Origin of the sequence: Sulfurimonas sp. RIFOXYD2_FULL_34_21 (genome assembly GCF_001830805.1) — a bacterium.
Taxonomy (GTDB): Bacteria; Campylobacterota; Campylobacteria; order Campylobacterales; family Sulfurimonadaceae; genus Sulfurimonas.
Genome location: NZ_MICH01000006.1, coordinates 57,672 through 115,342, shown reverse-complemented (window position 1 = coordinate 115,342; position 57,671 = coordinate 57,672). Strand labels below are relative to the sequence as shown.

Annotated in this window: 59 protein-coding genes (2 of these 59 cut by a window edge); 31 read left to right on the top strand and 28 right to left on the bottom strand. The window is 33.8% G+C overall.

Annotation, left to right across the window (positions count from 1 at the left end; translation table 11 throughout):
* Nucleotides 1-527, bottom strand: partial view of a glutamate-5-semialdehyde dehydrogenase gene (locus A2530_RS04145; protein ID WP_294885939.1) — the 5' end (the start) only. The gene continues 706 nt to the left of window position 1, outside the view; only the first 527 of its 1,233 coding nucleotides appear in the window; its start codon is at nucleotides 525-527; its stop codon lies beyond the left edge, outside the window.
* A 68-nt stretch (nucleotides 528-595) separates the two neighbouring features.
* Here A2530_RS04145 and A2530_RS04140 point away from each other — a divergent pair, with 68 nt between their 5' ends.
* On the top strand, nucleotides 596-1,354 hold the full coding sequence (locus tag A2530_RS04140) for a pyrroline-5-carboxylate reductase (RefSeq protein WP_294885938.1): 759 nt from the start codon (nucleotides 596-598) through the stop codon (nucleotides 1,352-1,354).
* Nucleotides 1,355-1,362: 8 nt separating this feature from the next.
* Here the strand turns inward: A2530_RS04140 and A2530_RS04135 are convergent, their stop codons facing one another.
* From A2530_RS04135 to A2530_RS04090, 10 genes are read right to left on the bottom strand one after another with little or no spacing between them, the layout of a single operon-like run.
* On the bottom strand, nucleotides 1,363-1,818 hold the full coding sequence (locus A2530_RS04135) for a hypothetical protein (RefSeq protein WP_294885936.1): 456 nt from the start codon (nucleotides 1,816-1,818) through the stop codon (nucleotides 1,363-1,365).
* A 9-nt stretch (nucleotides 1,819-1,827) separates the two neighbouring features.
* A complete protein-coding gene (locus A2530_RS04130; RefSeq protein WP_294885934.1) occupies nucleotides 1,828-2,466 on the bottom strand; it encodes a GNAT family N-acetyltransferase in 639 nt (212 codons plus the stop codon).
* A 48-nt stretch (nucleotides 2,467-2,514) separates the two neighbouring features.
* Nucleotides 2,515-3,726, bottom strand: coding sequence for an EAL domain-containing protein (locus A2530_RS04125; RefSeq protein ID WP_294885933.1), 1,212 nt, complete (start codon nucleotides 3,724-3,726; stop codon nucleotides 2,515-2,517).
* A 46-nt stretch (nucleotides 3,727-3,772) separates the two neighbouring features.
* Nucleotides 3,773-5,245 carry a threonine synthase gene (gene thrC, locus A2530_RS04120; RefSeq protein WP_294885931.1) on the bottom strand — a complete coding sequence of 491 codons (1,473 nt, stop codon included), beginning with the start codon at nucleotides 5,243-5,245 and terminating at the stop codon, nucleotides 3,773-3,775.
* A 60-nt stretch (nucleotides 5,246-5,305) separates the two neighbouring features.
* Nucleotides 5,306-6,529 carry a peptidoglycan DD-metalloendopeptidase family protein gene (locus A2530_RS04115; protein WP_294885929.1) on the bottom strand — a complete coding sequence of 408 codons (1,224 nt, stop codon included), beginning with the start codon at nucleotides 6,527-6,529 and terminating at the stop codon, nucleotides 5,306-5,308.
* Nucleotides 6,526-7,338, bottom strand: coding sequence for an FtsX-like permease family protein (locus A2530_RS04110; protein ID WP_294885928.1), 813 nt, complete (start codon nucleotides 7,336-7,338; stop codon nucleotides 6,526-6,528). The genes A2530_RS04115 and A2530_RS04110 overlap by 4 nt, the downstream gene beginning before the upstream one ends.
* Entirely contained in the window at nucleotides 7,325-7,996 is a 672-nt protein-coding gene (locus tag A2530_RS04105) for a cell division ATP-binding protein FtsE (RefSeq protein ID WP_294885926.1), read from the bottom strand. Before A2530_RS04105 ends, A2530_RS04110 begins: the two co-directional genes overlap by 14 nt.
* On the bottom strand, nucleotides 7,989-9,161 hold the full coding sequence (gene trmB / locus A2530_RS04100; RefSeq protein ID WP_294885924.1) for a tRNA (guanosine(46)-N7)-methyltransferase TrmB: 1,173 nt from the start codon (nucleotides 9,159-9,161) through the stop codon (nucleotides 7,989-7,991). The genes A2530_RS04105 and trmB overlap by 8 nt, the downstream gene beginning before the upstream one ends.
* A 12-nt stretch (nucleotides 9,162-9,173) precedes the next feature.
* Nucleotides 9,174-10,556, bottom strand: a complete 1,383-nt coding sequence (locus A2530_RS04095; protein WP_294885923.1) for a hypothetical protein — start codon at nucleotides 10,554-10,556, stop codon at nucleotides 9,174-9,176.
* Nucleotides 10,504-11,475, bottom strand: a complete 972-nt coding sequence (locus A2530_RS04090; protein ID WP_294885921.1) for an RluA family pseudouridine synthase — start codon at nucleotides 11,473-11,475, stop codon at nucleotides 10,504-10,506. Before A2530_RS04090 ends, A2530_RS04095 begins: the two co-directional genes overlap by 53 nt.
* 49 nt (nucleotides 11,476-11,524) lie before the next feature.
* Between A2530_RS04090 and A2530_RS04085 the strand changes: the two genes are divergently transcribed.
* Nucleotides 11,525-12,637, top strand: a complete 1,113-nt coding sequence (locus A2530_RS04085; protein ID WP_294885919.1) for an FtsW/RodA/SpoVE family cell cycle protein — start codon at nucleotides 11,525-11,527, stop codon at nucleotides 12,635-12,637.
* A 2-nt stretch (nucleotides 12,638-12,639) separates the two neighbouring features.
* Here the strand turns inward: A2530_RS04085 and A2530_RS04080 are convergent, their stop codons facing one another.
* The gene (locus tag A2530_RS04080) at nucleotides 12,640-13,392 is read right to left on the bottom strand and encodes a response regulator transcription factor (RefSeq protein ID WP_294885918.1); all 753 of its coding nucleotides are present in this window, start codon (nucleotides 13,390-13,392) and stop codon (nucleotides 12,640-12,642) included.
* Between the two features lie 86 nt (nucleotides 13,393-13,478).
* On the opposite strand from A2530_RS04080, the gene thiS reads away from it, so the two are divergent.
* Nucleotides 13,479-13,679: a sulfur carrier protein ThiS gene (thiS, locus tag A2530_RS04075; protein WP_294885916.1), complete on the top strand. Its 201-nt coding sequence runs from the start codon at nucleotides 13,479-13,481 to the stop codon at nucleotides 13,677-13,679.
* Here thiS and acpS read toward each other — a convergent pair.
* The 4 genes from acpS to radA form a co-directional block, all read right to left on the bottom strand.
* A complete protein-coding gene (gene acpS, locus A2530_RS04070) occupies nucleotides 13,653-14,021 on the bottom strand; it encodes a holo-ACP synthase (protein WP_294885915.1) in 369 nt (122 codons plus the stop codon). The two genes, thiS and acpS, sit on opposite strands and share 27 nt — an antisense overlap.
* Entirely contained in the window at nucleotides 14,022-14,579 is a 558-nt protein-coding gene (gene fliL, locus A2530_RS04065; protein WP_294885914.1) for a flagellar basal body-associated protein FliL, read from the bottom strand.
* Between the two features lie 77 nt (nucleotides 14,580-14,656).
* Nucleotides 14,657-14,914 carry a hypothetical protein gene (locus A2530_RS04060; RefSeq protein ID WP_294885913.1) on the bottom strand — a complete coding sequence of 86 codons (258 nt, stop codon included), beginning with the start codon at nucleotides 14,912-14,914 and terminating at the stop codon, nucleotides 14,657-14,659.
* Nucleotides 14,915-14,992: 78 nt separating this feature from the next.
* Nucleotides 14,993-16,339, bottom strand: coding sequence for a DNA repair protein RadA (gene radA / locus A2530_RS04055; RefSeq protein WP_294885911.1), 1,347 nt, complete (start codon nucleotides 16,337-16,339; stop codon nucleotides 14,993-14,995).
* Nucleotides 16,340-16,484: 145 nt separating this feature from the next.
* On the opposite strand from radA, the gene A2530_RS04050 reads away from it, so the two are divergent.
* Entirely contained in the window at nucleotides 16,485-18,530 is a 2,046-nt protein-coding gene (locus tag A2530_RS04050) for a methyl-accepting chemotaxis protein (RefSeq protein WP_294885910.1), read from the top strand.
* A 14-nt stretch (nucleotides 18,531-18,544) separates the two neighbouring features.
* Here the strand turns inward: A2530_RS04050 and ftsY are convergent, their stop codons facing one another.
* Entirely contained in the window at nucleotides 18,545-19,423 is an 879-nt protein-coding gene (gene ftsY / locus A2530_RS04045; protein ID WP_294885908.1) for a signal recognition particle-docking protein FtsY, read from the bottom strand.
* Between the two features lie 2 nt (nucleotides 19,424-19,425).
* Entirely contained in the window at nucleotides 19,426-19,995 is a 570-nt protein-coding gene (locus A2530_RS04040; RefSeq protein WP_294885906.1) for a TlpA disulfide reductase family protein, read from the bottom strand.
* Nucleotides 19,996-20,058: 63 nt separating this feature from the next.
* On the opposite strand from A2530_RS04040, the gene A2530_RS04035 reads away from it, so the two are divergent.
* Nucleotides 20,059-20,631 carry a 5-formyltetrahydrofolate cyclo-ligase gene (locus tag A2530_RS04035; RefSeq protein WP_294885904.1) on the top strand — a complete coding sequence of 191 codons (573 nt, stop codon included), beginning with the start codon at nucleotides 20,059-20,061 and terminating at the stop codon, nucleotides 20,629-20,631.
* 1 nt (nucleotide 20,632) lies between these two features.
* Nucleotides 20,633-22,201 (top strand): ribonuclease Y, encoded by a 1,569-nt coding sequence (rny, locus tag A2530_RS04030; RefSeq protein ID WP_294885903.1) that lies wholly within the window; start codon nucleotides 20,633-20,635, stop codon nucleotides 22,199-22,201.
* Between the two features lie 14 nt (nucleotides 22,202-22,215).
* On the opposite strand, the gene A2530_RS04025 is transcribed toward rny, so the two are convergent.
* Nucleotides 22,216-23,109 (bottom strand): cation diffusion facilitator family transporter, encoded by an 894-nt coding sequence (locus A2530_RS04025; RefSeq protein WP_294885901.1) that lies wholly within the window; start codon nucleotides 23,107-23,109, stop codon nucleotides 22,216-22,218.
* Nucleotides 23,110-23,206: 97 nt separating this feature from the next.
* On the opposite strand from A2530_RS04025, the gene cmoB reads away from it, so the two are divergent.
* Nucleotides 23,207-24,097, top strand: a complete 891-nt coding sequence (gene cmoB, locus A2530_RS04020; protein ID WP_294885899.1) for a tRNA 5-methoxyuridine(34)/uridine 5-oxyacetic acid(34) synthase CmoB — start codon at nucleotides 23,207-23,209, stop codon at nucleotides 24,095-24,097.
* On the top strand, nucleotides 24,094-24,585 hold the full coding sequence (locus tag A2530_RS04015; RefSeq protein WP_294885898.1) for a PaaI family thioesterase: 492 nt from the start codon (nucleotides 24,094-24,096) through the stop codon (nucleotides 24,583-24,585). Before cmoB ends, A2530_RS04015 begins: the two co-directional genes overlap by 4 nt.
* A gap of 7 nt (nucleotides 24,586-24,592) precedes the next feature.
* Here the strand turns inward: A2530_RS04015 and A2530_RS04010 are convergent, their stop codons facing one another.
* A complete protein-coding gene (locus tag A2530_RS04010; protein ID WP_294885896.1) occupies nucleotides 24,593-25,186 on the bottom strand; it encodes an MBL fold metallo-hydrolase in 594 nt (197 codons plus the stop codon).
* Between the two features lie 108 nt (nucleotides 25,187-25,294).
* On the opposite strand from A2530_RS04010, the gene A2530_RS04005 reads away from it, so the two are divergent.
* From A2530_RS04005 to argB, 4 genes are read left to right on the top strand one after another with little or no spacing between them, the layout of a single operon-like run.
* Nucleotides 25,295-26,101: an NAD+ synthase gene (locus A2530_RS04005; RefSeq protein ID WP_294885895.1), complete on the top strand. Its 807-nt coding sequence runs from the start codon at nucleotides 25,295-25,297 to the stop codon at nucleotides 26,099-26,101.
* Between the two features lie 10 nt (nucleotides 26,102-26,111).
* Nucleotides 26,112-27,230 carry a DegT/DnrJ/EryC1/StrS aminotransferase family protein gene (locus tag A2530_RS04000; protein ID WP_294885893.1) on the top strand — a complete coding sequence of 373 codons (1,119 nt, stop codon included), beginning with the start codon at nucleotides 26,112-26,114 and terminating at the stop codon, nucleotides 27,228-27,230.
* Between the two features lie 10 nt (nucleotides 27,231-27,240).
* Nucleotides 27,241-28,161, top strand: coding sequence for a tetraacyldisaccharide 4'-kinase (locus A2530_RS03995; protein ID WP_294885891.1), 921 nt, complete (start codon nucleotides 27,241-27,243; stop codon nucleotides 28,159-28,161).
* Nucleotides 28,124-28,996: an acetylglutamate kinase gene (argB, locus tag A2530_RS03990; RefSeq protein ID WP_294885889.1), complete on the top strand. Its 873-nt coding sequence runs from the start codon at nucleotides 28,124-28,126 to the stop codon at nucleotides 28,994-28,996. The genes A2530_RS03995 and argB overlap by 38 nt, the downstream gene beginning before the upstream one ends.
* A gap of 32 nt (nucleotides 28,997-29,028) precedes the next feature.
* Here the strand turns inward: argB and A2530_RS03985 are convergent, their stop codons facing one another.
* Nucleotides 29,029-29,928, bottom strand: coding sequence for a protoglobin domain-containing protein (locus A2530_RS03985; RefSeq protein ID WP_294885887.1), 900 nt, complete (start codon nucleotides 29,926-29,928; stop codon nucleotides 29,029-29,031).
* An 89-nt stretch (nucleotides 29,929-30,017) separates the two neighbouring features.
* A complete protein-coding gene (locus tag A2530_RS03980) occupies nucleotides 30,018-31,160 on the bottom strand; it encodes an FAD-binding oxidoreductase (RefSeq protein ID WP_294885885.1) in 1,143 nt (380 codons plus the stop codon).
* 100 nt (nucleotides 31,161-31,260) lie between these two features.
* On the opposite strand from A2530_RS03980, the gene A2530_RS03975 reads away from it, so the two are divergent.
* The 12 genes from A2530_RS03975 (at nucleotide 31,261) to A2530_RS03920 (ending at nucleotide 41,791) form a co-directional block, all read left to right on the top strand.
* Entirely contained in the window at nucleotides 31,261-31,542 is a 282-nt protein-coding gene (locus A2530_RS03975; protein WP_294885883.1) for a DUF2018 family protein, read from the top strand.
* Nucleotides 31,543-31,959, top strand: a complete 417-nt coding sequence (locus A2530_RS03970) for a hypothetical protein (protein WP_294885881.1) — start codon at nucleotides 31,543-31,545, stop codon at nucleotides 31,957-31,959.
* 9 nt (nucleotides 31,960-31,968) lie between these two features.
* Nucleotides 31,969-32,856: a polyprenyl synthetase family protein gene (locus A2530_RS03965; protein ID WP_294885880.1), complete on the top strand. Its 888-nt coding sequence runs from the start codon at nucleotides 31,969-31,971 to the stop codon at nucleotides 32,854-32,856.
* Nucleotides 32,856-34,154 (top strand): glutamyl-tRNA reductase, encoded by a 1,299-nt coding sequence (hemA, locus tag A2530_RS03960; protein ID WP_294885877.1) that lies wholly within the window; start codon nucleotides 32,856-32,858, stop codon nucleotides 34,152-34,154. Before A2530_RS03965 ends, hemA begins: the two co-directional genes overlap by 1 nt.
* Entirely contained in the window at nucleotides 34,155-35,459 is a 1,305-nt protein-coding gene (proS, locus tag A2530_RS03955) for a proline--tRNA ligase (RefSeq protein ID WP_294885875.1), read from the top strand. It begins immediately after the preceding gene.
* Nucleotide 35,460: 1 nt separating this feature from the next.
* Nucleotides 35,461-35,889: an FxsA family protein gene (locus A2530_RS03950; RefSeq protein ID WP_294885873.1), complete on the top strand. Its 429-nt coding sequence runs from the start codon at nucleotides 35,461-35,463 to the stop codon at nucleotides 35,887-35,889.
* Nucleotides 35,852-36,673 (top strand): thioredoxin domain-containing protein, encoded by an 822-nt coding sequence (locus tag A2530_RS03945; protein WP_294885871.1) that lies wholly within the window; start codon nucleotides 35,852-35,854, stop codon nucleotides 36,671-36,673. Before A2530_RS03950 ends, A2530_RS03945 begins: the two co-directional genes overlap by 38 nt.
* Nucleotides 36,674-37,615 carry a hydroxymethylbilane synthase gene (hemC, locus tag A2530_RS03940; protein ID WP_294885869.1) on the top strand — a complete coding sequence of 314 codons (942 nt, stop codon included), beginning with the start codon at nucleotides 36,674-36,676 and terminating at the stop codon, nucleotides 37,613-37,615. It abuts the gene before it with no gap.
* A gap of 1 nt (nucleotide 37,616) precedes the next feature.
* Entirely contained in the window at nucleotides 37,617-39,431 is a 1,815-nt protein-coding gene (locus A2530_RS03935; protein ID WP_294885867.1) for a menaquinone biosynthesis decarboxylase, read from the top strand.
* 71 nt (nucleotides 39,432-39,502) lie between these two features.
* The gene (locus A2530_RS03930; protein WP_294885865.1) at nucleotides 39,503-39,835 is read left to right on the top strand and encodes a cytochrome C; all 333 of its coding nucleotides are present in this window, start codon (nucleotides 39,503-39,505) and stop codon (nucleotides 39,833-39,835) included.
* A 108-nt stretch (nucleotides 39,836-39,943) separates the two neighbouring features.
* Nucleotides 39,944-41,326, top strand: coding sequence for an argininosuccinate lyase (gene argH, locus A2530_RS03925; RefSeq protein WP_294885863.1), 1,383 nt, complete (start codon nucleotides 39,944-39,946; stop codon nucleotides 41,324-41,326).
* The gene (locus A2530_RS03920; protein WP_294885862.1) at nucleotides 41,327-41,791 is read left to right on the top strand and encodes an OsmC family protein; all 465 of its coding nucleotides are present in this window, start codon (nucleotides 41,327-41,329) and stop codon (nucleotides 41,789-41,791) included. It abuts the gene before it with no gap.
* 133 nt (nucleotides 41,792-41,924) lie between these two features.
* Here the strand turns inward: A2530_RS03920 and A2530_RS03915 are convergent, their stop codons facing one another.
* On the bottom strand, nucleotides 41,925-42,281 hold the full coding sequence (locus tag A2530_RS03915; protein WP_294885860.1) for a histidine triad nucleotide-binding protein: 357 nt from the start codon (nucleotides 42,279-42,281) through the stop codon (nucleotides 41,925-41,927).
* 124 nt (nucleotides 42,282-42,405) lie between these two features.
* On the opposite strand from A2530_RS03915, the gene pheS reads away from it, so the two are divergent.
* From pheS to serA, 7 genes are all read left to right on the top strand, one after another.
* Nucleotides 42,406-43,398: a phenylalanine--tRNA ligase subunit alpha gene (gene pheS, locus A2530_RS03910; RefSeq protein ID WP_294885859.1), complete on the top strand. Its 993-nt coding sequence runs from the start codon at nucleotides 42,406-42,408 to the stop codon at nucleotides 43,396-43,398.
* Nucleotides 43,395-45,734 (top strand): phenylalanine--tRNA ligase subunit beta, encoded by a 2,340-nt coding sequence (gene pheT, locus A2530_RS03905; protein ID WP_294885858.1) that lies wholly within the window; start codon nucleotides 43,395-43,397, stop codon nucleotides 45,732-45,734. Before pheS ends, pheT begins: the two co-directional genes overlap by 4 nt.
* Complete coding sequence (gene aroA, locus A2530_RS03900) at nucleotides 45,731-47,017, top strand: 3-phosphoshikimate 1-carboxyvinyltransferase (RefSeq protein ID WP_294885857.1); 1,287 nt, start codon at nucleotides 45,731-45,733, stop codon at nucleotides 47,015-47,017. Before pheT ends, aroA begins: the two co-directional genes overlap by 4 nt.
* Nucleotides 47,018-47,034: 17 nt before the next feature.
* Nucleotides 47,035-47,862, top strand: coding sequence for a 4-hydroxy-3-methylbut-2-enyl diphosphate reductase (locus A2530_RS03895; RefSeq protein WP_294885856.1), 828 nt, complete (start codon nucleotides 47,035-47,037; stop codon nucleotides 47,860-47,862).
* A 148-nt stretch (nucleotides 47,863-48,010) separates the two neighbouring features.
* Nucleotides 48,011-49,666 carry a 30S ribosomal protein S1 gene (locus A2530_RS03890; protein WP_294885854.1) on the top strand — a complete coding sequence of 552 codons (1,656 nt, stop codon included), beginning with the start codon at nucleotides 48,011-48,013 and terminating at the stop codon, nucleotides 49,664-49,666.
* Between the two features lie 5 nt (nucleotides 49,667-49,671).
* Entirely contained in the window at nucleotides 49,672-50,151 is a 480-nt protein-coding gene (locus A2530_RS03885; protein WP_294885852.1) for a hypothetical protein, read from the top strand.
* Nucleotides 50,151-51,740 carry a phosphoglycerate dehydrogenase gene (serA, locus tag A2530_RS03880; RefSeq protein ID WP_294885851.1) on the top strand — a complete coding sequence of 530 codons (1,590 nt, stop codon included), beginning with the start codon at nucleotides 50,151-50,153 and terminating at the stop codon, nucleotides 51,738-51,740. Before A2530_RS03885 ends, serA begins: the two co-directional genes overlap by 1 nt.
* A 68-nt stretch (nucleotides 51,741-51,808) precedes the next feature.
* Here the strand turns inward: serA and A2530_RS03875 are convergent, their stop codons facing one another.
* The 5 genes from A2530_RS03875 to A2530_RS03855 all read right to left on the bottom strand — a co-directional run.
* Nucleotides 51,809-53,491, bottom strand: coding sequence for an efflux RND transporter permease subunit (locus tag A2530_RS03875; protein WP_294885849.1), 1,683 nt, complete (start codon nucleotides 53,489-53,491; stop codon nucleotides 51,809-51,811).
* On the bottom strand, nucleotides 53,484-55,073 hold the full coding sequence (locus tag A2530_RS03870) for an efflux RND transporter permease subunit (RefSeq protein ID WP_294885848.1): 1,590 nt from the start codon (nucleotides 55,071-55,073) through the stop codon (nucleotides 53,484-53,486). Before A2530_RS03870 ends, A2530_RS03875 begins: the two co-directional genes overlap by 8 nt.
* Before the next feature lie 10 nt (nucleotides 55,074-55,083).
* The gene (locus tag A2530_RS03865) at nucleotides 55,084-55,878 is read right to left on the bottom strand and encodes an efflux RND transporter periplasmic adaptor subunit (RefSeq protein ID WP_294885847.1); all 795 of its coding nucleotides are present in this window, start codon (nucleotides 55,876-55,878) and stop codon (nucleotides 55,084-55,086) included.
* Nucleotides 55,875-57,245 carry a TolC family protein gene (locus A2530_RS03860; RefSeq protein WP_294885845.1) on the bottom strand — a complete coding sequence of 457 codons (1,371 nt, stop codon included), beginning with the start codon at nucleotides 57,243-57,245 and terminating at the stop codon, nucleotides 55,875-55,877. The genes A2530_RS03865 and A2530_RS03860 overlap by 4 nt, the downstream gene beginning before the upstream one ends.
* A gap of 158 nt (nucleotides 57,246-57,403) precedes the next feature.
* On the bottom strand, nucleotides 57,404-57,671 hold the 3' portion of the coding sequence (locus A2530_RS03855; protein ID WP_294885843.1) for an HD domain-containing phosphohydrolase. Its footprint extends 689 nt past the window's final position; 268 of the gene's 957 nt are visible here — the last part of the coding sequence; the start codon falls outside the window, past its right edge — the gene reads right to left on this strand; it ends in the stop codon at nucleotides 57,404-57,406.

Below are 57,671 nucleotides of genomic sequence, written 5' to 3'. Positions count from 1 at the left end.
GGAATTAAAGATATCAAAGATTTAGGCAGATTGTTTTTTTCTAAAACGCTTTGAAGAATCTTTGCTATTGCCATGTTTGAGTTTTCGGCTTCTTTGCCGCCTTTTAATATACATACGTTTGAGCTTTTAAAACATAGTGCCGCAGTATCGCTTGTTACATTCGGTCGCGATTCATAAATAATGCCTATGACACCGATAGGTATAGAGACTTTCTCTATCTTTAATCCGACTTCCGTTACCCAACCATCAAGAACACGTCCTACAGGCTCTTTTAATGCGGCTATTTCCTCGATTGCCACAGCCATAGTATCAATTCTCTTCTCATCTAAAAGCAGTCTGTCCATCAAAGCAGCCGATAGAAAGTTCTCCTTTGCATCAGCCATATCAAGTGCATTTGCCTCAAGCAGACTCATAGTATTCGCTCTTAGTGAATTAGCCATCTCTTTTAATATTTTGTTTTTTTGAGCACCGCTAATATCGTTAAATACTCTACGTGCTTGTTTTGCCTCTGCTAAAAATAGTTCCATGTTATGCCTTGTAAATTGATATTTATTCTTATAATGCTATACTAACATAAAAAAAATTAAGGCATTTTATGAAAACTATAACTTTTATCGGAAATGGAAATATGGCTCTAAGCATTGCTAAGGGTCTAAAAAATAGTTATAAAATAGAGGTTGTAGGCAGAAGTATTGAAAATATAACAAAATTTGAGAATGAACTTGGAGTTAAGATAGGTAAGAGTTTGCTTGATAATTTTAATATGGATGATAAAACTATCATGCTTTGCGTAAAACCTGCAAATGTAGAAGAGATTTCTACGCTTCTAAAGGGTTCTGCTAGAGTTGTCTATTCTGTTTTGGCAGGAACGTCTATCAAAAAAATAAAAGAGTATATAAGCACAAATGCGGTAGTTAGAAGTATGCCGAATTTAGCTGCTAGTGTCGGTAGGTCAATGACTACTTTAACTGGAAATGAGGAGTTTAAAGCTGAAGCTAGGGAGCTCCTTGGGACTATCGGTACAACTCTTTGGTTAGGAAGTGAAAAAGAGCTGGATATCGCAACGGCACTTGCAGGAAGCGGTCCTGCTTATTTAGCCCTTATAGCAGAAGCTCTTTCTGATGGGGCAGTAAAACAAGGTATGAAAAGAAGCGATGCTATGATAACCATGCGAGGTCTTTTTGCCGGTTTTGGAGAACTTATTCAAGATATCCATCCGGCACTCTTAAAAGACGGTGTTATGAGTCCGGGTGGAACGACTGCCGCAGGATATGCGGTTCTTGAAGACGGTAACGTAAGAGCAGCATGTATAAAAGCGGTAGAAAAAGCATATGAGAGAGCAAAAGAACTTTAATTAAGCATTTACACTATTTTAAAATTTCCATTATCGATAAAGTTTAAAAACTCATTTTTAAACTTTGTTCTATTTTGATGGTTTTGTATCCATCCGAGATGTATGGCACGCTCTGTTTCTATAATTGGGAACCATGTTGTTTTCAAGCTCTCATCAAGTATGCAGCGGTCATATATTGACTCTAAAAAGTTCCATACAATAAAGGCATAAATTCCGTATTCAACCTCTTCTTCTTCACTCCGTATTATATTTTGCCTTACTACATGTGGTTTAGTAAGTGCTTCTTTAAGTATTTCAAAATACATTTTATCAATTTCGCCATAATGAACAACCTGCATAGTTTTGTTGTATGTACGCATTGAATAAAGCAGTGCAAAGACAGCCATGGTAGTAGCTATTACACCCATAATAGAGCTTATTGCAGCCCAAAAAGTTGCATACTCGTCATTAAAGAAAAGTTCCATTTCAACTCCCTAAATAAGGTTTAAAATTTGTGGTACATGAGATAACATTTCATCGATTCGTTCATCATCTTTGGCACATCCGTAAACCAGCGTATAAATATCTTCCAACCACTCTTTAAGTTGCGGTTTTAAAATATTTTGCATACCGCTATGATATACCAAAAGTTCCATAGGCGGTGCAATTTTATGATTTTGTATTGCTAAAATATAATCAAATGTATCAATTTTTCTACATCCTAGTTTTTTATAAAAGCGTTCTCGTTTCTCTCTTTGTTCTTGTTCTTCACTTTTTACTTCTGGTGAATCTATCTCAATAAGTATAGGTTTAATACCATAGTTGCTAAAGGTTTGCATAATTGCATTTAAAAAAAGCTTTGAGCCTAGCCCTAAATTTCTTTGAGTTGCATCAATCGCCATATATTCTAAAAGATAAAATGAAGTTTGTTTAGAGTGAAAAATAATACAAAAACCTACTGTTTTAGTTTCTATTTTAGACGTAAAAATCGTATAATTTGGAGAGTGAAGCATCGTTAAAAGATCTTCTTCTGATTTTTGTTCGCTTTCAGGGAATGATACAGAATAAATGGCATAAAAATCATTAAAACCGTCTTTGTTTTTTTGACAAAGAATTTCAATGACTGTTCGCAATAGTTATCCTTATAATGATTATTTTTAAAAGAACTTTAAAAAGCTATTTTATAATTTACTTTTATCTATTTCTACGCCGCTAAACCCTAGTGCGTAGATAATGTCAACGGTGTTTATTTTATCAAAATTATCAATAATTAATTTTTTTAGATAATCTCTTTCTGATTTTTCTGCTTTTAAAAAGCTTGAGGCAAATTTTCCTTTTTTCTCGATAACCAATGAAGTTATATCTTTATCCAAATTGATATATTTCATTAAATCTTTTATATCAGTTTCAAATATTGCATCTAGTAGTGAAAACATGCCTGCTAAATAGGCTTTGTCTTTATCTGCAGGCAATGCATCTGCTTCCATTCGTTCAGCTCTTTTTGTTGCCATTTTTAATATAAGCTCTGATGCAGGATTATTTGAAATTTCAGAATAAATATAGACCATAAGCCATCTCAATAGTTTATCACGACCTAACAGAGTAATTATTTGCGTGATTGATTCAATTTTAACACTAACTATAGTTTGATTATTTAAAAACTTTAAAAGCTTGTATGATAGGTCAGGCTGTTGCTTGATATATGCTTCAATGGCGCTCGTTTGCCCGTCTTGTCTGATAATCTTTATAAGTTGTAAAATTACAATTTGAGTAGATTCTTTATATCTGTTTATCTCTAAAACTTCTGGTTTATGGAGATAGTAGCCTTGAAAAAAGTCAAATCCCATTTTGATATATTTGTTGTACTCTTCTTTTGTCTCAATCTTTTCCGCAAGAAGTTTTATGCCTGTTTTTTTAAGTTTTTCAACAACGTTTACTAGATTTTGTGGCTCGCTATCTAATACGTCTATTTTTATCATGTAGATATATTTAAATAGGGGAAGAAACTTTTTAATCATTTTACCGCTACAGTCAAAATCATCTATAGCTATTTTAAAGCCTCTTGCATGATATTGTTTTATCTTTTTAATGACTTTATCGTTTAACTCTATAGTCTCCAATAGTTCCAAAACAAATTTTTCTTTATCAAGTACATCTAAAATATCTGAAGTTAGAATAGTTTCATCAATATTTACAAATCCAATCCCGTCTTTGCCTAATAATTCTACGGCACTTATATTTGTTAATGAATTTATTATTACATGTGAGGTTGCTTTTATATTTGAGGGAAACTCTTTTATGCCATGGGCATGATCTCTAAATAAGAGTTCATGGGCATGAACAGTGCCCATTTTGCTGAATATTTTTTGTCGTGCCATAAAAACATTATTCATAAGTTAGCCCCTATAAGTTTTAAATTATACGGTGAATTTTTAACGATTATAAAAATTTTAGTATCTCTTTTTCGATATCTTCTTTTTCTATAACAGTTTTTTGAACTATTTCTTTTGTAAATAATTCTTTTATTATATCAGGAATTTTTAGATTTGCTTCTTTAGAGATAGATACTAACGCTTTTAAATCCTCCGTGTCAATCTCACCTGTTAGCGCATTGGCAATTACTGGAGAAAATTTCGTCCACTCTGCAGTTGAGTATGCAATTGTTTTAATATTTGGATTTGAGCAAGTTTCGTAAGATTTCATACATGTAGCAGTATGAGGATCCATCAGATATCCGTTATCATAGAATGTATCTTTAATATATTTTTTACCTTCATCTCCGTTACAAAAGTCGGCATCGAAACTATTTTGAAGCGTTGTTAATTCATCTGCATTTAGTTCATAAAAGTTTTTAGACTCTAAATTTTCCATAAGTTCTTTAGTTCTCTCATATCCAAACAAATCAAAAAGAATTCTCTCAACATTTGATGATTTTAGTATATCCATAGCAGGAGAAGTAGTACTAACTACATGTGAATCTCTTAAATCATATTTTCCTGTTTTTATAAGTTTAGTTAAAACATTGTTTTCATTTGAAGATATAATGATTTTCTCAACAGGCAGACCCATTTTCCATGCATAATAAGCGCCAAGAGCATTTCCAAAATTTCCGCTAGGAACATTTAGGTAAACTTTTTCTCCCATTGTTATGGCTTTTTGACGAACAAGTTCTAAATAGCTGTGAATATGATAAATGATTTGAAAAATAATACGCCCGAAGTTTACTGAATTTGCGGCTGAGAGTAAAATATTTTTCTCTTTTAATGCAGTTTTAAAATCAGTAGAAGCTAAAAGTTTTTTCAGTGCATTTTGGGCATCGTCAAAAACACCTTTAATACCTATGACTTTTAAATTTTTTGCATTTTCAGTTACCATTTGAAGTCTTTGAACATCGCTTGTTCCGCCATCCGGATATAAACAAGCCACTTGAACATTTGCTCTGTTTTTAAAAGTCTCCAGTGCAGCAGGACCGGTATCTCCGCTTGTTGCAGCAAGTATCAAATAGTGCTCGCCTCTTTTTTGTGCGATAGAAGATAAAACAACACCAAAAGGCTGAAGAGCCATATCTTTGAATGCACGGGTAGGTCCATGATAGAGTTCACTTATGTAAAGATTCTCTTTTACTTTTACGACAGGTACAGGATTTGAGGAGTCGTCAAATTTGTCATACAGGTTTAATGCTTTTTCTATAACATTCTTTTCAATATCAATCTCAAAACGATTTAACATGTCAAATGCAAGCTCTTTATATGAGGAGTTTATATGTTTGTTTAAAAATTCTTTGCCTAAATTCGGTAAATTCTCCGGTACGTAAAGACCGCCAAAAGAGGCAATCGGACTTAAAATAGCTTGTGAGAATGTAACACTTTGAGGAGAGTTTTTATCGCATCCGCGAGTTTGAATAAAGTTCATATTTTTAAATACCTAGAATTTTTTTTGAAATTATATCTAAATTAAATTTTATTTTAAATATTATTGAAACAATCTAATTGGATTTATATGAAAAGATTTCTGTGTTACTTCAAAGATTAATTCATCGTTTACACGCCCGATTGTATAGCCTTTTTTAATCTTTTTGCCTTTACTTATTTCAGGAGATATTTGAGATAGATTTGCATATATCGTATGAAGTCCGTCATCATGTTCTATAATTACTATATTGTTAAGTACGGGTGTTTTGTCTGCATATATAACTTTACCGTTAAAAACTGTTTTGACTTTTACATTTTTTTCATTCGGTTTAAGTGATATTGATTCATTAAAAACTTTTATACCGTAAATCGGATCTGTATAGTTACCGTAGGATTTAGTAATTTTATATGGACTAAATGGTGCAATAGTTTTTTCTCCGTGATACTCTTTTGTCTGTATTGCTTGATAACTGCTTCCGACCTTTTTAACTTTAGGCAGATTGTCATCAGCAATAATATCTTTTGAGTCAAAGGCTTGAGCTCTCTCTGCTTCTTCTTTAGCTTTTCTTAACTCATCGATTTTAATAATATTAAGTTGTGCCAAAGTCTCTTTTAGCTGATCTTGCTTATTTAAAATATCTTTTAATTCTGTTTTGTATGAAGCTTTTGCAGTTTTTAGGTTTTTTAACGACTCTTCATTCTCTCTTTGTGTTTTAGTTAAATCTTTTCTTTTTGTGTCAATGGTTGCTATTGCGACTTCTAAAGAGCTTACATGTTGATTTAAAATATCAATATTTTTTGAGTTGTTATAAAAACTTTCATTTAGCTTTTTAATCTTTGCTTTGGCATTTTTAAGCATAAGTTCAAGAACTTCATACTCTATAAGCGACTCTTCACTAGCGCTATACTCCTCTTCTAAGATTATTGAAAGGGAGATACTTTGTGCTATAGTAAAAACAAGCTCTTCTTCAAGTATATTGCCGTCTTTTTTAAGTTCGTTTTGCGATTTTTTCAACTCTTTTAGCTGCGTAATATTTTCTTGATGACTGTTTTCTTTGTCAAGAAGCTCCTCTTTTAGCCTTTTTAAGCGTTCTTGCTGCGTTTGAATCTCTTTTTCTTGTAATAAAATTGCTTCTGCAGTTTCATCCATTTTTTTATTTATATCTTCATGCGTTTTTGCATAAGAATCTATTGTGGAATTTGTTTTTTCTATTTTTGTGTCAACGCTTGTTTTTGCTTGCAGGTACAAATTTGCTGCAATAAATATTATTAATAAGCGAATCATGCCTCTTCTTTATGCCCTAGGACTATTAAAGATGCTAAAATTATAGAGATTGACATAGCAACTCCAAGAATCATTAAGAAGTCGTCTATTGGGTTAAATATAACTATATTAATACCAATGTACTCAAATTGCTCTTTTATCCATATGGAAGATGATAAGTACGTAAATATTCCAAATGCTAAGAAACTTGCAATAAGTGCATCAACAATTGCAAGTCTAAAAAGTACAGCAGAGCGTAGCCATAGGGCTGCACCAAAAAGTCCCATAATACTCATCCGTTCGTTGTGTTTATATTGCCAGATTCTAAGCTCTTTAAATATAAGCAGTATTGTAACGACTAAAACTACGGCGGCAAATATCGTAACTATATTTTTAAACAGAAGCAAAAGTTTGTAAGTAGTGTCATGAGTATGTGAAAAATCTTCTACTTTTGTTATTGCAGTGCTATTTAATAAATCGTTTCTTAGCTGTTTAATCTCTTGCGGAGTCGGATAATAAGCAAGTGTAATTTTATAAAATTTTGGCAGAGTTAGCTTTAAAAGCTCAACATTAGAGCTTTTCATATCACTGCTTAATCTTTTGATAACAGAATCCGGTGATAACTCCTGTGCTTTTAATATTATTTTGTTTATACTTAATATTTCATTGCTTTTTAGCTGTTTTTGGCTCACTGCAATTATTGAGTAGTTGTTTGCAAGATTAACCTTGTACGCTTCAATGGAGCGTTCAGCCATAATAAATACCTGCATTGAAAACAGTATGCTTAGTAGTGCTATTACAAGCGAGAGATGATTTTTAACAGATTTCATGTATATTCCCATACTCTATGTGAAAATGTTTGTAGTCTATATTTAATGTCTTTGGAATATAGTGTGTAACTACAATTACTGTAGTTTTAAGCTGTTCATTAGCACCTTCAAGCAGATTCCAAATAAGCTGCGAAGAGTATTCGTCTAGGTTTCCTGTCGGCTCATCTGCCAAAATCAAAATAGGATTGTGTGCAAGAGCTCTTGCCATGGCAACTCTTTGCTGCTCGCCTCCGCTTAATTCAAGTGGAAATTTGCCTGATTGATGGTTTAATCTTACATGTCTTAATAATTTGTCAACTTGATTGCTTCCAACACTTTTGACATAACCGTTTATCAATAGAGGGAGCATTATGTTTTTGTCAATAGTCCACTCTTTTACAAGTTTGTAATCTTGAAAAACTATTCCTATATGACGTCTTAGAAAATTTAGTTTGGAACGTGAAACACGAGCAAGTTCTACGCCTCCGACTATAAGGCTTCCTTGCTTTGGTTTTAATGCTCCGTAGAGTGATTTGAGAAGTGTTGATTTTCCGCTTCCGCTTGCTCCTGTAATAAATACAAAATTGCCGGAACTTACGGAGAAATTTGCTTTATTTATAATTGTTTCATTATTTGAATACGATAAAGAGAGATCTTTGGCAACAATAACCTTATCCATGAAATATCCTATCTAAAAATTGATGTGCCAAAAGATTGCTTTTTGATTTTAGCGGTAGAGCAGGGTAGTAAAAAGCTCTTTCTCCTTTAACGATTACGTATAAATGCTCTGGTTTATCAAAACTGCCCATTGATAGGCGAATCATAACCCCGTCTTTTAACATGTATGTTCTCTCAAAATGGATAAAACCACTCTCGAATTTTTGCGTCTCTTTATGAAATTTTAAAATATCATCGCTTGAGATATTAACCTTTGAAAACTCAAAGCCGCCTTCTAAATTCAACTCTTTAGACTCTTCATCATTTATCATCGTTAAATCATAAATGTTTTTTTCCATCTTCTTCCATCTATCTTCATATTTGCTAGTTACTGCGATATCTCTATTTTTATTTATATGAAGAGTAGTTTTATTAAAAGCTATAAACGTTTCGTAAGAGTAAGCATAATAGTTTTCGCTATCTGTTCTAAGTTCAAGTGTTCCACCAAGATTTAAAACACGTCTTGCCTCTTCGATAAATGAGGTAGATATAACTCTTCTATGAGGTTTTTTATCCCAAGGAACCGGAAAGTGAACATAGATTTTTTCTACAATATTTGATGGAACAAGTTCCATAAAAAGTCTTGCATCATAGTTTAAGATAAGTAAATTCTCTATATTTTTAATTGTTATCTGCTTTAAAACCTGTTCAATGGATGGATGGTGAATTTCTATGCCTATAAACATAGTATCTGGATTATTTATAGCTTGATGAAGAAGATGACGACCTGAACCAAAACCAACCTCAATGCGAATGTTTTTATTTTTAGGAAAATTTGTTGCAAAGTAATTTATATCTTTTAATGCCGTGACTTTTTCCAAGTGAACATTTTTTTGATTTTGCGGTACATTTGATGAGAGTGCAGTCATATTTGACAATTTGGCATAAGACAAAAGTGCTTTGTGTACGTTAAATATTGAAGCAGGTCTGGTTAATTTATCGCTTTTTAGCAAACTTTTTCCGTCTTCGTTTTTAACCAATAAGAAGAATTCGTCTTTATCCACTTTGACAGAAATTAACTTCTCCTCTTTATGGTTTATATTTTGCGCTATAAAATTAAAATAGACGCCCTCAAGTTGTGAGGGAAACTCTATCTCATTAAACTCTGCTATATGTAAGTGTGGCATTAAATCTCATTTTTAGTTAAAGTCTTGCATCGGAATAATAACGTCTTTATTTGGTTCGCCTATGCTTTTTTGGTTATTTGGTTTAAAATTTCTCTCTATAGTGTTTAGAGTCTTTTCAACTGATTTTTGATCTATGGATTTAGCATCAATTTTTAATTCTGCTTCAATACTAGGCTCTGACTTTATACCGTTGGCATCAACGGCAAATACTTTATAGTAGTAAACTTTATCTGCATCAATTTCAGAATCAGTAAACTCAAGACCTTTTATATTTTCAAAATCCTCTATAGAGTTTTCTAAAAGGTTCTTTTTGTATCTTTTTTGTACGCTAAAGCTTTTCACTCTCGTGTCTGAACTTATCCATGACATCTTAACTTTCCCGTTTAGAAGTTTTACTTCAACCAATGACGGGGTGTTTGGTTTAACTAGTGTTTTACCTAAGACGGAATAGTTTTTATTTACACTCTCCAATTTATCGTTATCGACTACGCCGACTCTGTAAAAATACTCTTTACCGTCTTCTTCAATCATGTCAATATAAGAATTTTCTTTAGTCTCAATAACTACTTTGTAATTACCGTTTATACTAGACGATTTGTACAGCCTATATGCAAAAAAATCTTTTACATCGCTTTTTTCCCATTTAATTTCAACTCTTTTTGGTAAGTTTTTTGAAGCCGTAATCTGTGTTAACTCTTTGGGAAGCTCCTTTGTAACTACACTGACCTCTTGAGATGGATTAGATGTTATGTTGTCGTAAGTAATTGCTTGAATTCGATATTTATATGTAAAATTATCTTTTAGATTCTTATCGATATACTCTGCATTTAGTCTTCCGTTTATTGTTGCTAAGTTTTTCCAACTATCTTCTTGTAAAGTTCTTCTTTGAATAATATAAGCTTTTACTTTTTCATTGGTATGCGGTCGCCAAATTATCTTTGCGCTTCTTGGCATATTTCCTACGCTGTGTATCCAAGTTACTGACTCCATTGCCGGCAAAGAAGCTATTACTGTTACTTTACTTCTTCTAGACTCTGCATCATCACTGTAAGTTTTAAAAGAGTAGCCGTATTTTGAACTCGGCTCTATTTTTGTATCTAGGTAGTGAGTAGAAAAACGGCTCTCGACCGTATCGTAATACTCATCACTACTGCTAGTAGCAATAGCGTCAACATTGACTCTGTAAACGTAAATACCTTTGACTCTTTGGTCATCTATCGGCGCCCACTCAAGAGCTATGGCATTAACATCTACGATAGTGCCGTTTTTAGTAAGTGTGACAACAGGAAGAGTGTCGTCAATAACAGCTTCTTTCTTTGGCAGTGCTTTTACGCCGCAACCGCTAAGAATCAGAAGCGAAGCCGTGTAGAATGTAATTAGGGTTAATAACTTCATTTATTTGCTCCATATTAAATTTTTTGTTTATGTATTCAACCATTTGCCCATCCGGTAATGCAACAAATGTGAGTCTCTCTTTGCTCGTAGGGTGAATAAAGTATATCATATACGCATGTAGCAAAATTCGTTCCGATTTCTCTTGTTTTGGGCTTGTAGCATAAATATGATCACCAATTATATGGCGATTTATACTCTCCAAATGAACACGAATTTGATGAGTTCTTCCGGTAAAAAGTTTACATGCAACAAGCTGATTTTTTTCATCACTAGAGAGTGCTAATGTTCTAAAAATTGTTTTTGCATATTTGCCATGTTCTAAACATGCCATTTTAAGTCTGTTGTGAGTGCTTCTGGCAATTGGACACTCAATTTCAGTTATGTCATTTTTTAGCGGTGGATTAATAACGGCTAAATAATATCTACCCATACTTTTATCTTGCAACTGAGAAGACAAATAATCATGAGCTTCATTGTTTTTGGCAATAATCATAGTTCCGCTTGTGCCTTTGTCTAGCCTATGGACTATTCCGTGACGCTCTTCTCCGCTTATTGTAGAGAGTCTGATTCCTTTATGTTTCAGCCAATCAACAAGAGTCGCCTCTTTTACACTTGGTGCTGGATGAACAGTAAGACCGCTTGGTTTGTTTATAACCAAAACATCTTTATCTTCATATAGTATCTCAACATTAAAATCGATATCAAGTGCCGGTTTTGCTTCTGCTGGAGGAAAATCTATTTTTACAACTTGATTCTCTTTTAATTTAACTCCTGAACGAGAAACTATTTTCCCATCTACATGTACACACTCTTTTTTAATTAATTGTGTAATTTGTGAACGGCTTTGCCCTATTTTTGACGCTAAAAATGTATCAAGACGCTCAGCGCTATCGCTAATATAACTTTGTGTTTCATTCATATTTCTAACCTTTATGATACAATTTCTAAAATCTTATGGAGTTTTAAATTTGTGGAGAATTGATAAGCGTATTTTAGCACAATTTGATTTTTTTTCTATTATCCTTATAATTCCGTTAATTATTACTTCAAATTGGCTTATAGGTGAAGTTGTTCCTGCTCTTGCCCAAAAACAGATGGCTTATGTAGGGGTGGCTGTTTTGGTTTTTTTCGGTGTTTTTTTACTTCCTATACGAAGAATGAGTTGGCTTATACCGTTGATTTATTGGATAAATATAATATTGCTTTTAGCAGTAGAATTTTTAGGTCACGCCAGACTCGGAGCGCAAAGATGGATAGAGATACCTTTTATTAATGCAACTATACAGCCATCGGAATTTGTAAAACCAGCTCTTATTTTGATGCTTGCATATCTTATTCATAAAAATCCTCCCCCAATGAATGGCTATAAGATAAAGGAATTTTTAAAAATCAGTTTTTACATACTTTTACCGTTTATTTTAATTGCAAAAGAGCCTGATTTAGGTACTGCTTTAGTTCTTCTCTTAATTGGATACGGTGTACTTTTTTTCATCGGAGTACAATGGAAAATATGGGCAGTAATAGTAGGTTCTATTTTACTCATTTCTCCTTTAGCATACAAATTTTTGCTTCATGATTATCAAAAAACAAGAATTCAAGATTTCCTCAGTGAAAAGCCATCATATCATGTTCAGCAATCAATCATTGCAATTGGTTCCGGTGGAATAAGCGGTAAATCAAAAGATGATGCAACGCAGACACAAATGAGGTTTTTACCTATTTCTACAAGTGACTTTATATTTGCTTTTTTGGTTGAGAGAAGCGGTTTTTTAGGTGCTCTTGGAATTATACTTATTTATGTAACATTAATTTTACATCTGATGAGCTTAAGTATTTTTAACAACGATTACTATATAAAAGTAGTTACTATTTCAATATCATTTATGATTTTTATATACACAGGCGTTAATATCTCTATGACAATAGGATATGCACCTGTTGTAGGTGTTCCGCTACCAATGTTTAGTTACGGTGGAAGCAGTTTTATAAATTTTATTATTCTTTTTGCTATTATGCAAAATCTTATTGCCTTTAGATATAGAGATATGTACGACGGACGAGGAACAAAGAGTTTTTTATAAAACTAATTCTCAAAAGTAGGTACTATTCTATATCCAATTGCATAAATACTTTTAATGCACTCTTGCGGTAGTTTCTTTCTTAATTTTGATACAAGCTTTCTTATATTTACGATATCTAAATTCTCGTTAAGCGAGTTATAGTGAGTAGTGATATCATCGTTAGAATATATCTTGCCAATATTTTCACTTAATAACTGTAAAAAAATTATCTCATATTTTGTTAAAGGCACTATTTCGGAATTAACCTGCAATATGTTTGTCTCTTTATTAAATGTAGATGAGTCGTTTAGTTTGACTACAGATGCTTTATTATGATTTGTATTTACTATGTTTGATAGCTGTACATTTTTAGAAGCATTTAAAAGAACTTTTAATAAATCTTGATAATCTATCGGTTTTTTTATAAACTGCTCAATTCCTAGGTTAACTAAAGGAAGTAGATATTTTGTATCATCATATGCAGATATAATTATTACAATTTGCTTTGGGTTTATATTATAAATATTCTCAACTAGTTCAACGCCGTTAAGTTTTGGCATCTGAATATCCGAGAGAATAATGTCATAATATTTAGACTCTTTTGAATGAAACTCTTTGTATTTTCTTATTGCATCCTCACCGTTTATGGCACTATCTGCTTGATTAAAAAACTTTTTCAATATATCCCTAGTGTTTTCGCGTAATTCTTCATGATCTTCAACAAAAAGAACAGACAAATTTTTTGTATGTGACAATAACTCTTTAGAATTTAGCATAGTAATCACTTTATATATTTTTTAACAAAATATTATAGCTATTTATTCAATAAAATAAGATATTATTGCGATAAAAAAGAAAAAAAATGAAACTTATAATAAACGGTGAAGATAAAGAATTTAATGAAATAATAACGCTGGCACAACTGCTTGAAAAATTAAAACTTACAGATAAGGTTATGGCAGCCGCAGTAAATATGGAGATTGTTAAGCAAAACAGTTGGGAAAATTATCTGCTTAATGATATGGATAAGATAGAGTTATTGGATTTTGTCGGCGGAGGTTGATTCTATCGCTACTACTGCAATCGCATACTCTCCATCATGAGTAATAGAGAGACTTATATCTGAGATATTAAATTTTTTTAGAAGCTTTTCTGGAAGTTTTAATTTTGGTGCGCCATTTTGTGTTTTGTATATAGTTATATCATGAAAACTACACTCAAAACCGATACCTACGCCGAGTGCTTTTGAACATGCCTCTTTTGCTGCCCAAAATCCTGAAGCCGTTTTATGATTTTTAACTAAGGCAACCTCTTCTTTAGACAAAAATCTAAGAAGGGCTTTTTCGCCGAATCGTTCAATAAAACGATTCATACGAGATATTTTTACAAGGTCTATACCTATCATTTATTGGATAACAAATTCCGTAAAATATATGCCTTTTATACTTCCGTCTGAAATCATAGAATTTAATGTATCAATAATCTGTTCCGATACTTTTTGCTTACCTTTTTTAGAGGATATCTCTTCTAATGTTTTAGAAGATAAAATTCTAATTACTCTATCGCGTATAACAGGAATTTTATTGTCAAGCTCAATACTTAACTCTTTACCGTTTAGCTCCAGAGAGATAGTTGTTTTAAGATATCTTCTGCCTGCATCGCTCTTAAGATTTACGGTAAATGTATCAAGCGGATATAAAATACCTATTTCACTAAATTTTCTTGATTCCGTATCTTCAGAGAGTTCTCTAGTCCTGCTTGAAGGTGCTGCTTTTTGCTGGGCTTGAGGCGCACTTTGCTGCACTGCAGCTTGTTCTTTAGGATCTTCACTCATTAATAAAAATGCGACGACAGCACCACCGATAATAATAAGTACTAAAACAACTATAATTATTATCATAAGCATCTTATTAGATTTTTTATTTTCTGTGGTTGCTTCTTCTTTAGTCTCTTTATCAGGCATAAACTTTCCTTGTTTTTGATTTTGTCAGTATATCAAAATTTATATTATTTTATAAATAAGCGTTAACTTATACTAGTTTAATCACAAATAGGTATATTTAAAGTTTTGATTATCTCTTCAAATATGTCTCCTGCTACTCTATCTATATCGTCATGGTATTCTATAACTACAACATCTTTTTTATTAGATATATTACATGTATATGTTTCAGGCTTTATATCGTATTTAGAAACTATTTTATCTATAGCGGAACATACAAACTCACCTTCTACTTTCCCCTCATAAGCTATTGATAATTTAGAGTATTTTTCTTCACTTTTAACTTGGGCATCCATATAGTATTTCCTTTTAATATATTTAAAGTTATGGATTATACTATCAATACGGTAAAACAGATTTTAATATCTAAAAAATCAGTACCATTCCAAAAGTTTTGTAACTTCATCGACAATAAATGTTTTGATATTTGATTTTTCCAAAGGTTTTTTTGACACAAGCGCTTTTGAAATATTTTGCATACTTGCTTCTTTTAGTCTGACATCCATTGCATAAACTTCTCTTACGTCACCTACAAGGGTAACTTCCCCAATAAAAATAGTTTGTTTTGATATGGCGCGGTTGCGAAAACTACTTATAATTGCTGCTAAAACTGCCAAATCTGCGGATGTTTCGGTTATCTTTATGCCGCCTGTTATATTGATAAATACGTCGTATCCTGATAAAGGTATTTCAAGTTTTCTCTCAAGCAGTGCTAGTAACATGTTTAATCTGTTTGTGTCAAAACCGGTAGCTTGTCTTTTTGAATTTGCTGTGTGGGACTCTGATACGAGAGCCTGAACTTCGAGTATTATCGGACGTGAGCCTTCCATAATAACCGTAAGTGCAGAACCTGCTTGTTCTGAATTACGGTTAAAAAACCTAGATGCAACATCTGTTGCAGAAATTAAACCCTCGCTTCTCATCTCAAAAACACCTATTTCGCTAGTTGGTCCGAAGCGGTTTTTAAACCCCCTTAGTATTCTTAGCTCTTGTGATGAATCGCCCTCAAAATATAGCACAGTATCTACCATGTGTTCTAAAACTCTGGGACCTGCTATGGAGCCCTCTTTTGTGATATGTCCGATAATAAATATTGCAATATTTTTCTCTTTGGCAATTCTCATAAGTTCAAATGTTATCTGTCTTACTTGAGTTACGGAACCAGGAGCTGAAGAGATGTTTTCTGAATACATGGTTTGAATAGAATCAATTATTAAAAAATTGTAATTACGATGCTCAAGTTCAATGAGTACTTGTTCTAATCTTATTTCACAAAGTAAAAAAAGAGAGTCATGATTTGATTTTAATCTATTTGCACGGAGTTTTATCTGAGAGCCTGACTCCTCTCCAGTTACATAAAGAACATTTTGCCCGCTAGAGGCTATATCTCCACCAACTTTTAAAAGAAGAGTTGATTTTCCAACACCGGGGCTTCCACCAATCAGTGTGAGTGAACCAGGGACTACTCCTCCACCAAGAACCATGTCTAGCTCTACGTCACCTGAACTAAATCTAAATACCTCTTCTTCTTTGATGTCCGTTATGCTTAGAGCTTTTGCAGCTGAAGATTTAGTGGATTTTGTCTGTTTTGCTACTTCTTGTTGATGTTCGTTAAGCTCAGTAAATGAATCCCATGCACCGCAGTTAGTACACTTGCCCATCCATCTTGGAGTGGTAAATCCGCAATGTTGACACTCAAAAAGAGTTTTTTTCTTAGACATATTTTTTAGCCTTTTAAAGGGTTTGAGAAATTATACAATTAATAGCTCTTAAGTTTAAAATATATGACAAATTGCAATATTTAACGTAACTGTTTTGTAATAATCGACATGTAGAATTCAAAAAATTTAAAGTTAAAGAGGTTTTATGCCAAAAATATCTATAAAAACACAAATTTTGTCGCTTATTTTATTATCATTGATGTTATTAACTTTAATAACATCTTATATATCAAGTTCAAAAAGCAAAGATGCATTAATGCTTGAGAATTACTCGAGATTAACGGCTCTGAGAGATATAAAAAAGAATCAGATAGAAGATTTTTTTCGTAACTGCAAAAGAGATATCGATGTCTTGTCAAAAAGCGATAATCTTCAAAATATTACATGGGATTTATTAAGTGCTTATAATGATTTAGAAGTAAAAGAAGATGTACCGTTTCCAGTAAATGATCCGTCCGCAAAAGAGGAGAGACTTCCTCATGAAACTTATTTTCAAAAATATTTAAAAGAGTATGATTATAGCGATATATACATAGTGGCGGCAGAACATGGACATGTACTTTACAGCGGAAAAAAAGAGGCTGATTACGGTGCAAATCTTAGTTATGGGGATTTAAAAGACTCTCCTCTTGCTAAAGCTTGGAGAGAGACTATAAAAAATAACCGCATCACATTTTTTGATATGAAAGAGTATGCCACAGATAATAATATGCCTACTATGTTTATTGGAACTCCTATCGTCATTCGTGCCGAAGTAAAAGCCGTATTGATTTTTAAAATAAACAACATGTCGATTAATAAAATAATGCAATATAAAGATGGATACGGTAAAACACAAGAGGATTATTTAGTAGGAGAAGATGGATTAATGAGAAGCGACAGTTTTCTTGATGTGGACAATCACTCGGTTAAAGCGTCGTTTTATAATAAATCTTTAGGAACTGTAAATACGGAATCATTCAAAGATGCGATACTAGGCAGTGTCGCAACTAAAATGAGTGTAAATTATAATAACGAAGAAGTGCTCTCTTCATACTCTACGATTAACGTAAGAGAAGATTTTAAATGGATAATAATATCTGAAATAAGTGAGAATGAAATTTTAATGACGCCAAACAGCATAAGAAATTCTATTATAATTTCGTCTATAATTATTCTTATTATAATAGTAGTTATTGCTATATATTTAGTAAAAGCGACTCTTATAAAACCTATTGAAGAGTTTAAAAATGCTCTTCTTCAAATAAGTATTAATCATGACTTAACAATAAAAGCCGATGAGAATACTCCACTTGAACTCTCACAAATGGCACATAGTTTTAACAAACTAATTGCAACACTAAAAGATCTTATCGACAGCTCAAAACAATCATCAAGCGAAAATGCTTCTATCTCACATGAACTTTCGACTACCGCAATTGGTGTCGGAGAAAATGTAGAGAGATCGGTCGTAGTAATAGATGAAGCAACCAAAAAAGCAAATGATATTAAAAATGAGATTCAAAGAGCAATAGATGATGCACAAGAGAGTAAAAAAGATATTATCAAAGCAAATGAGAATTTAACTATTGCAAGGGATGAGATAGTTCATCTAACACATAAAGTTCAAAGCAGTGCAGAACTTGAAACAGACCTTGCTAGAAGAATGCAGACACTCTCGCATGAAGCAAATGAGGTTAAAAATGTTCTTGAAATTATCTCAGATATTGCAGACCAGACAAATCTGCTTGCACTTAATGCCGCTATTGAAGCAGCTCGTGCAGGTGAACACGGACGTGGATTTGCAGTTGTAGCCGATGAAGTACGTAAACTTGCAGAGAGAACTCAAAAATCGCTTACTGAAATAAATGCTACTATAAATGTAATTGTCCAATCAATTATGGATGTAAGTACTCAAATGAGCTCTAATTCAGATGAGATTCAAGAGCTATCAAACAGTGCAATAGATGTTGAAGAGAAAATAAATGAGAGTGTATCTATTGTAAATCAAGCAGTTAAAGCAAGTGATAAAACAGTAAGTGATTTTGAAAAAACAGGAAAAGATGTAGAATCTATTGTTCTACAAGTATCTGAGATAAATAAGATATCTTCTCAAAATGCAAGAAACGTTGAAGAGATTGCGGCTGCTGCAGAACATCTTAACTCTATGTCTTATGAACTTCAAGTAAAACTTGAAGTTTTTCATACTTAAGAGCATTTTTGCTCTTAATCCTCTTTTTCAAAAATAGCATCAAGCAAACCATCAACAAACTCATATTTGTCAAACGGAGTTAAATTTTCAGGTTGCTCACCTGTTCCAACAAATAAAATAGGCAGTTTAAGAGCATAAGCAATACTAAATATACTGCCGCCTTTTGCGGTTCCGTCAAGCTTAGTAATAATTATTCCGTCAACACCAATCATTTCATTAAAAGCTTTTGCCTGAGCAATAGCCGAGTTTCCTTGTGTACCGTCAATAATAAGAATAGTTCTATGAGGTGCTCCGCTATGTGCCTTGTCGCATATACGATGAATCTTTTTAAGTTCGTTTGCAAGATTTGTTTGTGTATGAAGTCTTCCAGCCGTGTCAATAATGACATTGTCAAAGCCTTTTGATTTTGCCGAATCAATTGTATCGTATGCAACAGCAGAACTGTCATGTCCTTGCTTAGAAGCTACAATTGGTATATCTAATTTTTTTGCCCAAAGAGTAAGCTGTTCTATTGCTGCGGCACGAAACGTATCTCCCGCTCCTAGCATAACTTTTTTTCCTTCATTTTTGTAACGGGCTGCCAGTTTTGAAATTGTTGTTGTTTTTCCAGCCCCATTTACGCCTACTATTAACTCAACAAAAGGAGCCGTAAATTCAGGCTCTTTGTATGTGGTATAAGCAAGTGTTGCCAGCAACTTTGAGTGAAGAATGTCGCGAGTTACTTTGCTTTGGTATATTTCATTTAAAATTATCTCTACTAAAGCATACTCAACGTCGGCTTCTAGTAAAATATCTTCAATTTCCTCTTTGGAGAAGGATACTTTTTTTTTTGGAACTACAGACTTGATAGCTTCTGCAGTTTTTGAAAGTGATTTTTTAATAAACCCAAACATCTCTACTTGCCTAAAGCATTTCTGATGTCGCTGTCTATAAACTCCTCTTGAGTAGCGCCTACATAGTGATTTACTAGTTTTGCATTTTTATACATTGCCATTGTAGGAATAGGGTATCTTTCGCCGAGTTTTAGTTCTTTAACAATGGCATCACTTAGACGGCGGTTTTGGTCTGAGTTTACTAAAACATATCTTGCATCATATTTTTGTGCAAAATCCTGTAGTTTTGAATCCTCAATCTTATCTTCAATCGTAATACCTATAACAATAACGTCATCTTTATATTTTTCTTGAATAGAACTAAGATGAGTAGCAGTTGCACGGCAAGGGGGACACCAAGTTGCAAATATATCAAAAATTACTATTTTATCTTTTGCACCTTCTAAAACAAAACCATCTCCCTCTTTTTTTACGATATACTGTTTTTTATCAATACCGCTAAGTACGTATTGTGTAGCTGATACCATCTCATTAGCACTGTTATGAATGCTCTTTTTGTCTTTGTTTTCAGAACAGCCTTGAAATAAAATTGCCGATAGTATTGATAGAGTTAAAATATACTTTCCAATCATTTGATTACCTTGTTTTCTTTTTTTTGAGTAAAATGAGCAAAATTATATCCATAAAGATTTTATATGCCTCTTACAAAAGCAATTTTTAGACAAAATTGTCTAGATAAAATAAAAAATTCACAAACTCATAATCGTTTATATAAAAATATTAAAATAGGTATAAAATTAGATAAAGAGCTTAAAAAAATAAAAAGTAAGAAAATACTTTTTTATACTTCACTGCCTTTTGAGGCAAATACCGCAAAATCTATTAAAATTATGAGAAGAAAATACGATATTTACGTACCGTTTATGGAAGGCGAAAGTTTTAAAATGGTACCATTTAGGTTACCGCTTAAGAAAAAAAGATTTGGTATTTATGAAGCGGGAAACAGTTTAAGAGATATTAAAAAAATTGATATAGCCATAGTTCCTGTGGTTGGTGTGGATGGAAATTTACAAAGAGTCGGATTTGGGAAAGGGATGTATGACCGTTTCTTTGCCAAGCTAAAAAAAAGACCATATACAATATTTATACAATCGGAATTTTGTTATACAAAAGAGTCTATTTGTGATTATTTTGATATTACATGTGATTTGATTATAACGCCGTTTGTTACAGTACGAAATAAAAATATGTTTATAAATAGGAAATAAGATGCTAAAAGAGGTACTAATTAGTGGTGGGATTGCCACTATTAGTGGGCTTGTCGGATTTATCATCTCTAAAAAAATAACTAATGCTAATTTTGATATTTATGTCGAAAAAGCTAAAGCTCAAGCCGGTGCTATCGAAAATGAGGCACAGCTGCTTTTATATAAAGCTAATATAAAATCTCAAGAGATGGAGATAGAAGCTAGAAAATTATACGAGAGTATAAAAGAAAAAGCTAAGACGGACCTTCTTCAAAGAGAAGATGACGTTATAAAAAAAGAGCAGAGTTTTAAGCGATATAAGCAGAATGAAGATAGAAGACTTCAGGATGAGGTATCTACTTTAAAAGCTAAGCAGGTTGATTTAAAAAGAAATGAAAAATCCCTTAACTCACTAAAAAAGAGATATGAAGAAAAAATTGATGAAGCACTAAATGCTATCGAGCATTGTGCAGGTATGACAAAAGATGAAGCAAAGAGAGTTTTGCTTGAAAAAGTCGAAGAGAAGTCTCGCGGTGAAATAGCACATATTGTCAGACGTTACGAGAATGAGGCAAAGAGTGAAGCTAAAAAAAGAGCAAACTATATCTTGGCTCAAGCTACAAGCAGATACGCCGGAGAGTTTGCCGCAGAGCGTCTTACAAACTTAATTCATCTTTCTGATGATGAATTAAAGGGTCGTATAATTGGGAAAGAGGGTAGAAATATCAAAACTCTTGAGACCCTTTTGGGAGTAGATATCATAATAGATGATACCCCAAATGTAATTTTAGTAAGCAGTTTTAATCTTTACAGACGTGCTATCGCAACAAAAACAATAGAGTTTCTTATTGGAGACGGTCGTATTCAACCTGCTCGTATTGAAGAAATTTACAATAAAGTTTGTGAAGAGTTTGAATCAGCAGTTTTAAATGAAGGCGAAGAGATAGTAGCAGATTTGGATATAGGAGTAATGCACCCTGAGCTTGTAAAACTTATCGGTAAGCTTCGTTATCGTGCAAGTTACGGACAAAATGCACTTGCGCATACTCTTGAAGTTGCTCATTTGGCAGGTATTATGGCAGCAGAGATGGGCGGAGATGCAAGGCTTGCAAAAAGAGCCGGACTTTTACATGATATAGGCAAAGCTTTAACTAATGATTCTCAGGGCAATCATGTCAATTTAGGTGCAGATATCTGCAATCGTTACAATGAACATAATGTTGTTATTAATGCGATATATGCCCACCATGGATATGAAGACATTAACTCTATAGAATGTGGCGCAGTTTGTGCTGCAGATGCACTCTCGGCTGCAAGACCAGGTGCTAGACGAGAAGTTCTTGAGAGCTTTTTAAAAAGAGTTACCGAGATAGAAGAGATAGCATCTGAACATACGGGTGTAAAACAAGCGTACGCGATAAACGCAGGAAGAGAAGTAAGAGTTCTTGTCAATGCATCTCTTGTGAATGATGATGAGTCTGTTTTAATAGCAAAAGAGATAGCAAAAGAGATAGAAGAGAAAGTTCAATATCCAGGTGAGATAAAAGTCAATGTTATTCGTGAGAGCAGAGCTATAGAATTTGCCAGATAAATGGCAATAAATAATTAATATATATCTTCAATATCATTTATATCAGAATCATCATAAGGGTCCATGTGTATAAGTACATGTACCTTTTTATCATCAAAAAGTTTTTTAAGTTCAATCTCAAGTTTATCTGAAATAAGATGTGCATCATATAGAGATATACTTACATTAAAAACTACATGTACCGATATAAATATATGTGAACCTGATTCCCTCGTTTGTAGATGGTGATAGTTTGTAGTCTCTTGCTGACTCTCAATGACATCAGTAATTTTTTTTATGTCACTCTCAGACAGCGCGGCATCAAGAAGCATTAAAATGCCCTCTTTTATAATAGGCAGTGCTGAGTATATCATGTACACAGCTATAGTAATACCCAAAACAGCATCTATTAAAGACTCTCCTGTTAATGATACTAGTCCAAGTGCCAAAAGAACTGCACCATTTGAGAAGATATCTGTTTTATAGTGAAGTGCATCTGCTTTGATAACCATATTATTTGTTTTTTTAGCAACATGATTTAAAAAGATAACAAGAAAAGAGGTAATAATTATAGAACACACCATTATAATTATAGAGACGCCGATAAACTCCATATCTCGTGGGTGTGCAATCTTTGTAAGTGCTTCATAAAGTATAAATAGTGCAGAAAGAGATATTACAGTCCCTTCTATAACTGCTGCTAATGGTTCAATCTTGCTTCGTCCGTAGTTAAAACTGTCATCAGGATCTTTTTCGGCGTTATGAAGAGCAAAGTAATTAAACAAAGAGACGGTTAAATCAAGTAAAGAGTCAATAGCAGATGCCAAAACAGCAATAGAGCCGCTTAATATACCAACAGACATTTTTATAACAACAAGCAATGCGGCAACAGACGTAGAAACAACAGTTGCTTTTTTTTCTAATCTCATTTTTAATCCCATAACTATTTAGGGTACAATTGTAATAAAATTAATATTTTATAGTCATTAAAGTATTTTAAGTATTAGAAATAGGGCAGTAGATTATATGAATTTAGATGTATTAAGACAAGAGCGTCAAAAATGGATGAATTGGAAAAATATAGCTCCTCTTAGAGAGGCGTTAAACTCTTTGGAAGATGGCTTTTGGGAAGTTGAACTAGGCGATGTAGTAAAAATAAGCGGTAAAGCACCGAAAAACTTATATGAAGTCGCAAAGCTTATGATGCCGTGGCGAAAAGGTCCGTTTGAGTTATTTGAGACTTTTATAGACTCAGAGTGGAGAAGCAATATAAAATATAATCTTCTGCGAAAACATTTTAATTTAAAAGATAAAAGAGTTGCCGATATAGGGTGCAACAATGGATACTATCTATTTAGAATGCAAGAGGATAAACCAAAAGCGTTGGTTGGTTTTGATCCGTCTGCGCTGTACAAAACACAGTTCGACTTTATAAATCACTTTGTTAAAAGCGACATTGTATATGAACTTTTGGGCGTTGAGCATTTAGAGTTTTATGAAGATAAATTTGATACAATTTTTTGTTTGGGTGTTTTGTACCACAGAAGCGATCCTGTTGCCATGTTAAAATCACTTTATAAAGGAGTTGATTTTGGCGGTGAAGTGATACTAGATACTTTTTATATAGATGGTGATGATGAGATGTGTTTATGTCCGGAATCATCGTATTCAAAAATACCGAATATCTACTTTGTTCCAACAATAAAAGCTTTAAGAAACTGGTGTAAACGCGCAGGATTTGATAGCTTTGAAGTCTTAGAGACTTCTGTTACCGATAGTAATGAGCAGAGAAAAACTCCTTGGATTGAGGGGCAGTCATTGGAAGATTTTTTAGATAAAAATGACAAAAGCAAAACTGTTGAAGGGTATCCGGCACCTGCTAGAGTATATGTAAAATTAACTAAGGGTATAAAATGAGAAAAGATATAGACGATATGCTAGAAGATGATCAAGAGTTAGATATTGAAGAGTATAGAAAAACAGATGAAGTTTTATTAAAAACACATGATAAAATAAATCATGATTTATGCGGAGAGATACAAAAATTAGATGTCGGTTTTGTAAAATTAAAGCTGGTGACTACCTATGATATGATTGCGGATAGCCAAAGTCTGATACATGGAGGATTTATTTTTGGTGCTGCCGATTATGCCGCTATGGTTGCTGTTAATGAAAAAAATGTCGTATTGGTAGCAAGTGATTGTCAATTTCTCTCTCCAGTGAAATTTGGGGATATAGTTGATTTTGTGGCGAAAGTGCGTCATAAAGAGGGTAGAAAAAGAAATGTACATGTAACAGGGCATGTTTTAGATATAAAAGTATTTGAAGGCGAATTTAAAACAGTAGTAACAGAGCGACATGTTTTAAAATTAAAGTTGATGGAAGAGGGTGCCATCGATAAATAGCTAATCTTTAAAGATTAGCTATCCAATAGTCAGTATATTGCTGCTCTTGTTTTATTGTTGTGGTGTTCCCATGTCCCGGATATATAGTTTTATCATAGGCTATTTTTTTAAACTTTATAAGGGACTCTTTCATCTCTTGCGGTGATGAATATGGAAAATCAGTACGCCCGATAGAACGTTCAAATATAAAATCACCGCTAAACATTGCATCTTCTATCTCTATTGTTGAACATCCGGGTGTATGTCCAGGGAAATGACGAAACTTAACTTTGACTCCATTAAAGTCAAGCTCTTGATTAGGTTCTACTTTTATATCCGGTTTTGAGGGCGGCAAATCAGGACTCCAACTGCTGCCTTGAAGAAGCATTGCATCATCTTTTGGAGTATAAAGCGGGACTTTTAGCTTTTCTTGTAACTCGGCATTACTCCAAACATGATCAAAGTGTCCATGTGTGTTTAATATAGCGATTGGATTTGTAACATTGGCAATTACCCAATCGGTTGCGCCAATTCCCGGATCTATAATAAAATCCATACCGTTTACGGTAACTATATAGCAATTTGTTTGGTATTCACCCATAGGTTTTACTTTTATTTTCACTCTAATACTCTTTTTTTATAAAATTGTAACATTGATTACCAAAATTTGATATAATAATTTTCTTAATACTGGGTTAGAGAATATCTCAAAGTTTATCAAAGGTTGTTTATGAAAAAGTACGAGCAGATAACGGAGTATCTGCACCATTTTTTAAATGATGAAGTTCGCAAGACAGGCATAGAGAGCGTTGTTTTAGGCCTTAGCGGCGGAATAGACTCTGCAGTTGTTGCGGTACTTGCAAAGATGGTCTTTAAAGATAATTTACTATGTGTAAAGATGCCTTCTCAATACTCCTCTTCTAGTTCGCTTGATGATGCCGATGAGTTTTGTAGAGATTTTAAAATTAATGCCATTACAGTCTCAATTGAACCTATATTAAGGGCTTATGAAGAGGCAAATCCTGATATGGACAATCTACGAAGAGGTAATCTCTCTGCACGACTGAGAATGGCTACTATTTTTGATATTTCTGCTAAGCAAAAAGCCTTAGTTTTAGGAACTAGCAATAAGAGTGAGTTAATGCTCGGATATGGAACTATCTACGGAGATTTAGCAAGTGCTTTAAATCCAATAGGAGATTTGTATAAGAGTGAAGTCTATGAGCTAGCAGAGTATTTGGGTGTTACTAAAAGTATAATTAAAAAAGCTCCATCAGCAGATTTATGGGATGGTCAGAGTGATGAGAGCGATTTAGGGTATAGTTATGCAAAACTTGATGAGGCTTTAAAGCTTTATGTAGAGGATAGATTAACCAAAGAAGAGATAATAGAGCGTGGATGTGACAAAGAGATGGTAGATATGATTATAAAGCGGATTTTTCGCAATCAATTTAAGAGAAAAATGCCGATAATTGCAAAGTTGACATCTAGGACTATAAACCATGATTTTAACTATCCAAGAGATATAACACTATAAGGATTAATTGATGAAAGTTGCATTTTGTAGATATGAAAGTAGTAGAGAAGCACACTCAAACGTTAGCGATGTTTTAGATGCAGAAGAGATAAATCAAGTAGAGAAGCTAGAAAACGAATTTTCTTCTTACATAGGTTCAGAGTATGCGCTAGCAACTTCACACGGCACATCGGCACTTCATTTGGCGATGCTTGCACTTGATTTAAAGCGCGGGGACAAAATAGTATGCTCTGTAAATGCTCATCCAAAAGTTCCAGAAGTCGTGCGTCACTTTGATGCAGAGCCTATTTTTATAGATATTGACTCTCAAACTTACAATATAAATCTGGATAAATTAGAAGTATATCTCGAAGACAATAAAGCAAAAAAACTTAAAGCCGTTATAGTTACGCATGTTGCAGGGCAGTGTGTTGATCTGGAGAGACTTTACACAATGGCAGAAATTTATGACGTAAAAATTGTAGAAGATGCGAGTGAAGCTTTAGGTGCAACATATAAGGGCAAAAAAATAGGCTCAACCGGAGCCGATATTACATGCTTTAACTTCTCTTCTCATTTGAAAAAAGATGTTTGTAACGGTGGTATGCTTGTCTCAAATTCACTTGAAATCATAGAACGAGCAAAACTGTTAAGTTCACACGGAATGACAAGAGATGAAAACTCTTTAGAATATATATATGATGTTGTAGATATTGGATTTGACTACTCTATGAGTCAGTTGGATGCTGCATATATAAGAGCCCAAATTAAAGAACAGGATAAAAATCTTAAAAGAGTTCAAGAGATAGCCCAGATGTATAATAAAGCTCTTAGCGAAGTAAATCATATAACAATACCAAAATCAAGTGATGAGCATCCATACTCTTTGTATATTATAAAAGTAGATAAAAATAGAGACTCTTTTGCATTAGAGTTGAAAAAACATGGAGTTGAAGTAGGGCTGCACTATATACCTCTTCACTTTTTATCATACTATAAAAATAAATACTCTTTAAAAGTAAACAATTTTCCGGTTGCACTTACTAGCTATCAACAAATAATGTCGCTTCCTATATATCCTAGTATGCAGGATAAAGAGGTGCAGTATGTTATTGATAAAATCAAGTCAGTAGCATCGACTAGAGTTTAAAAGCCGCAATTTGAAAAAAGTAGTTTTTTGGGTTGAAGAGTATTTCTACAACCCAACTTTAACTCAAAAACTACTCTCTTTTTTCCTTCTTCCTTTGAGCCTTATTTATTGTTTTTACATGTATATAAGATTTAAGAGCAAAAAGGTAGAAGATTTTGGCATAGATATCATAAGTGTCGGAAACTTAAATGTCGGAGGAAGCGGAAAAACCCCGCTTGTGAGTGCTCTCGCATCAAGATATAAAGATGTTGCCGTAATTCTTAGAGGATATGGGCGAAAAAGCAGCGGTCTTTTTGTAGTGAGTGACGGCAGTAGAATTTTATGCGACGTAAATATAAGCGGTGATGAGGCAATGGTTTATGCGCGTAAACTTCCACATGTAAAAGTTATAGTCAGCGAAGACAGAAAAAAAGGTATAAACAAGGCAAAAGAGCTTGGTGCAAAAATTATATTTTTAGATGATGCCTACTCTAAACATGATATAAAAAAACTCGATATTCTTATAAATGTACAAAGCAAAAATGGGTTTTGTTTACCTTCAGGTCCTTTTAGAGAAAGGTTATGGACTACAAAAGAAGTCGTTGTACTAAGGGATGAAGAAGATTTTAAAAGAGTAGTTGAACTTAAAAATAAAAGTGATAAAATGTCACTCGTAACTGCAATAGCAAGACCGCAGAGATTGGATGGTTATTTGCCTGATGTTATCAGCAAAAACTATTTTGAAGATCATCACTCTTTTACAAAAAAAGAGATAGAAGATATACTTCAAAGAGACGGTTCAGACTCAATATTGGTAACATATAAAGATTTTGTAAAATTAGAGCAGTTTGGTTTAAAGCTTTCACTTTTGGATTTACATGTGGAAGTTAATGAAAATATTTTTAAAATAATAGATGATTACAGGGGAAGAAACAGTGCAAAAAAAGATTGAAACAGTTCAAACGCTTCTTGAAGCATTACCGTTTATAAAAGAGTTTAGAGGCAAAACAGTAGTTATAAAATACGGTGGTTCCGCTCAAGAGACACCTCAGTTAAAAGAGAAGTTTGCAGAGGATATTTTACTTATGTATCTTGTCGGAATTAAACCTGTTATAGTTCACGGCGGCGGCAGACAGATAAATGAGATGCTTGACGCTCTAAAAATTGAGAGTAAGTTTATAGAAGGGCAAAGAGTTACATCAAAAGAGGTTATGAGAATCGTAGAGATGGTTCTAAGCGGAGAGATAAATAAAGAAATAGTTTCACTTTTAAACTCTCACGGCGCAAAAGCGATAGGCATAAGCGGCAAAGATGCTCACTTTATCTCAGCAAAAGCAAAAGATTTTTCAAGATGGGGTTTAACAGGAAACATTACAGATGTAAAAGCCGATGTTATCTCAAATCTTATAGCTGAAAAATTTATTCCTGTTATCGCTCCAATCGCTTCTGGTAGCGAGATGGGTCATCCTGGATTTAATATAAATGCTGATTTATGCGCTTCTTATGTTGCAAAAGCAATAGGTGCAAATAAAATCATATTTTTAACAGATACGGCAGGTGTTTTAAACAACAACAAGGAACTTTTCAGCACGCTTACAAAAGATGAAGTAGAGGCTCTAAAAGCCGATGGAACTATTCACGGCGGAATGGTGCCTAAAGTCGATGCATGTCTTGAAGCAATTGAAGGCGGTGTTCAAAAAGCGCATATTATTGATGGAAGAATAGAGCATTCAATGCTTTTAGAACTTTTTACATCAGCCGGAGTCGGAACAGAGATAGTTAAATAGCTTTTTAAAATAAAATCTCTTAGATTTTTTCTCTATGAGATTTTATTTTGTTTGCCCACAAGCCAGTATGCGATTGCCAGTCCTACTATTACGGTGCCTATAATTAAAAGATCATCAGCCTTTTCGGAAGATAATGAATATATGAGTATCTTTCTAATAAGCGCCGCCATGGCAAGCATTATAAAAGCGCCGATTGCAAACCCTTTGCCTTGAAGATGGTGTATCTCTTCATGTATTAGCTCGATAGCCGCCCATAAAACAAGCAAACTTCCCAAAACCGTTAAAATACCTTTTTCTATGCCTATATCTGAGAAGAAGAGCAGGTATATATCATAAGCAAAAAGACCGACGGCAAAAAATGCAACAAGAGCTAGGGCACCTGCAAGAAAAAAGTTGATATATGAGTTGAACTTTTTCAAGCCTGATAAAATGTTTTTTTCAAACTTCGACAAAGATAGAAATTTACTCATCTCCTCTTCTCTGTATGAGCTTGTTAAAACATCAAGATTCATATCAATAATTTTTTCAATTGCAATAACTTCTTTATTGTATTGCTCTTTATTTTCAAAATCTTTTTCAATATGTCTTATAATAAAAGTTCTTACAAAAGTAAAAGCCGAGTTTACATAGTGTGTAGGTAAGCCTATCTTTACATGTACTTCGCCGATTTTATAGAGATACATAAAATAGTACATGTCATATTTACCGCAAAAAAGGTTAATAAACCACTCTTTTATTTTTTTGCGATGATATGCAATAACATCTTTATTTTTTAAAAATTGCGCAGTCTGCCCAAAACCCCAAATATAGTCGTAAAACTCATCTATAAACTTATCCGATAGTTTTTCCATACTTGATTGAAGCTCTTGAAGTATCAAAGCCTCTTCTTGGGTAAACTTGTAATGCTTTTTTAGACTTGAGTATGATTGCATGTTCCCTCTTTGTACGTATTATTAGAGATTATATATTTATTAGTTTAAATTTAAATATAACAAACTTAATTAGAGTAATTTTTTTAAATTTATTTGTTTCTAGCCATTTTATAAAAGAGCTTCTGAGTTGAAAGCTCTTTTGGTATTTGAGTATTATACAAAATATGTTCGGTTAATATTTTTGCCAAATATGGACCAAAAACAAATCCTCTTGAGCCAAGAGCATTTATGATATACATGTTAGGATAGTACTCTAAGGATTCTTGCGGAATTTTTGTACCGTTTTTAATTGATGGGTGTTTTTTTAGCGAAGCTTCAAAATCAACTACTTTTCCAATAACAGGAAAGTAGCTTTTTATTGTTGCCCTTGCACCTTTGTATATCTTTGTTACTTCTAAATTTTCAAGTTTTATCAACTCATCTGCTTGAGCTAAAAGAGTATTTATCTGCATATCATCGCTGTTTACGTAGAAGCTACATTTATCACATGTAGTCAAACACTCCATTTTTGAACTGTCGTGTCTCTCATGAGTAGCACCTATAGATATATTTCCGTCACGTTTGTTTGTTGAAACAGATATCGATTTGTGAATATTAAAAGGGACATTAGAAGTTGTTTTAACATCAATTCTAAGTCCAAAAATAGGGGAAATCGTAACATAGGGAATATCTACTAAGTGGCTACTTACCCCTTGAGAAAGAATAATATTTTTTGCTTTTATACCATTAGCCAAGTAATAGCCGTTTTTAAAAGTCAACTCTTTAATATCTTCTTTGTAAAAATCGCATTCCTTAGTTAACTCTTTACAAATTTGAATAGGCTCAATTACGGCCGCATTTTCGTAAAAATACCCGTCTATATCTCTAAAATCTTTTGATATATATTGTATTTTTTTAGTATCAAAATAGGTATGTTCTATATGATTTTGAGCTAGTTTGTCTTCTTGAAAATTATCGTTGGCAACTCTTAAAACACCTTTTTTATCAACTGCATCAGGGAGAAGTTTTTCATAAAAATCTATTGAAAAATTAAGAGCATCGTTTACAGTAGTATTGTATAAGTTTTTTTTACCGGGAAGCGGCGATAAAAAAGCTCCCGCCGCTCCGCTTGCTCCACCTGCAATGCCCTCTCTGTCAATAACTGCTACACTTTTGTCCTCTTTGTGCAAAAAATAAGCGGTGCTACATCCGGCACTTCCCGCTCCGATAATTAAATAGTCATATATCTTCATTTTCGTATTATAGAAAATAAAGACTTAATGTCAGGCGTTAAGCCTTTATTAGATTAGTGATGTTATAATCGCGCTAATATTTATAAATACAGGATATAAAATGTACGGACTTTTTGAAGATGAAGATGATATATTTATGGGCTCACCTAAAAGCAAATTAATGGATGTCGTATTTAATGCAAATAATGACGTAGTTAGATACCAACTGCAAAATTTTATCGACAGAACTGCTGCTATTGAGCTTATGATTGGCGATAAACTTGGAGAAGATATGGATAGAGAGATTCAAAGATTTATGATCTCAAACAGAGACGAAGTTGATAATCACGCAAAAAGTTTATATATTGAACTAATGGGTGCAATTTTATCACAAAGTGAATAATTGAAAACTATTTTACATGTATTTGTTCTTTTAGCCTTTAGTTCTAGTTTCATATTTGCCGATAATTTTACAGAAATTAGAGAAATATCGCTAAAAAAAGATGAGCAAAAGAAAATTCTTGTAAAATACGCTGACAAAGAAAAATTATTTAATTTTAGATGGACACTATATAAAAACGGTGGACTTGTTATTTTTAGGTCATACGACAAAATAGTTGCACAAAATGTACTCTATTTAAGAGAGAGAAACCAAAGCTTTAGAGTAGAGTTAAAGAGTAGAGGTGCTGACTTTTATAATGTACCTTACATGTTAGTCAGATTTAAAGAGTTTAAAGAGGCATCAAAAGAGGCTGTTTTTGAGATTCTTCTCTCTGATGATAAAAAACAGATAAAGCTAGAAGATTTAAAGAAGGGTTAAAGAGAGATTATGCAAAGAGTTGAGAGCGAAATAGCAAGACTGATAAAAGAGATAAATTATGATGAAGTAACTCGTCTTTTTGGGATGCTATCTGGCGGCAAAAGACTTCGTGCAAAACTGATTTTAAAAATCGCCCCTTTAAGCGATAAAGCTCCGCTTTTAGCGGCAATAGTGGAGCTGATTCATGGTGCAAGTCTGCTTCATGATGATGTAATAGATGAAGCAACTCTAAGACGTGGAGTGGCATCCGTCAATGCTACTGATGGAAGTAAAACAGCTGTAATGTTAGGTGATATACTCTACTCAAAAGCTTTTACCGAACTTGTCTCGTTTGACAAAGAGATTGCAAAAACGGTTGCATCTTCCGTTACTGCTCTTAGCAAAGGCGAGATGATGGATGTTAAGATGGCTGAGAATTTCAATGCCGATGAAAATAGATATCTTGAAATGCTATATCTAAAGACAGCTACTCTTATTGAAGCAGCCGCCGCCGCCGCTGCAATTTTAGCGGGCAAAGATACTTCTTCTCATGCTCTTTACGGAAAAAATCTCGGACTCTCTTTTCAAATTATCGATGATATTTTAGATATAACATCTGACTCCATTACTCTTGGAAAACCATCCATGAATGATTTTGCCGAAGGTAAATGTACGCTACCGTATATCTATCTTCATAAAGTGTTAAGTAAAGAGGATAGAGGAAAATTACTTGGCATGCATGCTAAAGTATTGGATGAACAAGATACTCTTTGGATTAAGCACAAGATGAATGAACATAAAACTATAGAAAAATCGTTTGAACTTGCACAGAAGCTATCAAATGAGGCAATGAACGTCATGAGAGATGATGCAGAGTTAGTGGGTATTTTACAAACTATGATAAAAAGAAGTTACTGATGCACTATTTAAATATAAGCTTTTCACATAAAAATTCAACTTTAGAGGTAAGAGAAAAACTCTCTTATAAAGATGATAATGCCCTAAAAGGGTGTTTGGCAAAATTAAATTCAGGCGAATCTATAAACGAGTCTGTTCTTATATCTACATGTAATCGTATGGAAGTTCTTTGCAGCTGTAGCGATATAGCATCTGCAACGCAATATATTTTTGAAATTTTAGCGGCAAGGTCAGGAATTTCAATTGACGAGCTAGAAGGCAGAGCAGATATATTTGACGACAGTAGCGCAATACACCATCTTTTTAGTGTTGCAAGTTCACTTGACTCTATGGTTATCGGAGAGACGCAAATCGCCGGACAGTTAAAAGACGCATTTAGGTTTTCATACGATAACGGATTTTGCTCTCAAAAACTTGCTCGTGCTATGCATCATGCATTTAAATGTGCCGCTAAAGTGCGAAATGCAACGGATATCTCATCAAAACCCGTCTCAATTGCAAGTGTGGCAGTTGCAAAACTAAAATCTGTTCTTGATAGTGTTCATGGCAAGAAAGCTCTAGTTATCGGGGTAGGAGAGATGTCTGAAATTACTGCAAAGCATCTTATCTCAAACGGTGCGGATGTTTATATTATGAACAGAACAAAAGAGAAAGCTTTTGCATTAGCACAGGAGTGCGGCTGTAAAGTTTTAGATATGGACGAGTTGCCAAATGCTGTAAATGAGTTTGAGATTCTCTTTACTGCAACTTCTGCTTCAGAACCTATAATAACTGACGCAATTATAAAACCTTGTGATTTTGAGAGGTACTGGTTTGATATGGCAGTTCCAAGAGATATCAATTATCATAAAGGTGAGCGCATTAGTCTATATGTAGTTGATGATTTGAAAAATATTGTTGATGAAAATATGAGTCTGCGTGAAGACGGCGCGAGAAAGGCTCACGGCATTATAGGCAGAAGCACGGTAGAGTTCTTTGAATGGCTTGATACTTTAAACATAGAGCCTATGATAAAAGAGATTTACCAAAAAGCATTTGAAGCAGCAAGAGTGGAGAGCCAGAGAGTTATAAAAAATGGGTATATTCCAAAAGAGTATGAGGCACAAGTCCATAAAATGAGCGAACAAGTTATGAAGAGATTTTTACATCAGATGAGTTCAAAAATGCGCAGCGTATCCGAGGAGTCAAAATCAGATATGGTAACGAGTGCTTTACAGTTTTTAATAAAAAAAGATAAAAATGACGTACCGGACACATATAAATGTGAACATAATTTAAACATTATAGAAGGAAGATAATTGAGAAGAAGTAGAGCGTTTATTCCAACTGCAAAAGAAGCGCCATCAGACGCAACACTGCCTAGCCATAAGTTTTTAATAAGAGGCGGTTTTATAAACCAACAAGGCGCCGGACTTTATAATTTTATGCCGCTTGGGAAAATAGTACTAGAGAAGATTAGAACTATTGTAAAAGAGGAGTTAGACCTGGCCGGTTGTAGTGAAGTACAGCTTAGTTTTGTGACTCCTATTAGTTTATGGGAGAGAAGCGGTCGCTGTGAAGCTATGGGAAAAGAGATGCTTAGAATTAAAGACAGACATGAAAATGAATTTGTCTTAAGTCCTACAAACGAAGAAGCTATGGTAGAACTTGTTAAAAACAGAGTAACAAGCTATAAAGATTTGCCTTTAAATTTGTATCAGATTAACACTAAGTTTCGTGATGAGGCTAGACCTAGATACGGACTTTTGCGTGGTAGAGAATTTTTGATGAAAGACGGATACTCTTTTCATTCAAGCATTGAAGATATGGTGCGAGAGTTTAACCTAATGGAAGAGACTTATAAAAAAATTTTTACTAGGCTTGGACTTGATTTTAGAGTAGTTGCCGCTGATAGCGGAGCAATCGGTGGAGACGGAAGCAAGGAATTTCATGTTTTAGCAGATAGTGGAGAAGATACTATTATAGTTTGCGAGTCATGTGATTATGGTGCAAATATTGAGACTATAGATGAGTTTAAAGACAAAATTGATGAGCTAAACGAGAAGAGCTATGAAGATTTAAAAGAGTTAAAAGTAGCTCAAAAATGTTCTTGCGGAGCAAACCTTCACTTTAAAAAAGGTATTGAAGTCGGGCATATTTTCCAGCTTGGAACTAAATACTCAGCAGCATTAGAGGCAAACTTTAGTGATGAGAATGGAAGAAGCAAACCTTTTGAGATGGCAACATTCGGTATAGGAGTTAGCAGACTTGTTGCAGCCGTAATTGAGCAGAATCATGATGAAAATGGGTGTATATGGACAAAAGCAACCGCTCCGTATATGGTAAATATTATGATTTCAAATATAAAAGATGTAAATCAAGTTAATTTGGGCGAAGAGCTTTATGAGAAGCTTCAAGATTCACATGTAGAAGTTATGCTTGACGATGGAAAAGAGAGATTCGGCTTTAAAATGAAAGATGCGGAGCTTATAGGTTTTCCATATACGGTTATAATCGGAAAAGAGCTTGAGGGCGGTTTGGTTCAAATATACGACAGAAGAACAAAAGAAAATACTGCTATAAACGTAAGTCAAGTTTATGACAAAATAATGGAATTGATATAAGATGATTTATTTCTTTGCCTATCTATTTTTAGAAGTTATGATTTCGGTAAGTATATCATCGGCAATAGGCGGGGTGGCTACATTTTTTGAGATTCTTTTGAGTGCTTTTGTAGGGATAAGCATACTTGTGAATTTTAAAGCGACACTTAGAGAAAACTTTACGGCGGTATCTTACAGCTGTATTGATTTAAAACAGTTTCAAAGTTTAAATTTATTTACGATTTTTGGGGCTATTTTGCTTATTTTGCCTGGTTTTTTAACAGATATAGTAGGTGTTTTATTGCAATTTAGCGTATTTACGACAATGCTTGTTAACCGTTACAATTTTAATTCAGGCAAATGCAAAACAGATTATGAAAAAAACAGTACACAAAAGGATATTAATGTCATTGATGTTGAAATTATTAGCGATAACACTTACACTAAGTAGTTTATTAAAGGCAGATAGTTCAAGCCAACAGGTTGAGAATTTTTTAAAAAATAGTTTTAGTACAAATCCAAAGATACTATCTATAAAAGTTAAAGTAACCGGTACAACAGACGTTAAAGGATTTGATGATTGGAATGCATATTTTGTAGAGTTGGATGCTATATTAAAAAAAGATAAGCGTCAGGTTGTTCAAAAAATGGTCTGGTACTCAAACGGTGAAGTTATAACAAAAGAGTTGTTTGATTTAAAAAGCGGTAAAGAGATGGGTGAATTGGTTTCACTCCCTTTTAAGGATGAGTATTACAATAAAGAAAATTTAATTTACGGAAATGAGAATGCAAAACATAAGGTGGTTATATTTTCAGATCCTCTCTGCCCGTTTTGCAGACAATTTGTACCTGAAGCTATAGAATATATGAAAAAAGAGCCAAATAAGTTTGCCGTATATTACTACCATTTTCCTCTTGAATCTATCCATCCTGCTTCAGTAGAATTGGTTCAAGCAGCAATTGCACTTGAACTTCAAGGTGCAAAAGATGTGGTTTTAAATCTATATAAAGTAAATGTTGACCCAAAAGAGCGCTCAAATGAGGTTATTTTTGCACAGTTTAACAAAGTTATGAATTCAAATATTAACATGACGAATTTGTTGTCGCCTAGAGTTTTGACACATTTTAAAAATGATTTAAAAACAGCGGATTTGTTGATGATAAACTCAACACCGACAATGTTTTTTAACGGAATTATAGATAGAACAAAAAATAAATACAAAGAGGCAAAATAGATGAAAAAATTAATAATAGCAACAAGAGGTTCACAACTAGCACTTTGGCAGTCTAACCATATTAAAGCAGTTTTAGAAGAGCAAAACCCAGGTATGGAAGTTGAACTAAATATTATTGTTACTACTGGAGACAGAATTCAAGACAAAGCTTTATCAAAAATAGGCGGTAAAGGGCTGTTTTTAAAAGAGCTTGAGGAAGCGATGCTTAGAGGCGAAGCTCAAATTGCAGTTCACTCTCTTAAAGATGTTCCTACCGTAATGCCGGATGGCCTTCTTTTAGCGGCAATTACGGAGAGAGAAGATTCAAGAGATGCACTTTTATCTGAAAAATATCCAAATATTGATGCTCTTCCAGAAGGTGCGACGGTAGGAACGTCTTCACTACGTCGTCGCATGCAGATAGAGAAGCTTCGTCCGGATTTGGTTATAAAAGATTTAAGAGGAAATGTTGATACTAGAATCAGAAAATTAAAAGAGGGTGAATTTGATGCGATAATTTTAGCTGCTGCAGGCATCAACAGACTCTCGCTTTTAGATGCAGTAAAACATGTATATCCGATTTCGCTTGAAGAGATGGTTCCTTCTATGGGGCAGGGGGCCCTTGGTATAGAGGCAGTGAATGATGCAGAAGTTTTAAAAATCGTGGCACGCCTTGAAGATGAGTACAGCAGAATTGAAACAACTATAGAGAGAGCTTTTGTAGATGAATTAGAGGGTGGATGTCAAGTTCCAATCGGTGTTAATGCATCTGTTTTAGAAGATGGAAATGTAAGCATTAAAGCAGTACTAGGTCTTCCTGATGGGACAGAGATGTTAATGGACTCTAAAATTACATCTAAAAAAGATTATCAAAATATCGGAAGAGAGATGGCATCAGAGTTTATTGCCAGAGGAGCAAAAGAGTTGTTAGCGCGCGCTGAAGCGATGATGGAAAATAGATAATATGAAAAGAAGTATTGAGTTATTAAGAAAAAAAGGCGAATTGCGAGTTATCGATGAAGAGCTAGATATATATCTCGAAATACCGCATTTGGCTTATGCAGAAGTAAAGAAAAAAGATGGCGGCAAGGCACTGTTGTTTACAAATGTCGTTGATAAAAAAAGCGGTGTAAAGTTTAAAGAGAGCGTAGCTATGAATCTTTTTGGCTCATACAGACGCTGTGAGCTTCTTTTTGGCAGAACAATCGAGTCTGTTGCCGATGAGATAACCAAACTGCTTCATATGAAACCGCCTGAAGGTTTTTTTAATAAACTCAGCATGGCAAGTGAGCTTTTTTCGCTTAAAAATATATTTCCAAAACGCTTGAATGGTAGTGGAGATTGTCAACAAGTTAAATATTTGGAAAATGATATTGATTTATATAAACTTCCGGTTCTTACTACGTGGGAGCAAGACGGAGGTCCATTTATTACGATGGGTCAGGTCTATACACAGAGTTTAGACGGTGAAATGGTAAATCTGGGAATGTATAGACTTCAGGTCTATGATAAAAATCATTTAGGCATGCATTGGCAGATTCATAAAGACTCTTCACACTTTTTTGATCAATATCAAAAAGCAGGTAAGAAAATGCCCGTAAGTGTAGCAATAGGAGGAGACCCTCTTTATACATGGTGTGCAACTGCTCCGCTTCCTTATGGTGTAAATGAGCTTTTAATGTATGGACTTATTAAAAAAGAGGGTGCTAAGCTTGTTAAATCAATTACTACGCCTCTTTATATACCTCAAGATGTAGATTACGTTATAGAGGGCTGGGTTGATACTAAAAATATGAAAATAGAGGGACCTTTTGGAGATCATACGGGATATTATACTCTGGAGGAGTCATACCCTTTTATGGAAGTTAGTGCTATAACCATGAAAAAAGAGCCTATATTTTTAGCTACGGTTGTAGGAAAACCGCCGTTAGAGGATAAATATATGGGTTGGGCAACGGGAAAAATATTTTTTCCGCTTTTAAAAACTACTGCGCCTGATTTGCTTGATTATCATATGCCGGAAAATGGAGGTTTTCATAATCTTATTTTGGCAAAAATGCAGCCTCTTTATAAAGGTCATGCAAAACAGTTTATGCATGCATTTTGGGGCGCAGGGCAGATGAGCTTTGTTAAACATGCAATCTTTTTGGATGAAAAAGCTCCAAAGCTTGAAAATTATGAATCCGTAGCTTCATATATACTTGATAGATTTACGCCGAAATCTCTCTTTATTACAGAAGGTATATTGGATGCGCTTGACCACTCATCTGCTGAGAGTTTGGTAGGCGGAAAGCTCGGTATTGATGTAACTGCGGCACATAAAGTAGAAGCACCGCAACTTTTAGGAGATGAAGAGCTACTAGGAAGAGTAAAAGAGCTTATTCCTGAAGCTGTACATTTGCACCAGTTTATGCGAAGAACAAAAAATCCTATTACGGTTATATCCGTAAAGAAAATAAAAAATGTAAAGAGTTGCTTTGAAGCTCTTGTTGAACTAAGTATGCATATAAGGATTGTTATTTTTATTGATGAGGCTAAAAACGATATATTTAATCCATACATGTTAATCTGGAGAGTTACTAATAATATGGATGCACTCAGAGATGTTTTCGTATCGGGGTTAATGGTCGGCGTGGATGGAACCAATAAAAATATGTTAGACGGCTTCAACAGAGAGTGGCCTGATGATGTTGACTGTACACCGAGCGTTGTAGAATCTCTAAAGAGCAGAGGTCTATGGGATTTGGATCAAAAGCTATATGAAAAGTTTCAATTATAATTTTTATCTTGCTATAAGTTTAATACAATAAACTTTAGGACAAATAAATGATTATGATGAAGGTTTTGTAGATGGCTAGGTTTTTTATTTTTTGTATATTGTTTATATTTGTACCCTTTAGCCTAAATGCGGCACTCTATAAAGGGCAAGAAGAGTTTGTGAATGCATGTGTAGGATGCCATGAGACAAGACAGCACTTTATCGTTACAAAAAATAAGAAAGAGTGGAGAGAGCTTATTGAAAACGGCGGTGAGAAATTAGCTCAAATTCATTTAGATAGTTTTAATGCAAAAGATTCTCATGACTATTTTAAAAGTAAGATTTTTATAGAAAACTCAAGACACTTGATGCAGTTTTTAATGGAGTATGCAAAAGACAGCGGTAACGTGCCCGCTTGTAATTAACTCTTTGTTCTCTTATCGCTTTGTAAAATAGTATATTTTAGCTAAAATAGCAAACTTTTTAGATGGCTTATAAACCATAATATACAGTATAAAATTAAGGAAATTACTATGGATAAAATGTGGTCAGGTCGTTTTTCGGCAGGTACTTCATCTCTTTTAGATCGCTTTAACGCTTCCATCATGTTCGATAAAAAATTATATGTTGAGGATATTGAAGGTTCAATCGCACATGCAACGATGCTTGCAAAACAAAATATATTAACAGAACATGAGCTTACTCTTATTAAGGATGGTCTTGCACAGGTAAAGTATGAGATAGAATCAGGTAAATTTGAGTGGAAAATATCAGATGAAGATTTGCATATGGGGATTGAAAAACGCCTAACAGCAATTATCGGAGATGCAGGAAAGAAACTTCATACTGCAAGAAGCAGAAACGATCAAGTCGCAGTAGATTTTCGTCGCTATGTGCTTCGTAAAAATTTAGAGATTGTTGATGCGCTTAAACTCTTGATGAATGAGATATTGGTTATTGCAAACAAACATACGCATACTATTCTTCCGGGTATGACTCATCTTCAACATGCTCAACCTATTAATTTTGCATTTCATCTTGGTGCATATTTATCAATGTTTAAGCGAGATATAGAGAGATTTGAGAGTTCACATGTAAGAAATAATGTATCTCCGCTGGGTTGTGCCGCACTTGCAGGAACCCCGCACAATATAGATAGAACTATAACGGCAGAGCTTTTGGGCTTTGACAGTGTAAGCATAAACTGTTTAGATACCGTAAGCGATAGAGATTTTGCACTGGAGATTTTATTTAATATATCTACAATGATGATGCATATATCTCGTCTTAGCGAAGAACTTGTTATGTGGTCTAGTTATGAGTTTAAATTTATCGAATTAAGTGATGAGTATTCAACAGGCTCATCAATAATGCCTCAGAAGAAAAACCCTGATGTCCCTGAGCTTTTACGCGGTAAAACAGGTCGTGTTTACGGTTCGTTAATGGGACTTTTAACTGTTATGAAAGCACTTCCGCTTGCTTATAATAAAGATACGCAAGAGGATAAAGAGGGTGTATTTGACGCCGTTGAGACTGCTGAGATATCTTTGGAGATATTAAAAGAGGCTATAAAAACTATGCATGTAAAACCTAGTAACATGGAGAAAGCTTCTAAAGTAGGGCATCTAAGTGCAACTGATTTGGCAGACTATTTGGTTCAAAAATGCGATATTCCATTTAGAGAAGCTCATTTTATTACGGGACGTGCAGTAGCAAAAAGCGAAGAGCTAAAAATTGATTTGAGTGATATCGAGTTGAAATATCTTCAAGAGATTGATGAGAGAATAAGTGAAGATGTTTTAGAGTTTTTATCAATTAAGAGTTCTATGAACGCAAGAACATCAGAAGGTGGAACCTCTACAAAAAGAACAGAGGAACAGCTTGAATATTTTGAAAATTATCTTATGGAGAAGTAGATGAAGGTATCAGTATCGCATAAAGACGGTATGCAGTTTGAAGCTAAAACCCAGAATAGCAGCTTTATTATTGATTGTCCGCAGATAACACCTGTTGAATATTTTTTAGCAGGTATTATTACATGTAGTGCAACAGATATGGTTTTAATGCCAAAAAATCAAAATAAAACAGTTACTGATTTAGTAATAGATGGCGACGCAGTAAGAGCCGATAATCATCCAAGAAAATTTAATACTCTTCATCTTGATTACAGTTTTAGCTCAGATGCAGACGATATAACTGCAGCTCGCTGGGTTATGGCTTCGCTTGAGACTTACTGCTCAACCATCAACACCATAAGAGACTCCGTAGTTATATCATACTCGATTACCCATAACGGTAAAAAGATAAAAGAGAATGAAAAGATGATATCAGGAAGTGGAAGTAAGATAGATATGGGAGAGATTGAGAGCTGCCCTTCTTAATAAAACGCAATTTGAGCAAAGCCCAAATTACAACGCTAGCCGCTATGGCACTACTTGTCTAAAGACTGATGCTAGAAATCACTAAATGATTTCTAGTAAAAGCTTGACACTTTCGTGTCAGAGAGTTTATTTTTTAAAACTTGCCCTTAGGGTCAGAGTCACTTAGATGCGACCAAGCCAGCTTTGCTCCTCCAAGCAGATGAAAGTGTAAGTGTTTAACCTCTTGTCCGCCGTCATCACCGACATTTGTTATTACTCTATAGCCGCTTTTATCTATATGAACCTCTTTTGCTACATTTTGCATAAATGTAGTCATGTTTTGCATAATTTTAGGAGTCGCTTCATTAAAGCTATCTACATGTAACTTTGGAATAACTAAAATATGAATAGGAGCTTTTGGGTTTATATCATGAAATGCCAAAAAATCATCATTTTCTAGAATAATATTTGAGGGTATTTCATGTTTAATTATCTTACAAAATATGCACATTACGCATCCTTTTTTTATTTATTGTAACATATAATACGGTAAATGAAGCTATATATAAATTATATTTGACTATAATCCACTCTAAAATTTAAGAGAGAATTTCTCTCAATTACGGGTGAGTCTATTGAAAGAGTGGTATGACGAAATAAAAGAGGCACAGAGTGTTGAACGGATTGAAGAGATTCGCATATCTGTGTTTGGTAAAAAAGGTGTTTTGGCGGCAGAATTTGCTAAGATGAAAACAGCACCGGACGGGGAAAAATCAAAAATAGCACAAGAGTTAAACACTCATAAGAGTGTACTAATGAATGAACTTACTACTAGAAAGATAACTCTTCAAACATTAGAGCTTGAAGCTAATATGAAAGCAGAAGCGATAGATGTGTCTATGTTTAGTTCAAATTCTCAAGCAGGTGCACTACATCCTGTAATGGAAACTATGGATAGAATTGTAGAGTACTTCTCATCAATGAATTTTGCTATTAAAACAGGAAATATGGTAGAAGATGATTTTAATAATTTTGAAGCCCTTAATCTTCCAAAGTATCATCCTGCTCGTGATATGCAAGATACATTCTATTTTAAAGACGAGATGCTCCTTCGTACGCACACCTCTCCTGTTCAGATAAGAACAATGATGAGTACAAAGCCGCCTATTCGTATGATAGCTCCCGGTGCTGTTTTTAGAAGAGATTACGATATAACTCATACACCTATGTTTCATCAAGTTGAGGGTCTTTTGGTTGACGAAGAGGGTAAGGTCTCTTTTGCAAATCTAAAATTTATTTTAGAAGACTTTTTAAAGTACATGTTCGGTGATGTAAACGTTCGCTTTCGTCCATCATTTTTCCCTTTTACGGAACCTTCGGCAGAGGTTGATATCTCTTGCGTTTTTTGTAAAGGAAAAGGTTGTCGTGTATGTTCTAAGACGGGATGGCTTGAAGTTTTAGGCTGCGGAATAGTAGATCCAAATGTTTTTGAAGCCGTAAAGTATGAAAATGTTAGTGGCTATGCTTTTGGCCTTGGAGTTGAGAGATTTGCAATGCTTATTCATCAGATAGGGGATCTTCGTTCACTTTTTGAGGGAGATATTAAGTTACTGGAGCAGTTTCAATGATAGTTACTAGAAGTTGGTTAAACGAGTGGATAGATTTAAGTACGATATCTACTGATGAACTGGTAAAAACATTTAACTCTATCGGACTAGAAGTAGATAGCGTTTTAACTTATAAAGTACCCAAAAAGATAGTTTTTGGAAAAGTATTGGAGTGTAAAAAACATCCTGATGCAGAAAAATTAAATATATGTCAGGTAGATATCGGAACAAGCGTAAGACAAATCGTATGCGGTGCGGCAAATGTTAGAGCAGGACTTATCGTAGTCGTTGCTACGATAGGTGCCGTTATGCCTGATGGAACTACTATAAAGCCCGTAAAGCTTCGCGGTGTTGAATCAGAGGGTATGATTTGTTCGGCTAAAGAGATAGGATTAGCGGATACAAAAGACGGAATAATAGAACTTGATGAGAGTATTGGAAGTTATGTGCTAGGTGAAGAGGTCTCTAACAACTATATATTTAGTGATGATTTAATTGAGATAGAATTAACTGCAAACCGCGGTGACTGCTTAAGTATAAGAGGAATTGCTAGAGATTTGAGTGCTGCTTATGATAGAGTCCTTAAAGAGAATAATATAGAAGAAAATGATGATAAGAGAGTTGGAATAGGCAGAGTTTTAACACTTTCACATGAAAATAATTTAAACGTAAATCTTCTATATAAAGCAGTAGATCTTAAAGATTTAAAGTTGTCTTTTGTTATAAAGCTCAGATTAGCTCAGATAGAAAATATGAAAGAGAGTGATATAGAGTCTCTTATGAACTATGTAACCCATAGCAGCGGTGTGGTTTTGAGGGTTTACAATCATGGCTTTTTCTGTGCAAAAGATGAGACGTTGGCAAAACTTTCTTTAAATAAAGATGAAAACGGATATGCATCTATTATGGCAAGAGAAAATGAAAAAGCCTCTACTATAGGCATAAGTCAAGAAGATGTATCCAGAGTTACGACTCAAAGCGGCGTAGTTTTGATTGAAGCTAGTTACATTCCGCCGGATATAATATCCAAAAAAATGCAAGATAATAAAATGAGTGCCGATCAAATCTATTACAAAACCTCAAGAGGAAGTGAACCTGATCTGAATCAGGGAATAAACTACTGTATGAGCATAATTGATTCTAGTTCTACTTCATCTATATTTGGCGGTACGATAGAACTCGGCGATATACATGAAGATAAAATTATAAGTGTAACAAAAAAAGAGATTGATGAGATAATCGGTGCTAATATTGATAAAGTAAAAATTACAAAAATACTTAAAAACCTAGGATTTGATACTACAAAATCATCAGCTAGCAACTTTGTAATTTTGGTTCCTACCTTTAGACATGATATAGCTAATAGACAAGATATCATAGAAGAGATTGTTCGTTTAGTAGGTATAGATAACATACCTTCAAAAGCTTTTACCTTTACCGAAGATAACAGGCTTACTTCTGACTATTTCAAATACAAAAAAAGACAAACATATAGATATAGAGCTGCTAATAGCGGATTTTTTGAGTCTGTACATTTTGTTTTTGATGAAAGAAAAGTTTTAGAAGAGTACGGATTTGAGACTATTGATGAGAGCAAAGAACTTCTTAATCCTATTGTCAATACACTTGATACGCTTAGATCTACTCTTCTTACCGGTCTTCTTAGAGCGGCTTCAAATAACTCTAAAAATGGGTACTCTTGTGTCAAACTTTTTGAGGTAGGTTCAGTATTTAGCTCACAAAGAGAAGAGTCTATAAGAATGGCAATTCTCTTTTCAGGAGACAAAGAAGCAGAGAATTTGTCTAACTCGGGAAAACCTTCAAAGATTGATTTTGGGTTTTTTGCTCAGAAAATTTCAGATATTATAGGAAAATTTGAGCTTAGTGAATTTAAAACAAATCACTCTCTTTCACACCCTTTTCAGTCTGCTAATATAATTATAGAAGGCGAAAGAGTAGGAGAGTTATTTCGTGTTCATCCAAATGTAGAAAAAAGTTATGATTTGGAGGTTACGTACATGTGCGAGTTGGATTTTGAAAAATTGCCAGATGGTTTAAAAACTGCAAAAAAAACTTCAAAATATCAAGCGTCACATAGAGACTTAAGTATAGTAATGCCAAAAGAGATGAGCTATAAAAAAGTAAAAACTGTAATACAAGAGTCTGCAACAAAAGAGCTTGTTCGTTTTTACCCAGTTGATAAATATAGCGATGAAGTACTCGGTGAGAATATGAGTCTCTCTATTCGTTTTATTCTTCAATCATTTGATAAAACTCTTGAAGAAGAAGATATAACAAAATCAATGGATGCAGTTTTAAATGCATTAGATGATAAAATGGGTATAAAAATTAGATGAGCAGTGTAAAAGTTACAAGAGCATCGATATTTTCACTTAAAATATCTGAAATAGCGCCTGATAAATCAATATCTCACAGATGTGCAATGTTTGCTATGCTAGCTGATGGAACAAGTGAGATAACTAATTTTTTAAGAGCGGAGGATACTCTTAACTCCTTAGAAATTGTAAAAAATCTCGGTGCAACCGTTAGTGATAACGGTGTAACAATCAAGATAAGCTCTGATGGCATAAAAGAGAGCAGCGAAATTTTGGATTGCGGTAATTCAGGAACAGGAATGAGGCTTTTTTGCGGACTTTTAAGTTCGGCAAATGGTCATTTTGTATTAACCGGAGATAAGTATCTTCGTCGTCGTCCAATGAAGCGGGTAACTTCTCCGCTTCGTGATATCGGTGCAAAACTTGATGGTAGAGATAATGGAGATTTGGCACCTATTAGTATTAGGGGTTCTTCATTAAAAGCATTTAACTATGAGAGTAAAATAGCTTCTGCACAGGTTAAAAGTGCAATGATACTAGCAGCACTAAGAGCTGATGGTACATGTACTTTTACCGAGCCTGAACTTAGTCGTGACCATACCGAGAGAATGTTAAAAGGTATGGGAGCAGATATAAAAGTTGATGGGCTTAAAACAACAATTAAGCCAATGACAAAGCTTTTATCTCCTTTAAAAATAAGAGTTCCATCAGACCCGTCAAGTGCATTTTTCTTTGCTGTTGCAGCTGCAATTACTCCTGATTCTGATGTGTTTTTAGAAGGTGTAACTCTTAATCCTACGCGCATTGAAGCATTTAAAGCGCTGGAGAGAATGGGTGCAGATATAAGTTATGAAATTACCGATAACAAATATGAGCCTATCGGGAATATACATGTAAAATATGCTCCGCTTAAAGCTATAACAGTTGAAGATAACATATCATGGTTGATTGACGAATTGCCTGCGCTCTCAATTGCATTTGCATGTGCGGATGGCGTAAGTGTTGTTAAAAATGCTGAGGAGCTTAGAGTAAAAGAGAGTGATAGAATCTCTACCGTTGTTAACGGGCTTAGAGATTGTGGTATAGAAGTCGATGAAGTAAAAGACGGGTACAGTGTAAAAGGCGGAAAATTACAGGCTTCTGTTATTGATAGTCATGGCGATCATAGAATAGCCATGAGTTTTATAATAGCAGGTCTTAAATGTGGAATGAGTGTTAGTGATGTTGATTGTATAAATACATCATTTCCAAACTTTTTTGAACTGCTCCAAAAAATTACAAAAGTAGAATTTACTTCTTTGTAAAAGGAGATATATTATCAATGAAAATAGAGTTAGCGGAAAATTACGGATTTTGTTTTGGTGTAAAAAGGGCTATAAAAATAGCAGAGGAGAATAAAAATTCATCTACTTATGGACCTCTTATTCATAACTCAAAAGAGATTGAAAGATTAGAAAAAGATTTTAAAGTAGGGCTTACCGATAATCATAAAAGTTTTGCATCAGGCGATAAAGCAGTAATAAGAACTCACGGAATACCAAAAAATGAGCTTGAAGAGTTAAAAGCAAATAATGTAAATGTTGTTGATGCCACATGCCCGTACGTTACTAAACCGCAACAAATTTGTCAAGAGATGAGTGAAGCAGGCTATGAGATAATTATCTTTGGAGATGAAGCTCATCCAGAGATAAAAGGTGTTAAAAGTTATGCGATTAACGGTGCTAGAGTCGTGACATCTCCAAAAGATTTAGAAGATTTAAAGCTAAAAGAAAGAATCGCATTGGTTGCTCAAACTACGAGGCGAGTTGAAGATTACATGGAAGTTGCAAACTATCTAATCCCTCGTTATAAAGAAGTTCGCGTGTTTAACACAATATGTAATGCAACATTTGAAAATCAAGAAGCAGTTCAAAAAATATCAAAAAAAGCAGATATTATGATAGTAATAGGTGGGAAAAACTCATCTAATACTAAACAGTTATATAGCATTGCTAGAGAGTATTGTAAAAATAGTTATCATATAGAAGATGAGAAAGATTTGGATTATTCTTGGTTTAAAGATAAAAACTTTTGCGGAATCAGCGCAGGAGCTTCTACTCCTGACTGGATAATTCAAAAAGTAGTTGACGCAATTCAAAACAATAGATAAGTTATAATTTTTAAAAAAGTAGTTCTAAGATTTTAACTTATTTTAATCACAAATAGCCCTCTTTATAGTCATATTTTCCTAAAATTAATGTAAAAATTACCAATAATTAGATATACTCACGAAATTTTTATGTAACAGAGGATAGGTAATGGCGTTCGATAACGAATCATTTGAAGAAGAAGAAAATTTTGCAGAGATGTTTGCTGCAAGTGAGAAGCAGCAAGAAACAAGCCGCATTGTAGAAGGTGAAATTGTTGAAATCCAACAGGATGAAAACAGAGCATTAGTAGGTGTTGGCGATAAACTAGAGGGTATTCTTAGTTTAGATGAAATCAGCGAAAATGGTAAATTAAAGTTTAACGTTGGCGATAAAATTAAAGTAATGGTTACTGGATACTATAATGAACGTCCTAAAATATCATATAAAAAAGTTTTAGAGCAACAAAAAACTATTGATTTCATTGATAAAAACAAAGAAAACTTCGAAGACATAGTTATAGAGGGTGTAATTACTAAGAAAAATCGTGGCGGTTATGTAGTAGAAGCTGATGATATAACATTTTTTATGCCTCGTTCATTGGCTGCTTTTAAAGATAGCGATGAAGTATTAGGACGTAAAATAAAAGCACAAGTTGTTAAAATTGATGAAGAACAAAACTCAATAGTAGTATCTCGTCGTAAACTCTTTAATGATGAGCGTAAGAAGAAAAAAGAGATTATCGACAAGTTAATGGAAGATGATGCTCTTGTTGAAGGTACTATTAAAAAAATAACTAGCTACGGCATGTTTGTAGATGTAGGTGGGGTTGATGGTTTAGTACACTATAATGAAATCAGCTACAAAGGTCCAGTTAATCCTTCTAAGCTTTATAAAGACGGTGACACCGTAATGGTAAAAGCTATCTCTTACGATAAAGATAAAAGACATCTTTCTCTATCTATAAAAGCTGTTCAACCTGATCCTTGGGCAGAAGTTGAGAGCGAATTAGATGAAGGCGATACAATAACCGTTACTGTTTCAAATATTGAAGCTTACGGTGTATTTGTTGACTTAGGAAATGATATTGAAGGGTTCTTACATATTTCAGAAATTTCATGGGACAAAAATGTTAAAAATCCTAATGACTACTTGAAAGTTGGGCAAGAGATTGATGTTGAAGTAATTGAAATCAATCCTAAAACTCATAAACTTCGTGTTTCGTTAAAAAGACTTTTAGCTAAACCTTTTGATGAATTTATGAAAAATCATCATGAAGGCGACGTAATTTCAGGAACTGTTACATCTTTAACTGATTTTGGTGCATTTGTTCGTATTGACGGTGTTGAAGGTCTTTTACATAATCAAGATATATCTTGGGATAAAAATGTAAAATGCAAAGATGTTTTAAAAGCCGGTGATACTGTTGAAGTAAAAATTGCTAAAATCAATCCTGAAGACCAAAAAATATCACTAAATAGAAAAGCTCTTTTAGAGAGTCCTATAGATACATTTGCTAAAACGCATAAGTTAAACAGTGTAGTAACCGGAACTATTCGTGATATTAAAGATTTCGGTGTATTTGTATCTTTAGAAGACGGCGTAGATGCACTTATTCGTGATGAGGACCTCTCTCCCTTAGAAAAAAGTGATTTAGAAGTAGGTCAAAAAATTGAAGCGGCAATAGCTGTTATAGATACTCGTCGTGACCGTATTCGCCTCTCTGTTAAAAAGTTAGATTACATAAAAAATCAGGCAATGCTTGATGAGATTAACGATGATGAATCACACTCTTTAGGTGATTTAATTAAAGATAAATTTAAGTAACAGTCGTGCAAAAGATTTTAAAATGGCTTACCTCACTCATCGCAGTGGGGGTAGCTATTTTTATTATTTTTTTTCTTATTTCAATTAATTCAAATGAAACTTCTATAAATCTTGCTCCGTTAGAACACAAGAGTGAAGTAGCTCTAAATGAACCAAAAAATATTTGGTTAGATCATTTTTCTAAAACTGAAAAACTCGGATATTTTTATCCCGTTAATGAAGTTTTGATTCAAGTTGATTTGAATGAAAAAATAGCAAGTAAAACAATATATAAACTATCTGCACCGATAATAGATCCATATCAACTTTTCTGTTTAAAAGAGGAGTTAAAACAACATCAATTAAAGTATTATCTAAAAAAAGATAAAAACGGTGCGGAGTTGCTAATTTACTCAAAAGATATTGAGAGATTGAATTCTCTTGTCGAGGTGTTAAAAAATTACCAAATTTCAGCCAATGTTGGGCTATATAAAGAGGATATATAATGCAAAAATATACTATCGTAGTTTGTGACCATATACATGAAGCAGGTCTTGAGATGCTTCGTAATGATGAAAATATTAATTTTGTAATGGCGGCCGATGAAGATAAAGAAAAACTTTTAACTATTATCGAAAGTGCTGATGTTGCAATAACAAGAAGTTCAACGGATGTTGATGATAAGTTTATAGCGCATGCAAAAAATATGAAGGCTATTGTTCGTGCAGGCGTAGGTGTTGATAACGTTGACATAGCTGGATGTTCTAAAGAGGGCATTATTGTTATGAATGTTCCAACAGCAAATACAATTGCAGCAGTTGAGCTTACTATGGCCCATATGCTCTCATGTATGAGAATGTTTCCATACTCTCATAATCATTTAAAAGAGCAAAGAGTTTGGAAAAGAGAAAAGTGGTACGGATATGAGCTTAAAGGTAAAAAATTAGGCGTTATCGGATTTGGCAACATAGGCTCTCGCGTAGCAAAAAGAGCTCAAGCATTTGAGATGGATATAGTTGCTTATGACCCGTATATTAACCCGTCAAAAGTTACAGACTTAGATATGTTATATACTAAAAATTTTGAAGATATTCTCTCTTGTGATATTATTACTATCCATACGCCGAAAAATAAAGAGACTGTTAATATGATTAATACGGCAGAGATTGCTAAAATGAAAGATGGGGTTGTTTTAATCAACTGTGCTAGAGGAGGTCTTTATAATGAAGAGGCTCTTTATGCAGGTTTAACAAGTGGTAAAATCCGTTTTGCAGGTATTGACGTATTTATGAAAGAGCCTGCAACAGATCATCCACTATTAGACCTTGATAATGTAACAGTATCTCCTCACTTAGGTGCAAACACATATGAGTCTCAATATAATATAGGAACTCAAGCCGCTGAAAATGCTATAGCAGCTGCAAAAGGTATATCTTATGCGCATGCTATGAATTTACCTATTGATGAGTCTAAGATACCTGCATTTGTAAAACCGTTTTTAGAGATGGGACAAAAAATCGGCTTCTTAGAATCTCAATTAAATAAATCTCAAATCGTAGCTATTAAAGTAAGCGGACAAGGAGAGATAGCTAAGTATGTTGACTCTTTAGCTACTTTTGTCGCAGTCGGAGCAATGAGTCAAATAAGTGATGATACTATTAACTATGTAAATGCTGATTTTATAGCAAAAGAAAAAGGGATTAAAATAGAGTCTGAAGCTCTAATTGATTCAACTGTTTACAAAAATTTAATAACTATTAAATTGAGTACGGCAGAAGGCGGAACTACAACTATTAGTGCTACAATCTTTGATGATAACGTATTTAGAATTGTCTCGATAGATGGATTTGACATTGAAGTTGCATTAAAAGGCGATATGATTATTCTTAAAAATCAAGATGTTCCTGGGGTAATAGGAAATATAGGTTCTACTTTGGCAAAGCACAATGTAAATATTGCTGATTTTTCATTGGCAAGAAATGATAAAAAACAAGCGCTTGCGGTTATTTTGGTAGATAATATTATCAGCGATGCAACACTTAGCGAGTTATTAAAAATTGATGCTTGTTCAAGCGTACAATACGCTAGACTGTAGTATTTAAATCCTCTTTATAATTTCTTACATGTAAACTTTTTACATGTAAGAAAACCATCTCTCCAATCTCAATCTAAATTAAAATGTTTATTCAAATCCGCTTTAAAAAGAAGTATAGGAACAATAATTAAAGAAGCTATAACAGCTGCAATTGTTCCAAATATAAGAGCAACTCCAAGCCCTCCAAATACAGCATCGCCGGCTAAAAGCGTTGAAGCAAGTATAATTGCCGCCGCAGTTAGAAAAATAGGTTTAGCACGTGTTGCCGTTGCATAAGCAATTGCCTCAGCTTTACTCATTTTGTTATCTTTCATTAAAGAAGCGGTAAAGTCAATCAATAAAAGAGAGTTTCTTGAACTGATTCCTATTAAAGCAATAAAGCCAATAAGTGACGTAGCTGTCAAAAAGAATGTGTCGGTAGTAAAAATATCCATGATAAAATGACCTACAATTACACCGATAATCGATAAAAAAGAACCCAAAAGTATAATACCGCTTAGTGCATAGCTTTTATAATAAATTACCATCAGTAAAAATATAAGAATTAAAGCGGCGATGAATGCGGCACCTAGTTCAACAAATGTATCAAGAGTGACTTCCATCTCTCCATCCCATATCAATTTGTAAACTTTTTTAGATTCTTTGTCAGTAAGTTTAAGATTAAAAAGACCGATTTTTTCAATATCATACTTATCGTTAAATGTATTTAAAATGGTGTTTCTAGCTTCCATTAGAGGATAAACCTGTGAAACCATATCCGTTTCAGCCATAACATTAGTCATTAAATGTAAATTTTTACTCATAAGCATAGGATTCGATTTTTTAGGTACGATTGTTACTAGTTCAGTAATAGATGTCATCATGCCCATCTGATTCATAAGTTTTAAAGATGATAGTTTTGCTTTTATGCTATTTATATCTTTTGTTGAAAACTTTTTAGACTCTTTACTAAGAGATAGATAGATTGGAAGCTGATCGTTATATAAATCAGAGTTCTTGACTGCTATTTGCATACCTTCAAACGCTAAATATAGTATATCATTTAACTGTTTTACATTAACTCCAGAGAGTGCAACTTTAGTGCTGTCAACTTGTACTTCAAATGTATCATAAATCTCATCTTGCATTATTTCTACATCAACAAGTCCTTGCGTATTTTTAAATATACTTTCAACTCTGTTTGACAATTCTCTAATACCATTCGTATCTTCACCGTATATTTCCGCAACAAGTGCTGCTAAAACAGGAGGTCCTGCCGGAGGTTCAACAAATGTTATTGTAGTTTTATCATATATAGTGGCACAATTTTTTTGAATATCCGGTCTCATTCTTTGTACCATAAAGTATGATGGTTCGTCTCTGTCATGTTTTTTAGTAAGATTTACTACTATCTCTGCAACATTTTCAGAGTTTTTAAAGTGAGAACCTTTTATTAAACCTGCAAAATCAAGTGGCGCACCCATACCTAAGAATATCTCAAAGTCTTCAACTTCTTTCTCTTTTTTAATATAATCTGCCACACACTCAGTTACCTGATTTGTCTGTTCTATAGAACTTCCCTCTACCAACGTTGTGTAGATTGTAAATGTATCATTGTTTTTTCCAGGAAGCATTTTTGCCAAAACCATTTTGCTTGGTGCTATCATTAATACCGATAGAACAAAAGCAATAAAAGTTACAAAAAGAATTAAATTTCTTTTTCCAGAGCTTTGAATTCCATTAAAAACAGTATCTTGAAATTTTTTAAACATTATGTTTTTCCTCGCCGTGAAATTCTGGTCTCTTCAGCATTCTAGCTGCTAAGTAAGGTGTAAAAATATATGCAACAAAGAGTGATGCGATAAGAGCCACAGGAACGTTTGCAGGAATCGGTTTCATAAATTGTCCCATCATCTGTCCTACAAATGCCATAGGAACCATTGTCATAATAATTGCCAAAGTTGCTATATTTGTAGGAGGTCCTATTTCATCAGTTGCTTCAACCATAATATCATCAACACTTTTGTTTGCAGACTCTTTTGAGTGATAGTGTCTATGAATGTTTTCTATAACGATAATTGCCGCATCAACCAAAAGCCCGAGTGAAAGTAAAAACGCAAAGAGAGTAATACGGTTGATTGTTTGTCCTGTTAAATATGCAACAAAAAGTGTAATAGCAAGAATTGCGGGAACCGTAAAAGTAACGATTAAAGATTCTCTCCATCCAAGTACAAGAATAAGTAAAATAGCAATAATAACAATTGACAAAAGAAGGTGAAATACCAGCTCATTAACGGCTTCATTTGCTCTTTGCCCATCATTTCTAGTAATAGCATAGTTTATTCCGTTATTGCGCAGATACTCTTTGTAGCTCTCAAGTTCTGTTTTTACAGCATCTGCAATAACAACGGCATTAGTACCTTGAAGTTTAGATACGGTAAGTGTTACTTGATTTTTTAGAGTTGAGAAATTTCCGCTCTCATCTTTCTTGCTTATTGTAGCTGATTTAAAGTTTTGTATATCATATGAACTTGTAATATTTGCAATCTGTTTTAAATAGATAGGAGAACCCATATACTGTGCAATAATAATATTGCCGATATCTTTCTCATTTTCAATAGCATTTTTAACGCTAAGCATAATGATTTCATTATCTTTACTTCTGTTTTTTACGGCAGGAACGCTGTACGATAGTGACTGAACACTTTGAACAATTTGCCCCATGGATATATTGTATCCTGAGAGTTTATTCAAATCCACTTCAATATTAAATTGATGCTTATTCCCGCCTTTAAGCTCCGTTACGGCTACATTTTCAAGACCGTTTATACGGTGTTGAATATCTTTTACTTTATCGTAAAGCTCTGTTTTACTCATATTAGCATCGTTTGAATAAAATGCAACAGATACTACAGGAATATCAACGTCGATATCAAGAGGTTTTATGATTGGATTCATAGCCCCTTTTGGAAACATATCGGAGTTTTGCATTATTTTGTCATAAACTTTAAGATTTGAATCTTCTTTAGCTTCTCCGATATAGAATGCTGCATTTACTATTCCCACATTATCCATCGCCATTCCGGTAATGTTCTCTACACCTTTTACCTCTTTTAATTTTCTCTCTAATGGTTTGACTATGACTTTTTCAATCTCTTCAGCACTAGCTCCAGGGAGTGCAACAATAACGGTTGAACCGCTCACAACCATTTGAGGATTTTCTTCACGCGGCATTATGTTTAGAGATAAATACCCTATTGCTAATAAAAAAACGCCAAGAACGATAGTTAAGGGGTTTCGCAAAAATCCCGAAGCTAACTTTCCTGCGATATCTGTTGGTTTATATATATTCATAATTCAAACCCTATTCAATTACAACTGTTGCATACATACCCGGATATATCGAGTTATACACATTTTTAAATGATATTTTAATTTTAAAAGAGTGAGTCATAGGATTTGAGCTTGGAATAATAGCGCTAATTGTTCCCACAGTATTTATTTTTTGCGAAGGAATATTTACAACTACTTTTTTGCCCTCTTGAATTTGGCTTAGGTTGTCTTCTGAAATTTCAGCAGATATCTTAAGATTGGTTAAGTCAGATAGTTCAAAAGCGGGCATACCAGGCATAGCCATTTCACCGACTTTAATATTTTTGCTAACTATAACGCCATCGTTTGGTGCTTTTATATTTAGGTAACGATACTGATTTTTAACCTCTTCAAGTTGAGCTTGCGCCTGAATAACTTGCTTTTGCGCAATAGTTATCATATTTGCCAAATTTTGTTCTGCAAGCATAAGATTTTCAACTTCAAATTTTGAAACCATATCTTTTTCTAAGAGTCTTTTGTGGCGCTCAAGATTTAGCTTTACGTTTGTATATTGATTTTGATACATTTGAAGACTAAGCTGAGCTTGAGAAATACCTAATTCAACTTGAGTAATAGCAGAATCTATCTCTTTTGAATCAATTGTATAAAGAAGGTCTCCTTTTTTTACAAAATCTCCTTCTGAGACTTTTACTTCTGTTACAAATCCCATAAAGCGGCTTGTTATCATTTTTCTATTATCGCTTATTACAGTACCTGAGAGTGTAATGCTCTCTGCTATTAATGAGGCTGTTAAAGCCAAAAGTACCAATAATTTTTTTCCTATCATTTTTCTTCTCCGTTTGCTAATTTTTCTAATGCAAAAATTCTCTCATTTCGCTTGTTTAATGTCATCTGAAGTTGTAAAATCTTTTGAATCTGCTCAGATTGCTTGATTATAACATCACTCATAGATGAGAGTTTTTCTTTATATCTTGCTTCATAATTTTTGTAAATTTCATCAGCTAAAGCAAGTTCTTTTTTTAGCGACTCAATATCTTTGTTAAAACTCTCTATTTCAGTTCTTATTTTTTGTGTTTTAAGCTCAATTCCGCTGTTTGCAAGTTCAACTTGAGCTTTTGTTTTTATATAGTCAAGTCTTGATTTTTCAACGTTTGCGCTGTCAATTCCGCCGTTAAATATATTCCATGTAAGTCTAGCTCCAAGAGTATATGATTTATGGTCGTTCGCATCGCCTAAAAATTTGTTATCGGCAGTTGCTATCTCTGCAAAAGCTCCTACCATCGGATAGTAAGATGATTTAGATACATCAATCATACTCTCTTTTATAATAAGTCCGTTATTTGCTTTTTGGATATCTAAATTATTGCTCAGTATATCGCTGTTTGAAACGGATGGCATAGCTATCTCAAGAGAAGGTGTTTTTATGGATGTTACTTTTTGATTTAATAAAAAACTTATGTAGTGGTATAGAAGTTTCTGATTTGATTCCATTTGAGATATCAATCTCTCAACGTTTCCTTTTTTAGCCGTCACTTCAAGCAAATCAATTTTTTTTGCATAACCGACTTCAATCATCTCTTTTGTCATAGCCTCTAAAGTATCTATATTTTTCAAGATTACGTTTAAGTTTGATATAGATTCTTCTAAAAGAGCCATGTCGTAAAAACTTTTTCTTGTTTCATATATTTTTTCATTTACTACTTGAGATTTTTCTAATTTTCTAATTTTAGTAACAGAGCTCATAATATCCTCATAGCTAGATATTTTAAAACCCGTAAAAACCGGAACTTCATATTTTAGTTTGCTTTGAAAGAAGTTTCTTGAGTCCGGATAGTTTAAATTTTGAGGAGGAGTCGTATAATCCGGACTTCCGGCCATAAAATTATTCATAAACTCCTCTGCTCCGAAATCTCCGAAATTTGCTTCTCTTGAAGTGAGTTTAAAACCAAAAACATTTCCGGCATCATCTGACGAGGCAACGTCTTGTATAAAATCTAGCTTACCGTAGTGACTTCCAGAAACGCTCTTGGCATCTTGCAGGGCAGCTTCAATATCTATTGTAGCAGTTTTAATTTCTAGGTTTTGTGATTTTAACAGCTCCACAGCCTCTTCTAGGCTTAAACCATGTGAAGCGCTTAATAAAGAGCCGTTAAAGTAGAGAGTTATAAAGATAAACGCAAGTATATTCTTCATAATTATCCTTCATAATATTAAGTTAATCTCAAATTATAACATCTATTTTATTTTATTATATAAAAAAGATATAAAATTTATATATTTTAGCGTTATTTGTGCAAAAAAGTGTAAAGATAGGTTTGAAAAAACGGATAAATGGGGATGTAAGTATTAAATTAGAGTAATTTAATACTTAGGTGAAGAAGATCTTGATTTAATTGATTTACCATCTCTGAATCTTTCATCATCATCTTTAGTGCTTCAAAAGATTTATATTTTTTTCTGTGAGGTCTGTTGTTAGTAAGAGCATCAAAGACATCACAAATAGCTAAAATAGAGCCAAAAGGTGTTATGTCTTTTTTTGTCAGCTTTTTTGGGTATCCGCTTCCGTCACAGCGTTCATGATGCTGTATTACGGCATTTAAAATTGAAGGGTCAATAATT

Excerpts from the sequence above, each read along its gene's own strand:
- A2530_RS04140 (WP_294885938.1), top strand. The coding sequence starts at position 596 with ATGAAAACTATAACTTTTATCGGAAATGGAAATATGGCTCTAAGCATT.
- A2530_RS04135 (WP_294885936.1), bottom strand. The coding sequence starts at position 1,818 with ATGGAACTTTTCTTTAATGACGAGTATGCAACTTTTTGGGCTGCAATA.
- A2530_RS04125 (WP_294885933.1), bottom strand. The coding sequence starts at position 3,726 with ATGAATAATGTTTTTATGGCACGACAAAAAATATTCAGCAAAATGGGC.
- thrC (WP_294885931.1), bottom strand. The coding sequence starts at position 5,245 with ATGAACTTTATTCAAACTCGCGGATGCGATAAAAACTCTCCTCAAAGT.
- A2530_RS04115 (WP_294885929.1), bottom strand. The coding sequence starts at position 6,529 with ATGATTCGCTTATTAATAATATTTATTGCAGCAAATTTGTACCTGCAA.
- A2530_RS04110 (WP_294885928.1), bottom strand. The coding sequence starts at position 7,338 with ATGAAATCTGTTAAAAATCATCTCTCGCTTGTAATAGCACTACTAAGC.
- A2530_RS04105 (WP_294885926.1), bottom strand. The coding sequence starts at position 7,996 with ATGGATAAGGTTATTGTTGCCAAAGATCTCTCTTTATCGTATTCAAAT.
- trmB (WP_294885924.1), bottom strand. The coding sequence starts at position 9,161 with ATGCCACACTTACATATAGCAGAGTTTAATGAGATAGAGTTTCCCTCA.
- A2530_RS04095 (WP_294885923.1), bottom strand. The coding sequence starts at position 10,556 with ATGAAGTTATTAACCCTAATTACATTCTACACGGCTTCGCTTCTGATT.
- A2530_RS04090 (WP_294885921.1), bottom strand. The coding sequence starts at position 11,475 with ATGAATGAAACACAAAGTTATATTAGCGATAGCGCTGAGCGTCTTGAT.
- A2530_RS04080 (WP_294885918.1), bottom strand. The coding sequence starts at position 13,392 with ATGCTAAATTCTAAAGAGTTATTGTCACATACAAAAAATTTGTCTGTT.
- thiS (WP_294885916.1), top strand. The coding sequence starts at position 13,479 with ATGAAACTTATAATAAACGGTGAAGATAAAGAATTTAATGAAATAATA.
- acpS (WP_294885915.1), bottom strand. The coding sequence starts at position 14,021 with ATGATAGGTATAGACCTTGTAAAAATATCTCGTATGAATCGTTTTATT.
- fliL (WP_294885914.1), bottom strand. The coding sequence starts at position 14,579 with ATGCCTGATAAAGAGACTAAAGAAGAAGCAACCACAGAAAATAAAAAA.
- A2530_RS04060 (WP_294885913.1), bottom strand. The coding sequence starts at position 14,914 with ATGGATGCCCAAGTTAAAAGTGAAGAAAAATACTCTAAATTATCAATA.
- radA (WP_294885911.1), bottom strand. The coding sequence starts at position 16,339 with ATGTCTAAGAAAAAAACTCTTTTTGAGTGTCAACATTGCGGATTTACC.
- A2530_RS04050 (WP_294885910.1), top strand. The coding sequence starts at position 16,485 with ATGCCAAAAATATCTATAAAAACACAAATTTTGTCGCTTATTTTATTA.
- ftsY (WP_294885908.1), bottom strand. The coding sequence starts at position 19,423 with ATGTTTGGGTTTATTAAAAAATCACTTTCAAAAACTGCAGAAGCTATC.
- A2530_RS04040 (WP_294885906.1), bottom strand. The coding sequence starts at position 19,995 with ATGATTGGAAAGTATATTTTAACTCTATCAATACTATCGGCAATTTTA.
- A2530_RS04035 (WP_294885904.1), top strand. The coding sequence starts at position 20,059 with ATGCCTCTTACAAAAGCAATTTTTAGACAAAATTGTCTAGATAAAATA.
- rny (WP_294885903.1), top strand. The coding sequence starts at position 20,633 with ATGCTAAAAGAGGTACTAATTAGTGGTGGGATTGCCACTATTAGTGGG.
- A2530_RS04025 (WP_294885901.1), bottom strand. The coding sequence starts at position 23,109 with ATGAGATTAGAAAAAAAAGCAACTGTTGTTTCTACGTCTGTTGCCGCA.
- cmoB (WP_294885899.1), top strand. The coding sequence starts at position 23,207 with ATGAATTTAGATGTATTAAGACAAGAGCGTCAAAAATGGATGAATTGG.
- A2530_RS04015 (WP_294885898.1), top strand. The coding sequence starts at position 24,094 with ATGAGAAAAGATATAGACGATATGCTAGAAGATGATCAAGAGTTAGAT.
- A2530_RS04005 (WP_294885895.1), top strand. The coding sequence starts at position 25,295 with ATGAAAAAGTACGAGCAGATAACGGAGTATCTGCACCATTTTTTAAAT.
- A2530_RS04000 (WP_294885893.1), top strand. The coding sequence starts at position 26,112 with ATGAAAGTTGCATTTTGTAGATATGAAAGTAGTAGAGAAGCACACTCA.
- argB (WP_294885889.1), top strand. The coding sequence starts at position 28,124 with ATGATTACAGGGGAAGAAACAGTGCAAAAAAAGATTGAAACAGTTCAA.
- A2530_RS03985 (WP_294885887.1), bottom strand. The coding sequence starts at position 29,928 with ATGCAATCATACTCAAGTCTAAAAAAGCATTACAAGTTTACCCAAGAA.
- A2530_RS03980 (WP_294885885.1), bottom strand. The coding sequence starts at position 31,160 with ATGAAGATATATGACTATTTAATTATCGGAGCGGGAAGTGCCGGATGT.
- A2530_RS03975 (WP_294885883.1), top strand. The coding sequence starts at position 31,261 with ATGTACGGACTTTTTGAAGATGAAGATGATATATTTATGGGCTCACCT.
- A2530_RS03965 (WP_294885880.1), top strand. The coding sequence starts at position 31,969 with ATGCAAAGAGTTGAGAGCGAAATAGCAAGACTGATAAAAGAGATAAAT.
- hemA (WP_294885877.1), top strand. The coding sequence starts at position 32,856 with ATGCACTATTTAAATATAAGCTTTTCACATAAAAATTCAACTTTAGAG.
- A2530_RS03950 (WP_294885873.1), top strand. The coding sequence starts at position 35,461 with ATGATTTATTTCTTTGCCTATCTATTTTTAGAAGTTATGATTTCGGTA.
- A2530_RS03945 (WP_294885871.1), top strand. The coding sequence starts at position 35,852 with ATGTTGAAATTATTAGCGATAACACTTACACTAAGTAGTTTATTAAAG.
- hemC (WP_294885869.1), top strand. The coding sequence starts at position 36,674 with ATGAAAAAATTAATAATAGCAACAAGAGGTTCACAACTAGCACTTTGG.
- A2530_RS03935 (WP_294885867.1), top strand. The coding sequence starts at position 37,617 with ATGAAAAGAAGTATTGAGTTATTAAGAAAAAAAGGCGAATTGCGAGTT.
- A2530_RS03930 (WP_294885865.1), top strand. The coding sequence starts at position 39,503 with ATGGCTAGGTTTTTTATTTTTTGTATATTGTTTATATTTGTACCCTTT.
- argH (WP_294885863.1), top strand. The coding sequence starts at position 39,944 with ATGGATAAAATGTGGTCAGGTCGTTTTTCGGCAGGTACTTCATCTCTT.
- A2530_RS03920 (WP_294885862.1), top strand. The coding sequence starts at position 41,327 with ATGAAGGTATCAGTATCGCATAAAGACGGTATGCAGTTTGAAGCTAAA.
- A2530_RS03915 (WP_294885860.1), bottom strand. The coding sequence starts at position 42,281 with ATGTGCATATTTTGTAAGATAATTAAACATGAAATACCCTCAAATATT.
- pheT (WP_294885858.1), top strand. The coding sequence starts at position 43,395 with ATGATAGTTACTAGAAGTTGGTTAAACGAGTGGATAGATTTAAGTACG.
- aroA (WP_294885857.1), top strand. The coding sequence starts at position 45,731 with ATGAGCAGTGTAAAAGTTACAAGAGCATCGATATTTTCACTTAAAATA.
- A2530_RS03895 (WP_294885856.1), top strand. The coding sequence starts at position 47,035 with ATGAAAATAGAGTTAGCGGAAAATTACGGATTTTGTTTTGGTGTAAAA.
- A2530_RS03890 (WP_294885854.1), top strand. The coding sequence starts at position 48,011 with ATGGCGTTCGATAACGAATCATTTGAAGAAGAAGAAAATTTTGCAGAG.
- serA (WP_294885851.1), top strand. The coding sequence starts at position 50,151 with ATGCAAAAATATACTATCGTAGTTTGTGACCATATACATGAAGCAGGT.
- A2530_RS03875 (WP_294885849.1), bottom strand. The coding sequence starts at position 53,491 with ATGTTTAAAAAATTTCAAGATACTGTTTTTAATGGAATTCAAAGCTCT.
- A2530_RS03870 (WP_294885848.1), bottom strand. The coding sequence starts at position 55,073 with ATGAATATATATAAACCAACAGATATCGCAGGAAAGTTAGCTTCGGGA.
- A2530_RS03865 (WP_294885847.1), bottom strand. The coding sequence starts at position 55,878 with ATGATAGGAAAAAAATTATTGGTACTTTTGGCTTTAACAGCCTCATTA.
- A2530_RS03860 (WP_294885845.1), bottom strand. The coding sequence starts at position 57,245 with ATGAAGAATATACTTGCGTTTATCTTTATAACTCTCTACTTTAACGGC.